The sequence below is a fragment of the Giesbergeria sp. genome (assembly GCF_028686475.1).
Classification (GTDB): Bacteria; Pseudomonadota; Gammaproteobacteria; order Burkholderiales; family Burkholderiaceae_C; genus Simplicispira.
In genome coordinates this window covers 1-57,671 of sequence record NZ_JAQUCA010000016.1, presented here as the reverse complement: position 1 = coordinate 57,671, position 57,671 = coordinate 1, and the positions used below count along the sequence as shown (strand labels likewise).

General features: G+C 56.5%; 44 protein-coding genes and 6 pseudogenes (1 of these 50 running past the window's edge). 18 read left to right on the top strand and 32 right to left on the bottom strand.

Annotation, left to right across the window (positions count from 1 at the left end; genetic code table 11):
- The 9 genes from PHX60_RS11210 to PHX60_RS11170 form a co-directional block, all read right to left on the bottom strand.
- A protein-coding gene (locus tag PHX60_RS11210; RefSeq protein WP_300077479.1) for a VOC family protein crosses the window boundary here: on the bottom strand, positions 1–26 show its start. 922 nt of this gene lie to the left of the window's left edge; the window shows 26 of its 948 coding nt (coding positions 1–26); it begins with the start codon at positions 24–26; its stop codon lies beyond the left edge, outside the window.
- 37 nt (positions 27–63) lie between these two features.
- Complete coding sequence (locus PHX60_RS11205) at positions 64–1,092, bottom strand: universal stress protein (RefSeq protein WP_300077476.1); 1,029 nt, start codon at positions 1,090–1,092, stop codon at positions 64–66.
- A gap of 18 nt (positions 1,093–1,110) precedes the next feature.
- A complete protein-coding gene (locus PHX60_RS11200; RefSeq protein WP_300077473.1) occupies positions 1,111–3,537 on the bottom strand; it encodes an MMPL family transporter in 2,427 nt (808 codons plus the stop codon).
- Positions 3,534–4,634, bottom strand: a complete 1,101-nt coding sequence (locus tag PHX60_RS11195; protein WP_300077469.1) for a YCF48-related protein — start codon at positions 4,632–4,634, stop codon at positions 3,534–3,536. Before PHX60_RS11195 ends, PHX60_RS11200 begins: the two co-directional genes overlap by 4 nt.
- A 13-nt stretch (positions 4,635–4,647) precedes the next feature.
- Positions 4,648–6,012 carry a DUF1329 domain-containing protein gene (locus tag PHX60_RS11190; RefSeq protein WP_366144383.1) on the bottom strand — a complete coding sequence of 455 codons (1,365 nt, stop codon included), beginning with the start codon at positions 6,010–6,012 and terminating at the stop codon, positions 4,648–4,650.
- Between the two features lie 49 nt (positions 6,013–6,061).
- Positions 6,062–7,741: a DUF1302 family protein gene (locus tag PHX60_RS11185; protein WP_300077466.1), complete on the bottom strand. Its 1,680-nt coding sequence runs from the start codon at positions 7,739–7,741 to the stop codon at positions 6,062–6,064.
- A 103-nt stretch (positions 7,742–7,844) separates the two neighbouring features.
- Positions 7,845–9,320: an NAD-dependent succinate-semialdehyde dehydrogenase gene (locus tag PHX60_RS11180; protein WP_300077463.1), complete on the bottom strand. Its 1,476-nt coding sequence runs from the start codon at positions 9,318–9,320 to the stop codon at positions 7,845–7,847.
- A 10-nt stretch (positions 9,321–9,330) separates the two neighbouring features.
- Positions 9,331–10,350: a dihydrodipicolinate synthase family protein gene (locus PHX60_RS11175; protein ID WP_300077460.1), complete on the bottom strand. Its 1,020-nt coding sequence runs from the start codon at positions 10,348–10,350 to the stop codon at positions 9,331–9,333.
- Positions 10,351–10,385: 35 nt separating this feature from the next.
- Positions 10,386–11,399, bottom strand: a complete 1,014-nt coding sequence (locus PHX60_RS11170) for an ornithine cyclodeaminase family protein (RefSeq protein WP_300077457.1) — start codon at positions 11,397–11,399, stop codon at positions 10,386–10,388.
- Positions 11,400–11,539: 140 nt separating this feature from the next.
- Between PHX60_RS11170 and PHX60_RS11165 the strand changes: the two genes are divergently transcribed.
- Positions 11,540–12,466, top strand: a complete 927-nt coding sequence (locus PHX60_RS11165) for a LysR family transcriptional regulator (protein WP_300077454.1) — start codon at positions 11,540–11,542, stop codon at positions 12,464–12,466.
- A gap of 2 nt (positions 12,467–12,468) precedes the next feature.
- On the opposite strand, the gene PHX60_RS11160 is transcribed toward PHX60_RS11165, so the two are convergent.
- Positions 12,469–13,257 carry an alpha/beta fold hydrolase gene (locus PHX60_RS11160; RefSeq protein WP_300077451.1) on the bottom strand — a complete coding sequence of 263 codons (789 nt, stop codon included), beginning with the start codon at positions 13,255–13,257 and terminating at the stop codon, positions 12,469–12,471.
- Between the two features lie 96 nt (positions 13,258–13,353).
- On the opposite strand from PHX60_RS11160, the gene PHX60_RS11155 reads away from it, so the two are divergent.
- The 8 genes from PHX60_RS11155 to PHX60_RS11120 all read left to right on the top strand — a co-directional run bounded on the left by PHX60_RS11155 (position 13,354) and on the right by PHX60_RS11120 (position 20,339).
- Entirely contained in the window at positions 13,354–14,028 is a 675-nt protein-coding gene (locus tag PHX60_RS11155) for a GntR family transcriptional regulator (protein ID WP_300077448.1), read from the top strand.
- Positions 14,029–14,068: 40 nt separating this feature from the next.
- The gene (locus PHX60_RS11150; RefSeq protein ID WP_300077445.1) at positions 14,069–15,049 is read left to right on the top strand and encodes a VOC family protein; all 981 of its coding nucleotides are present in this window, start codon (positions 14,069–14,071) and stop codon (positions 15,047–15,049) included.
- Positions 15,050–15,101: 52 nt separating this feature from the next.
- Entirely contained in the window at positions 15,102–16,010 is a 909-nt protein-coding gene (locus PHX60_RS11145; RefSeq protein WP_300077442.1) for an alpha/beta hydrolase, read from the top strand.
- A 2-nt stretch (positions 16,011–16,012) separates the two neighbouring features.
- Positions 16,013–16,456 (top strand): lipocalin-like domain-containing protein, encoded by a 444-nt coding sequence (locus PHX60_RS11140; RefSeq protein ID WP_300077439.1) that lies wholly within the window; start codon positions 16,013–16,015, stop codon positions 16,454–16,456.
- Positions 16,457–16,475: 19 nt separating this feature from the next.
- Entirely contained in the window at positions 16,476–17,312 is an 837-nt protein-coding gene (locus PHX60_RS11135; RefSeq protein WP_300077436.1) for an alpha/beta hydrolase, read from the top strand.
- A gap of 48 nt (positions 17,313–17,360) precedes the next feature.
- Positions 17,361–18,482 carry an FAD-dependent monooxygenase gene (locus PHX60_RS11130; protein WP_300077432.1) on the top strand — a complete coding sequence of 374 codons (1,122 nt, stop codon included), beginning with the start codon at positions 17,361–17,363 and terminating at the stop codon, positions 18,480–18,482.
- An 86-nt stretch (positions 18,483–18,568) separates the two neighbouring features.
- Complete coding sequence (locus tag PHX60_RS11125) at positions 18,569–19,513, top strand: PDR/VanB family oxidoreductase (RefSeq protein ID WP_300077429.1); 945 nt, start codon at positions 18,569–18,571, stop codon at positions 19,511–19,513.
- Between the two features lie 4 nt (positions 19,514–19,517).
- On the top strand, positions 19,518–20,339 hold the full coding sequence (locus tag PHX60_RS11120; protein ID WP_300077426.1) for an SDR family oxidoreductase: 822 nt from the start codon (positions 19,518–19,520) through the stop codon (positions 20,337–20,339).
- A 77-nt stretch (positions 20,340–20,416) separates the two neighbouring features.
- On the opposite strand, the pseudogene PHX60_RS11115 reads toward PHX60_RS11120, so the two are convergent.
- Positions 20,417–20,706 (bottom strand): annotated as a pseudogene (locus PHX60_RS11115) (transposase); the annotation flags it as partial.
- Between the two features lie 265 nt (positions 20,707–20,971).
- Here PHX60_RS11115 and PHX60_RS11110 point away from each other — a divergent pair.
- A pseudogene (locus PHX60_RS11110) lies at positions 20,972–21,520 on the top strand (IS110 family transposase); the annotation flags it as partial.
- Between the two features lie 230 nt (positions 21,521–21,750).
- Here the strand turns inward: PHX60_RS11110 and PHX60_RS11105 are convergent.
- The 4 genes from PHX60_RS11105 to PHX60_RS11090 form a co-directional block, all read right to left on the bottom strand.
- Complete coding sequence (locus tag PHX60_RS11105) at positions 21,751–21,969, bottom strand: type II toxin-antitoxin system RelE/ParE family toxin (RefSeq protein WP_300077423.1); 219 nt, start codon at positions 21,967–21,969, stop codon at positions 21,751–21,753.
- A 104-nt stretch (positions 21,970–22,073) separates the two neighbouring features.
- Positions 22,074–23,360: a Fic family protein gene (locus tag PHX60_RS11100; RefSeq protein WP_300077420.1), complete on the bottom strand. Its 1,287-nt coding sequence runs from the start codon at positions 23,358–23,360 to the stop codon at positions 22,074–22,076.
- A 302-nt stretch (positions 23,361–23,662) separates the two neighbouring features.
- The gene (locus tag PHX60_RS11095; protein ID WP_300077417.1) at positions 23,663–24,310 is read right to left on the bottom strand and encodes a hypothetical protein; all 648 of its coding nucleotides are present in this window, start codon (positions 24,308–24,310) and stop codon (positions 23,663–23,665) included.
- Complete coding sequence (locus tag PHX60_RS11090) at positions 24,307–24,774, bottom strand: hypothetical protein (protein WP_300077414.1); 468 nt, start codon at positions 24,772–24,774, stop codon at positions 24,307–24,309. The genes PHX60_RS11095 and PHX60_RS11090 overlap by 4 nt, the downstream gene beginning before the upstream one ends.
- 434 nt (positions 24,775–25,208) lie before the next feature.
- On the opposite strand from PHX60_RS11090, the gene PHX60_RS11085 reads away from it, so the two are divergent.
- Genes PHX60_RS11085 through PHX60_RS11070 form a run of 4 tightly spaced genes read left to right on the top strand, consistent with a single transcriptional unit; the run spans position 25,209 to position 29,578 of the window.
- Positions 25,209–26,318 (top strand): patatin-like phospholipase family protein, encoded by a 1,110-nt coding sequence (locus tag PHX60_RS11085; RefSeq protein ID WP_300077411.1) that lies wholly within the window; start codon positions 25,209–25,211, stop codon positions 26,316–26,318.
- Positions 26,311–27,354 carry a cyclic GMP-AMP synthase DncV-like nucleotidyltransferase gene (locus PHX60_RS11080; RefSeq protein ID WP_300077408.1) on the top strand — a complete coding sequence of 348 codons (1,044 nt, stop codon included), beginning with the start codon at positions 26,311–26,313 and terminating at the stop codon, positions 27,352–27,354. Before PHX60_RS11085 ends, PHX60_RS11080 begins: the two co-directional genes overlap by 8 nt.
- Before the next feature lie 23 nt (positions 27,355–27,377).
- A complete protein-coding gene (locus PHX60_RS11075; protein WP_300077405.1) occupies positions 27,378–29,060 on the top strand; it encodes a ThiF family adenylyltransferase in 1,683 nt (560 codons plus the stop codon).
- Positions 29,061–29,080: 20 nt separating this feature from the next.
- Positions 29,081–29,578 (top strand): Mov34/MPN/PAD-1 family protein, encoded by a 498-nt coding sequence (locus PHX60_RS11070; RefSeq protein WP_300077402.1) that lies wholly within the window; start codon positions 29,081–29,083, stop codon positions 29,576–29,578.
- A gap of 630 nt (positions 29,579–30,208) precedes the next feature.
- Here PHX60_RS11070 and PHX60_RS11065 read toward each other — a convergent pair.
- Positions 30,209–31,214: pseudogene (locus PHX60_RS11065) on the bottom strand (IS110 family transposase).
- Positions 31,215–31,654: 440 nt separating this feature from the next.
- Between PHX60_RS11065 and PHX60_RS11060 the strand changes: the two are divergent.
- Both PHX60_RS11060 and PHX60_RS11055 read left to right on the top strand, forming a co-directional pair.
- Positions 31,655–32,725 (top strand): annotated as a pseudogene (locus PHX60_RS11060) (IS110 family transposase).
- Between the two features lie 444 nt (positions 32,726–33,169).
- On the top strand, positions 33,170–34,153 hold the full coding sequence (locus PHX60_RS11055) for a hypothetical protein (RefSeq protein ID WP_300077399.1): 984 nt from the start codon (positions 33,170–33,172) through the stop codon (positions 34,151–34,153).
- Here PHX60_RS11055 and PHX60_RS11050 read toward each other — a convergent pair.
- From PHX60_RS11050 to PHX60_RS11015, 8 genes are all read right to left on the bottom strand, one after another.
- Positions 34,124–35,035 carry a nucleotidyl transferase AbiEii/AbiGii toxin family protein gene (locus PHX60_RS11050; protein ID WP_300077396.1) on the bottom strand — a complete coding sequence of 304 codons (912 nt, stop codon included), beginning with the start codon at positions 35,033–35,035 and terminating at the stop codon, positions 34,124–34,126. The genes PHX60_RS11055 and PHX60_RS11050 overlap by 30 nt on opposite strands.
- Positions 35,036–35,098: 63 nt before the next feature.
- On the bottom strand, positions 35,099–37,954 hold the full coding sequence (locus PHX60_RS11045; protein ID WP_300077393.1) for a DUF499 domain-containing protein: 2,856 nt from the start codon (positions 37,952–37,954) through the stop codon (positions 35,099–35,101).
- A gap of 41 nt (positions 37,955–37,995) precedes the next feature.
- A complete protein-coding gene (locus PHX60_RS11040) occupies positions 37,996–38,556 on the bottom strand; it encodes a hypothetical protein (RefSeq protein ID WP_300077390.1) in 561 nt (186 codons plus the stop codon).
- Between the two features lie 53 nt (positions 38,557–38,609).
- Positions 38,610–40,709, bottom strand: coding sequence for a DUF1156 domain-containing protein (locus PHX60_RS11035; RefSeq protein WP_300077387.1), 2,100 nt, complete (start codon positions 40,707–40,709; stop codon positions 38,610–38,612).
- Positions 40,710–40,718: 9 nt separating this feature from the next.
- Positions 40,719–41,558 (bottom strand): DUF1156 domain-containing protein, encoded by an 840-nt coding sequence (locus PHX60_RS11030; protein ID WP_300077384.1) that lies wholly within the window; start codon positions 41,556–41,558, stop codon positions 40,719–40,721.
- A 27-nt stretch (positions 41,559–41,585) separates the two neighbouring features.
- A complete protein-coding gene (locus PHX60_RS11025; RefSeq protein WP_300077381.1) occupies positions 41,586–42,179 on the bottom strand; it encodes a retron system putative HNH endonuclease in 594 nt (197 codons plus the stop codon).
- Entirely contained in the window at positions 42,179–43,558 is a 1,380-nt protein-coding gene (locus tag PHX60_RS11020; protein WP_300077378.1) for an AAA family ATPase, read from the bottom strand. The genes PHX60_RS11025 and PHX60_RS11020 overlap by 1 nt, the downstream gene beginning before the upstream one ends.
- A gap of 26 nt (positions 43,559–43,584) precedes the next feature.
- A complete protein-coding gene (locus tag PHX60_RS11015; RefSeq protein WP_300077375.1) occupies positions 43,585–47,121 on the bottom strand; it encodes a helicase-related protein in 3,537 nt (1,178 codons plus the stop codon).
- A gap of 314 nt (positions 47,122–47,435) precedes the next feature.
- Here PHX60_RS11015 and PHX60_RS11010 point away from each other — a divergent pair, with 314 nt between their 5' ends.
- Complete coding sequence (locus PHX60_RS11010; RefSeq protein WP_300077372.1) at positions 47,436–47,912, top strand: hypothetical protein; 477 nt, start codon at positions 47,436–47,438, stop codon at positions 47,910–47,912.
- A 507-nt stretch (positions 47,913–48,419) separates the two neighbouring features.
- Here the strand turns inward: PHX60_RS11010 and PHX60_RS11005 are convergent.
- The 4 genes and pseudogenes from PHX60_RS11005 to PHX60_RS10990 all read right to left on the bottom strand — a co-directional run.
- A complete protein-coding gene (locus tag PHX60_RS11005) occupies positions 48,420–50,144 on the bottom strand; it encodes a recombinase family protein (RefSeq protein WP_300077369.1) in 1,725 nt (574 codons plus the stop codon).
- A 13-nt stretch (positions 50,145–50,157) separates the two neighbouring features.
- Complete coding sequence (locus tag PHX60_RS11000; RefSeq protein ID WP_300077365.1) at positions 50,158–50,370, bottom strand: hypothetical protein; 213 nt, start codon at positions 50,368–50,370, stop codon at positions 50,158–50,160.
- Positions 50,371–50,506: 136 nt separating this feature from the next.
- Positions 50,507–51,172, bottom strand: a complete 666-nt coding sequence (locus PHX60_RS10995) for a transposase (protein WP_300077362.1) — start codon at positions 51,170–51,172, stop codon at positions 50,507–50,509.
- Positions 51,173–51,516: 344 nt separating this feature from the next.
- Positions 51,517–51,717, bottom strand: a pseudogene (locus tag PHX60_RS10990) (transposase); the annotation flags it as partial.
- A 120-nt stretch (positions 51,718–51,837) separates the two neighbouring features.
- On the opposite strand from PHX60_RS10990, the gene PHX60_RS10985 reads away from it, so the two are divergent.
- Positions 51,838–52,620: a hypothetical protein gene (locus PHX60_RS10985; RefSeq protein WP_300077359.1), complete on the top strand. Its 783-nt coding sequence runs from the start codon at positions 51,838–51,840 to the stop codon at positions 52,618–52,620.
- A gap of 619 nt (positions 52,621–53,239) precedes the next feature.
- Here PHX60_RS10985 and PHX60_RS10980 read toward each other — a convergent pair.
- From PHX60_RS10980 to PHX60_RS10965, 4 genes and pseudogenes are all read right to left on the bottom strand, one after another.
- Positions 53,240–54,217: a ParB/RepB/Spo0J family partition protein gene (locus PHX60_RS10980; protein WP_300077356.1), complete on the bottom strand. Its 978-nt coding sequence runs from the start codon at positions 54,215–54,217 to the stop codon at positions 53,240–53,242.
- Positions 54,214–55,248: a ParA family protein gene (locus tag PHX60_RS10975; RefSeq protein ID WP_300077353.1), complete on the bottom strand. Its 1,035-nt coding sequence runs from the start codon at positions 55,246–55,248 to the stop codon at positions 54,214–54,216. Before PHX60_RS10975 ends, PHX60_RS10980 begins: the two co-directional genes overlap by 4 nt.
- A 409-nt stretch (positions 55,249–55,657) precedes the next feature.
- A pseudogene (locus PHX60_RS10970) lies at positions 55,658–55,974 on the bottom strand (transposase); the annotation flags it as partial.
- Between the two features lie 678 nt (positions 55,975–56,652).
- Positions 56,653–57,567 (bottom strand): hypothetical protein, encoded by a 915-nt coding sequence (locus PHX60_RS10965; RefSeq protein ID WP_300077350.1) that lies wholly within the window; start codon positions 57,565–57,567, stop codon positions 56,653–56,655.
- Between the last annotated feature and the right edge of the window lie 104 nt (positions 57,568–57,671).

Below are 57,671 nucleotides of genomic sequence, written 5' to 3'. Positions count from 1 at the left end.
AAGGCATCAGGGCCGATGATGTTCATTTGTCTCTTCTCCTTATCGTGGTGGGGGGGATGGGGGTCACTGGTTTTCCAGCGGCAGCAGGTTGAGCAGCCGGGTGAAAAGGTCGGCAAAGGCGGCTTCGGCTTGAGCACCAAAGCGTGGGTCGCCGTTATCTAAAAAGGCATGTGCAATCGCTTGCCAATCAGCGTTGGTCAGATAGCGATGCGCAGCAGGCAGAATGACTTTTTCTTCGGCCCCTAAATGCAGCCATTGCGAGGCAGCGAAGCGCTCGACGGCGCTGAAAAAGCGTTCGGCAGCACCATCGTGCTCAGCTTCAAAAGCGTCCAAAGCTTGGCCTAGGACAGCAAAGAGTTGTGCGCCTTCACGGTGCTGTTGTTCTAGCTCGGCCAATACAGCGTTGCATTCATCGGTACGCGCACGCAAGCGCTGAAACAGAAACGCCTCTTCTTTGGGGTGGTGCAGCCGTTCTGGAAACTTCTCGATGTAGTACAGCATGGCGCGCAACACGCCAAAGTCAGGTGACAAGGCACTGCTGCGAATCTGGCCGACCACGTGTTCTAGTCCGTGTAGCACAGCAGCCAAGCTGCGGTGCTCGTCCTTGATAGTCAGCAGTGCCCGCTGCTCGTCACTGTGCGGCAGATTGCTTTCTACCGACGCGATCAGTACTGGCAGGGTAGCGGCGTACAGCACTTTTTGCGTCACGGAGCCTTGCAATGCACCTTTCAGGCCCCGACGCCCATGCGAGGCCATAAAGATCAAGTCACAGCCTTGGGTTTTAGCGGCGGCCAAGATGGCTTCGTGGGGGTGGTCACTGACCACGGCGATGGAATGCGCCTCGACCTTGGCGGCCCGTGCCGAAGATTCGGCCTTAGCCAGCAGGGCGCGGGCATTGCCCGCCGCCATTTGCACAAAGGAGTCGGGTTGTGCTGCGTGCAGCAGGGCACCGTCGCCGGTAGCACCAAAATCGGGGCGGGCATGGAAAAACGTCACTCGCCCCCCAGTGCTTTTGGCCAAGGCTACCGCCTGTTCAGCCGTTTGGATAGACAGCGTCGAGCCGTCAATGGGAACCAGCAAATGTTGGTACATAGGGTTTGCTCCTTGAACTCAGTGCGCTGGTGCCAGCGGGGTGCCAAAGGCTTCTGCGGCCAAGTCTTGCCGTGGGGCAGGTTTGAGCAGAAAGTGCGCCAATGCAGGAATCAGCACCAAGGCCCCGAGCATGTTCCACAAGAACATGAACGCCAGCAATAAACCCATGTCAGCTTGGAACTTGATCGGGCTAAACACCCACGTAATCACACCCACGGCCAACGTGACCCCGGTCAGCATCACCACCTTGCCAGTGAATAGCAGCGAGCGGTAATAAGCATCCGACAAGCTCATGCCTTGACGTAGGCAGGCCATCGTGACAGACAGGATGTAAAGCGCATAGTCCACACCAATGCCCACACCCAGCGCAATCACCGGCAGGGTGGCTACCTTGACTCCCATACCCAAGCCCACCATCAGGGCTTCGGCCAAGAAAGAGGTCACTACCAGTGGCAGCACCGCCACCACCACCGCACGCCAAGAGCGGAAGGTGATAAAGGCCAGCAGCACCACCGCGCCATAGACCAGCCACAGCATCTGGTGCCACGCTTCTTTGACAACTATGTTGGTGGCGGCCTCAATGCCAGCAGAGCCAGCAGCAAGTAAAAACTTCACCTCTTGGGTATCGTTTTGCGCAGCAAAGCCTTGGATGTGCGCGATGACGCGGCTGAGGGTTTCAGCCTTGTGGTCGCGCAGATAAACATAGAGGGTGAGTAAGCTGCACGAATCGTTGTACAGACCCCGTGGTGCCCCTGCCGTGATCGTGTTGATCATGTCTTGGCTGGGCAACATTTCGTACCACTTGGGATTGCCTTCGTTCAAGCCCATGAGTACACGGCGATTGAGCAAAGCCAGAGTGTTGGTGGATTCAACACCGTCGATTTGGCGCAGTTGCCACTCCAGCTCATCGACCTTGAGCACGGTCTCGACTTGGCTGCAAGCGCCTTCAGGGGTTTGCACCATCACCGCCAGTACATCACTGGAAGCACCGTAGGCCGAGTTCAGGAAGGCCACATCTTGGTTGTAACGGCTATCGGCACGCAGTTCGGGGGCACCGGGGTCTAAGTCGCCAATCGAGAGTTTGGTGCTGGCGGCAAAGCCGCCAGCGAGCAACAGGGCACCAGCAATAAGGCCCATGGTGGCCCATTTGCGTTGTGTGAATCGATCCAAAAACGCCCACAGCGCCAATTTGGCCTCGCCACGGGCATCGGCCTCTTCGGTTTGCAGGCTGCGAGCTGCTGCCTCAGGGCTAACGCCGGTGTAAGACAGCAAAATGGGCAACAAAATCAGATTCGTAAAGATCAGTACACCCACACCCAACGAAGCTGCAATCGACAGCTCCCGAATCACTTGGATATCAATCACCAGCAGCACGGCAAAGCCCACGGCATCGGCTAGCAGCGCCGTCAGCCCCGCCAGAAACAGCCGCCGGAAGGTGTAACGCGCAGCAATTAGCCGGTGTGCGCCTCGGCCAATGTCCTGCATGATGCCGTTCATTTTTTGTGCGCCGTGGCTCATACCGATGGCAAAGACCAAAAATGGCACCAGCATCGAGTACGGATCGAGTGCATAACCGAGCGTAGGCAGTAGGCCAAGCTGCCAGACCACAGCCACCAGCGAGCTGACCACCACCAGCAAGGTAGAACGCCAGCAGCGGGTGTACCAGTAAACCATACCAGCAGCGATATGAACTGCCAGCGCAAAGAAGATCAGCACATAACGCACGCCATCAATCAAATCGCCCACCAGCTTGGCAAAGCCGGTGATGTGGATTTTCAGGCCCTGGGCTTCGTATTTGCTGCGCAAATCTTCCAGCTTTTGGGCAAAGTGGGCGTAATTGAGCGGCACGCCATTTTGGTCTTTGGCCAACAGGGGCACAAAGATCACCGTCGATTGAGCATCGCGGGCCACCAGTTGGCCGATTTCACCAGAACGGGCAATGTTAGCGCGCAACCGTTCCAAACTGTCGGCAGAGCCATCAAAGCCGTCGGGAATCACCGGGCCGCCTTCGAGGCCGTCTTCGGTCACGCCGGTCCAGCGCGTACTGGGTGTCCATAGGCTTTTCATGCCTTGGCGGGAGACACCAGGCAGCAGAAACAGCTCGTCGTTCAGTTCACGCAGAGCTTGCAAGTAGTGGGCATCGTAAATCGTGCCCTGGGGGTTGGCCACGGCAAGGCGCACGGCATTGCCTAGGCCTTGTAGTTCGTTTTGGTGAGCTAGGTAGTTGCTGATAAACGGGTGCGATGTCGGGATGGTCTTTTCGAAACTGGCCGATAGTTCCAGCTTGGTGGCTTGCCAGCCCAACAGCAGGGTTATCAACAGGCAAATAAAAACGACGATGCGGCGGTGGTTAAACAACGCACGTTCTACAGCGGAGCCGGAGTTGTGGTCAAACGTGGCCAGATCCGTGATGATCGGCTCATTGGGTTGGGTACTCACATTCATTTTGCGGTTCCGTTCTGGCCGGGCAGTGGCAAGGGCACCACGCCGCCAAGGCCCAGTGCTAACAGGCGCTGCTCTTTGAGCAACAGCACCCCGGTCAAGGGGGGCAGGGGCGGGGTAGACAACGCTTGTAAGGGTGCACCATCTTGGGTGGTGAACAACTGACCTGCTTGATTAGCCAGCAACACTTCACCGCTGGGCAAACGGGCCGCACTGACAAAGCTCGTCGGTGCAGCCCCAGCGATTTCCTGCCATTGGTTGCCAAAATCAGCCGAGTAAAACGCATTGCCGCGCAACCCAGCCGCTACCACTGCGCCCTCTGGACTGAGGGCCAAGGCGAACCAACTCCCCTTGTAGGGGCTGGTGACAGTTTCAAAGGTGTGGCCGCCATCGCGAGAGCGGTGCATCTGGCCTTGCTCACCCACCACAAACACCAGTGTGCCTTGGGCGCGCACCGCATACAGGTGCAAGCCCTTGGGGTTATCGATACGCTGGCTGATGCTGTTCCAAGTAGCACCGCCGTCGGTGGTTTCAAAAAACAGGTTGTAGGCACCGATGATCCAACCGTGTTGTGCATCCTGAAAATACACATCCAACAATGGCTTGTCTGGGCCATCGTTGACCAGCAATTGCGCGTCCGATAGGGCACGAACGGCAGTGGTGTGTTCTGGATTGCGGGCTTGGGCAGTCTGAGCCGCCTTCAGTGCCCAGTCGGCCAACATCTTGCCATCGGCCTGCTTACGCCAACTTTCGCCACCATCTTGGGTGTGTAATACCACCCCACCGTGGCCTACGGCCCAACCAGTCTTCTCATTAGCAAAAGACAGGGCGGTGAGCGTGGTGCTCACTGGCACCTGCCGTGCCTGACGCCAGCTTTTGCCACCATCGTCCGAGAGCACGATAATGCCGCGCTCACCCACGGCCACGATGCGACTACCGGCTTGGGCGGCGGCCTGCAACACTTGGAGCTCTGGGGCTTTGACTTGCAAGGCGGTGCGCTCCAGTGCGCTAAACCGGTTGGCCGCTTGCAAGAGGCCGGGCATGGCCACCACAGTGGCAGCGGCCAGCACATAGCCTCCGATTCGTACGGATTGCAACATGGCTGCTGATCTTTCAGCGCACGCTCTCACCGGCAATCGCTTCAGGGCTGAAGTGACTCTCGGCGCGGCGTTTTTGCACGGCGATTTGGCTGGACTTGCTGTTGTAGAGCTGACCGACAAAGGCAGCACCAGAGATCAAATCATTAAAGCCAGTGGAACCCGGAATCACGCCGGGCATGTCGGGTGCCACAAACACCTGCGTCCACAGAGTTTTCCAGAGTTGGCCGCTAGCATCCCAGCGGTCACCCAGCACGCAAGTCCAGGTATCTTCATCGCAGTAGTAACGGCTCTTGGGTGCTTGGTGGCGTTGGCCTTTTTTCAGATTGGCTTCTACGACCCAGACCCGGTGCAGCTCCCAGCGCATATGGTCGGGGTTGTAATGGTTCTTAGCCAACACTTCAGCATCGGTTTTGGGCTGCATGAAGTTGTTGGCGTTGTAGGGGATGTACATCTCCTGCTTGCCCACAATTTTCCAATCAAAACGATCAAGGCGGCCTGTCCAAGTGTAGATTTCGTCAAAGCTCATGACACCGGCAGCAGCAGGTGTGGGCGCATCGCAGCAGGCGTTGGGCAGCTTGCGCACTCGGCGCTGGCCGGTCAGGTAGACCCACGTTTGCAGTTTGTTGGGATCGACGTTCTCATGGGCCAGCAGTGCTTCGCCAGCGCGCAGGGCTGGGGCTGTGCTGCGAATGCGCACGTACCAGAAATTGCCTGCACCCTTCTCAAATTCTTCGGCTGAACTGTCTTGGTAGTAATAGGGGAATTGCTGATCACCCTCGTTGTCCGACACCAGTACCGGGCGGCCATCAGAGGTAAGTTGATACCAAGTGTTGGTAAAGCTCCAAGACGTGCCGCGCCAGTTCAGAATGTGGTTCCACATCACTTCTTCGCCTGTCTTTGGCAATGGGAAGGGAATGCCCCCATACACCCCCTTGGGCACGCCGTTTTCTAGCTTACCCTGTGTAGCGTTTTTGCTGGTGTTGTCGTACACCCATTGCGGAGCAGCCGCGGTACGATGCGTTTTATAGACATCGACACGGAAGCTGTCGGGATATTTTTTCAGCAGTGCTTTGGTGCCATCGGTCAGACGGTTGGCATATTGATCCATGTTTTTGGCAGTAATCGCAAACAGCGGTTTCTCATCCTTGAACGGATCGCCTCGGCGACCACCGGGCTTATCGCCGGGGGTAACCTTGGTGTACCCCCCCGTCCATGCCGGTATGGAGCCATCTTTGTTGGCCGCTTTTTCAGCCCCCAAGGGGGTCAACTCACTTTTGAGCTTGGCGGCCTCATCAGCCGATACACCAGCCACGGCGGGCAGCGCAGCGCTCAGGGCCGCAATAGTCAGCGCACGGCGAATCAAACAGGATTGCATCATTTTTTTGTCTCCTTTAAATTTTTGTTGGCTAGCGCGGGGGCATCGTCGTTCAGAAACTGCGCCGCACGCTGAAAGATAAGAAGTTGCGGTCTTTACGGCTTTGCTGGTAGCTAAAAGACTGACTGGCATCAAGCAGGGTGCCCGCACTGCCAAAAAAGTGCGTGTAGGCGACACTAAAGCGCCAGGCTTGCTGATACAGTCCACTCAAGCCCAGAGTAAAGTCGCCACCGCCCTCAGGGGGCACAGCAGAGGGGCCAAGCACCGAACGTGAGCCCTTGGGGGTGTAGCCCACGCCCATAGGCACACTTAAATCCAGCCCCGGCATGACTTGGCGATACATGGGCTCAAACACCGCCCGGAAAGACACCGCATCGCGTGTGGCGTTGGGGTCTAAGTTGTTACAGCTTTGGCGGCAAGACAGCAGACGGTTCCAAGCCATCTCGCCAACAAAGCTGGCTTCGCGCCACAGGGCCGAGGGCTGCAATGCCCAAATGGCCGAGGCGTTAATATGGGCTGTGTTGCCCACAGCATAGGCGGGGTTGCTTTGGTTATCGTTGGCTGGGCCACCAAACACGCCAGACACATCGGCAGCATGGCCCGCAGAGGCTAAGGATTGCTGATGGCGGATCGAACCTTCTAGCGCCACATTCACATCACCAAAGCTGTGGCTGGCACTGGCACCATAGGCAGTAGTGCCCTCGTGGTGGGCCAAGTAATAGCTGGCAGGATAAAGTTGGGGCGCAATACCACCCAAGCGCGATACCTGTTGTGGGTCTTTGTCATGAAAACGAATGGCATACAGCCCCAAATCGGTCTCACCCAAACGCCATTTGGCTTGCAAACCAAACTGACCGGAATTGCGCGCCTTTTGGTCTGCAGTACGCAAAGCTGGAGCTAAGGGCGAAGGCAGCAACAGCCGTTCAGCCCCCTCACCCACCACATCGCTGACTGAAAAATAGCTGCCCACCGCAGGCAAGCGGTTGGGCTTATGCCGGAACTGGTAGTAAGCACCCAACGTCAGCGTAGATGAGACCTGCAATTGTGCCGACAGTTGTGGCACAGGCAGAACAAATTCTTTGGCTTGCGCGGTGGGGTCGGCCAGCAGACGGCTAATATCAAAACTGCTTTGCCCCCCCGCAATGGCATTGCTGGCAAAGAACAAACTCTCGCCCCACACCAAGGCGTGCTGGCCCAAGCGTGCCGTCACAGGCATACCGCCAATATCGGTTTTGCCAAAGACGAAGGCATCACGCACCTCTACCTTACGCCCATGCAGCTTACGTGTTTGGCTGGTAAAAGCATCAGGGGCTACTGAAGTGGAGTTGGGGAAAGCCCCACCCGCGAAACCGGGGTTGTCGTTGCTACGGTTGTACACCGTGTCATACCAGCCGGTGGCGCTCAAGCGCGCGCCAAAGCCTCGGCTGCTAACCACATCCAGCTCGCTCGACAGCTCTAGGCGGTTGGAGATCAACCCTTTGCCAAAGTTACGGTCTCCATCATCAACGTTGGAAGCTGTGGCCGGATTACCCACCAAGGCAGCATCGTGCCCGGCTGTGCGTGCTGCACCACTGTATTTAACGGTGTTTGTCCAGTTGATTTTGAAATCGCTGGTACTGTCTAGCTCTTCTTGGGCTTGGGCTTGGCCGCCCATCATCATCAAGGCCGCCGCCAGTGCTACGGCACGCGGCACTGGCCATGCACCACTGTCACCTGTCTGTTGTGGGTTCATCACTTGTCTCCTCAATTTTTTCTAGGCCTATGGCCTGCGCTAGTCACCGGAGTGGTTGTTCTGGTGGTGACTCACAGCAGGCAGGCGGTGGTTGCGCGCTGAATCAGGCTGGTGCGCCCAATCCGTCCCAGCACAGGTACTTGACTTCTAGGTACTCGTCGATACCGTATTGCGAGCCTTCGCGGCCCAAGCCGCTTTGCTTGACACCACCAAAGGGTGCGACTTCTGTAGAGATCAGGCCAGTGTTGATGCCCACCATGCCGTACTCCAGCGCTTCAGAAGTGCGCCAAACACGGGCAGCGTTCTGGCTGTAGAGGTAAGATGCCAAGCCGAACTCGGTATCGTTGGCCATCTCGATAGCCTCGGCATCGGTGTGAAAGCGCAGCAATGGCATCACCGGGCCAAAGGTTTCGTCTTTAGCAATGGTCATGTCACGCGTGACATCGACCACCACAGTCGGCTCAAAGAAGGCACTGCCCAGCGCGTGGCGCTTTCCTCCGGCCAACACCTTGGCCCCGGCAGCGACGGCATTAGCGATGTGCTCTTCCACCTTGGTGACGGCAGCCTCGTCGATCATCGGGCCAATTTGCACTCCATCGTCTAAGCCATTGCCTACCTTGAGTTCTTGCGTGCGCTCGGCCAGCCGCTGCACAAGCTGGTCGTAAATGCCGTCCTGCACTAGCACCCGGTTGGCGGCAATGCACGATTGGCCGGTATTGCGGTACTTGGCAGCCATGATGCCTTCTACAGCCAGGTCAACATCGGCATCATCAAACACGATCACTGGAGCATTACCACCCAACTCCATCGAACACTTTTTCACCGTTTCTGCCGATTGGCGCAGTAACACACGGCCCACCTCGGTGGAGCCGGTAAAGGTCACTTTACGCACGAGCTGGTGCGAAGTTAGCAGGCCACCAATGATGCGGGTGTCGTTGCCGCTAATCACGTTGAACACTCCAGCTGGGATGCCTGCACGCATCGCCAGTTCACCCAGCGCAAAGGCGGTCATCGGGGTTTGGCTGGCGGGTTTGACCACAATAGAGCAGCCAGCGGCCAACGCTGGGGCCACCTTGCGCGTAATCATTGCGGCTGGAAAATTCCACGGCGTGATAGCAGCGCAAACGCCCACCGGCTGCTTGAGGGCTACTATATGTTGTGTGGATTTGGGTGCGGGGATGACATCACCGCGCACACGCATCGCTTCTTCGCCAAACCAGCGCACAAAAGAAGATGCATAGTCCATCTCGCCACGCGCCTCGGCCAGCGGTTTGCCTTCTTCCAACGTGATGATCTTAGCCAAGTCTTCCTTGTGCTCGACCATCAGCTCGTACCAGCGGCGGATGATCTCGGCGCGGTGTTTGGCCGTGGTGTGACGCCATTGGCGGAAAGCAGTGTCCGCAGATTCGATAGCGTGGGTGGTTTCGACTTCTTGGCAGCGCGGCAGCCTAGCCAGCAGCGCGCCAGTGGCAGGGTTGTACAACGGGTAGCTGCCGTGGGGAGTTTCTGTCACCCAGTGGCCGTTGATGAGCGCGGCTTCGCGCCACAGCCCTTGGTCTTGCAGGATATTTTGGCCCATGGTGCGTACCTCAGCAAGGGAAACGGCCAATGAGGAACTGACTGTCTGGGTCTTCTGTGCAAGGCATCTTCGAGGCTTGCAGGCCTTGGCGCAGCACTTTCATCAGACGGTCAGGAATGCGGGCATTGGGTGCACGCAGTGGGCCGCCGTTAAAGCCAGCTAACCAGTCCATGTATTTCCAATGGGTACGGTTGATGTAGTTAGAGCCTGGCATATAGGCCCCAGTAGCAGCACCAACGGCCCCGCGTGCAGGCTGTGCTTGCCAATACAAATCCATCGCCTCTTGCCACTGGCCAGCGCGGGCCATATTGAAAACTTTCGGGAAGTATTCCCCCATCCACTGCGTATAGCTGGTGCCTGAGAACTGCAAATCCATGAACTTCATCAGTGGGATAACATCGCTTTCGATAGGGCAACTGATGATGGTTTCTTGACCAAATCGGTGGTAGCTCTCCACCAAACCCGCAATGTGCGGAAAGCCCTGTTCGGCCTTGATGGCTACCACATTCGGACAGTCATCCAGCAGACGGCGAATCAGCGCAGGCGACATACCCTGCGGATGCACGCGCTCAAAGCCCCACAAAGGAATAGGGAACAGCATCACCGCTAACTCGGTGGCATCGCAAAAGGCTTTGGTGTAGTCATAAATTTCTTGCTCACTGGTAGGCCAGAAATTACTGGGATAAGACAGCAGGACAATGTCGGCCCCGGCTTGTTCGGCTAGCTTCACCGCTTCGATGTTTTCGGCCAAGGTGCCAAAGCCCGCATGGAAGAACAGTCCCAGCTTGTCGCCCACCGTGTCTTTGGCCCAAGCAGTAAATTGCGCGTTTTCTTCCGGGGTGATGGCCACTTCGGTACACAGCAGGGTGTAGGTAAAGCCCAAATCCACAAGTTTTTTGATGTCGTGACGAATGCCCTGCTCATTAAGGCGTTTGAGGTCTGCGCTATAGCTGGGGATGGTGACACCAGAGCAGCCTACGAGGTGTTCTTTGGCCCAAGCGCGGGCATCTTTTTTGAGGTAATTGGCCATGTCGTTTTCTTTCCTTAGATCAGTAAATCGGCAATTCAGCGGGTGATGGTCACAATGCTGGCGGGCATGGGCAGGTAGTGGCCGGTGTCCAGGGCCCGGCGCAGCAGCATCTCGGCAGTGGCAATGTCTTGCAGGGCCGAACCAACCGACTTGTAGATCACGATGTCTTCGGGGCTTCGGCGCGCCGCCACCCGGCCTGAAACCACATCAGCCAGACCGACGGTTTTGGCGGCAACCTCTACGCCTGCCGCCACGGCAGCGATGGCATCTCCGGTGTCGTGGATGATTTCTTGCACCATGTCGGCTACGATCAGCGTGGCGCGCTCCATGGCGGCCACATCGACTTCGCGCTGCTCTGGCAGGGTAGAACCCACCGAAACCACCACCATGCCAGGCTCCAACCATTCGCCCAAAAACACTGGTGATTCGTCTTTGCTGCGGGCGGCACACAGCACCACATCGGCCCCTTGAACGGCTTGTGCTGGAGAATCCACGGCCACGATGTCCAAACCATGAGAGGCTTTGAAATCGTCAGCATACTTTTGGCGATTCGCAGGCGAGGGGCTAAAGACGCGCACAGTGGCAATGTCACGCACAGCGGCCAAGGCTTCTAGCGTGTTGCGCGCCAATGTGCTGGAGCCAATCACGCCCACGCGCAGTGGCCCAGCTTTGGCCGCTGCATTGATCCCGACCACCGAAGTGGCAGCAGTACGGATGTCGGTAATGCGGTTCCCGTCAATCAACGCAGCCAACTCCATCGTGCGCTGGTCAAACAGCGAAATCAGATAACTGGCGCGCTTGATCTTGGGCGAAGCGGCAATGAGCTTACAACCCATGTATTGCGCTGAAGGGGAAATGGCACACAAGCCACGTAGCCAAAAACCTTGGCCTCGGGCCATCACCCGTGGAGGCACCATGTCATCGGTAGCAGGCTGGGCATAGGCGTTGCGCAGGGCTTCGATGGCGGCAGGCCATTGTGCCAAAACAGCAACATCTGCATCGGTCACGAAGGGTGTAGGCGTGGCTGCACCCGATGAGCTGTGGCTCATGTGGAGTCTCCTTGTCAATATCGTTCTAGGTCTGGATGAGACTTTAGAAGAGCAACACAGCACGAGCTAGAGATAGACTAGGAAAGCAGATATCTACTTTTTGCATAACAGACCCACTTTTTGAAATTCATAGGCATCCAATGCAATCTCTTCTTGACTCCAAATGGATGATCTTTATCAAAGTAGCCGAGTTAGGCAGCCTGACCCGCACTGCGGCGGCGTTGGATGTTCCGCAATCGCTGATTAGCCGACAAATCAACCAGTTAGAACTTCAATGTGGTGCCCGACTCTTTCGCCGCACGGGGCGCGGGGTGGTGTTGACCGATTTTGGCGAGCAGCTTTTCCCACGGCTGCAAGCACTGATTGCCGAGGCCGACAGCATTACTGATGCCATCCGTACCAGCGGCGGTATGCCAATGGGTGAAGTGCGGGTCGGTATGCTGCCCTCCACTGTGCCAATGTTGGCGCGTACCTTGTTTGCCACGGTGCGCGAGCGTTTTCCACGCGTGAAACTGCATTTGAGTGAAGGCTCTAGCGCGCAATTGGAGGAGCAGTTGCGCGAAGGTCGCATGGATATGGCCTTGCTGCTACACGAAGGCCCCGGTGCTGATCTGGGCGAATCGGTGTTGGCCCAAATCACCTTACAGTTGGTAGGTCGCCACGATGCCCCAGCGCTGCACAGCGGCACCATTGCTTTTGATGCCTTACAAGGTTTGCCGCTGGTGGTTCCCAGCAGCCCACACCCCTTGCGCTCACGGCTAAACGTACTGGCTGAGGCACGTGGCCTAAAACTTGATTTTGCGGTGGAGGCCGATTCAATCCGTCTGCAGCATGAAATTGCGGCTGCCGGTGGCGGTTTTGCCATCACCTCGGGCCTGTTTGAATTGCGCGATGACCCCCGCTTTGCCAGCGCCCGCATTGTGGAGCCAGAGCTGTGGCGCAGCGTTGTGCTCTCCACCACCATGCGCCGCCCGCACACCTTGGCCACCCGCGAAGTGCAGCGCCTGATAGAGCAGGTGCTACCAACGCTCATGAATACGGGCGCAGTCAGTATCGCCCGTATCTAAAACTATACAGCGGCGGTAAAGAAGCTCCGTAACACAGCTGTCACCACGTCTGGTTGTTCGTGGTTGACGATATGGCCGCTGTTTTTTACTACTTCCAGCACGGCACCGGGGATGCGTGCAGCCATCGCCTGCATATCTGGCACCGGGCCACCGCCGTGGTCATGCTCGGCGGCAATCAAGAGAGTCGGTACTTGCAGCTGCTCTAGCCGGGCCTCGAAGTCCATCTCAATAAAGGCCGCCACATAGGAGCGATAGCCTTCAACGCTGGTGCGCTGCATCATGGCGCGCAATCGGGTATCTACCTCAGGATGTGCGCTGCGAAATTCAGCGCTCAACCAACGGTCTACCGTGGCAGTGACTAATTCCTCCATGCCCTGCGTGCGCGCCAACTCGCGGCGTATGCGCCAAAAGTCGCGTCGCTCATCGGGCTGGCGTGGGCGGCAACAACAGGCCACCACCTTGTCTATACGCTGGGGCTGCGCTAGGGCCAATGCCATCCCCACAGAGCCACCAAAACCCAAACCAACCACGCTAGAGCGGGCAATACCCAAGTTGTCCCAGAGGGCAAAGATGCCATCCAGTACTTCCTGGAAACCACAGTCTTGTGGCGGCTGTGGGCTGTGGGCATGGCCCCAAGGGTCGAAAGTCAGGGTACGAAACTCATCCGTTAGCGCCTGGGCCTGTGCTTGCCAGAACGTAGCATCGTTACCGATCCCCGGAATGAAAGTAATCCACGGCGCATCGGCAGGACCTGCGGTCTGGTGGTGCAGGGGGGGCAGCATTTTTTTCATCGCCTTGTCTCCTCTTTAGTAAAAACCCTAATGTAAGCAATTCAAAATTTTCTTACGATCTCCATAATTATAGATAACTATAGAAAGAAATAAAAAATGACAAGACGTTCTGTGGAAATTGCTAAAGCCTTGGAAAAAGACATCCTCGGCGGCGTGTTGCCTGTGGGGGAATTGGTCAATGAGGTGGCGCTGGCCGAGCAGTTTGGTGTCTCGCGCACGCCGGTTAGAGAGGCGCTACTCAGTCTGGCCTCTACGGGTTTGGTCAAGCTACAGCCGGGGCGTGGGGCTATCGTGGTGGGTATCTCTTTGCAGCAGGTGTTTGACTGCTACGAAGTACTGGCCGGGCTTCTGGGCCTGGCCGCCGAGTTGTGCGCCCAGCGCATGAGTTCGCTGGAGAAGGCGCAGATTCTTTCAATCCACGAAGAAATGGGCCGTTACCTACATGACCCGGCACTGCGCGATGCCTATATGCGCTTAGATGTGCAGTTTCACGATTTGATCGTCAAGGGTTCAGGCAATGCCGTACTGGCCCACCAAGTAGCCATGTGTACCAAAACCATTGCCGCCGTACGCCACGCCAGCATGGAGTCACATGTATCGCTGGATTCGGCCTACGCCGAGCACACCCAGGTGGTGGCAGCCATTACGGCCAAAGATAGCGAAGCCGCAAGAAAAGCGATGGCGGGCCACCTGCAATTGCGTGGCGATACAGCCAGCCGATTGGTCGCTGCTTGGCGACACCACACCCAAAACACAGACGCCACTGTTTGATTTTTTGGTTTTTTACCACCCACAGAGGAGAGAGACATTCATGAGCCAAGCCAACCGTTTTTCTATCCACGGCATCGATCGCGTCAAGTTTGCCGTCGATGATTTTGCGCAAGCACTCCAGTTTGCCAACGACTGGGGTCTGACCCAAATCAGTGTCCAAACTGGAGACAGAGCAGTGTTCCAAGCCCAAGATGGCTCAGAAATTGAGATCGTCCTCACCGATATGAACAACCCAGAGCGCCGCCCCATAGGCGGCACAAGTGGCCTGTGTGAAATGGTCTGGGGCGTGAGCAGCCCTGAAGGCCTAAAAGCACTGGCGCTGGAACTAGGGCGCGACCGTGAAGTGCGCTGGGATGAACAGGGCAGCTTGCATAGCGTCGATGACTTAGGCATTGGTCAGTGCTTTCGCATGAGTCAACGGCACAAAGTGCCAGCAGAACCTACCCGCTACAACAGTCCCAGCCAGCCCGACCGCATCAACCGCCGTGCAGCCCGCTACGAAGCTGCCTGCCCGTTTGAAATCAGCCATGCCGCCATTGGCGTGGACGATGCGGGCGAAGCCTCCAAGTTCTATATCGAGCGTCTGGGTTTCATCATTTCCGACCGCTACGCCAACCGGGGCATCTTTTTGCGCTGTGCCCCAGCGGGCAACCACCACCACCTGTTCCTAATGAACAGCCGTGTGCCTGGCACCCGTCTTAACCATCTGGCTTTCAAGGTGCGCGATATCCACGAAGTGATAGGTGGCGGGCAGGCGCTGGATGCCAAGGGCTGGCGTACCTTTGCTGGGCCGGGGCGTCACACAGTGTCCTCGGCCTGCTTTTGGTACTTCGTGACACCACTGGGCTGCTCTTGGGAATATGCCGCCGATGAAGACATCGTCACCGAAGACTGGGAAACCACCGACTTTGCTGCCACCGCAGAGATCTTCTCGGAATGGACTTTTGGGCTGGAAAAATCGGATGGCCGTCTGCGTGGCCCGATCTCCCTGAGCAAAGAAGCGCCACTGGGCAACCACTGAGCCACCTTTGCCGCATAGCACACTTTTTCTATCTGTATCCACTGGAGACACCATGGCCCTGACGGAGCACCAAGCTACAACATCGACCTACTGGGTAGATTTGTTGCAAGCAGAAGTCCGCACGCTGCGCGGGCGCTACCGCACCCGTATTTTGGAGGCTGGCCAAGGGCCAGCTCTCATCTTGCTGCACGGCACGGGCGGGCATCTGGAAAACTACGCCCGTAACATCATGCCGCTGGCACAGCACTTTCGGGTAGTGGCACTGGATTTTCTCTGGCATGGCCGCTCCCAGACCGAGGGCTACAGCCCCGAGGTGATCCCTCATTTGGTCGACCAGGTGATAGATGTGCTCGATACGCTGGGCATAGCCAGCGCAGCGATCGAAGGCCAGTCAATGGGTGGCTGGGTGGCGATGCAGCTGGCGTTGCAACACCCACATCGGGTACGCCAGCTCGTGCTCACTACCACGATGGGCTATGCGCCAGACCCTGGTGCGATTGCCGGTTACGTAGAACCAGATTGGGCGCAAAACCTACCCAGTTCGCTCGAAGTATTGCGCCAACCGACGTTCGAGAACGTGCATACCAGAATGGCACGCATTCTCGCCAACCCGGATAGTCTGACCGACGAAGCTGTGCTGGTGCGCCAAGCCCTGTACAGCGATCCAGCCTTGGCAGTAGTGCAGCAATCCTTCATCACCGAATACCTGAGCGGCCAGAGCATTCGCCAGCATTTAGTCACAGATGCCCTTGCACGCCAGATTGCTCAACCCACGCTGGTCTATTGGGGCGACAAAAACCGAACACCACCTGCGCTGGGCCAACACATTGCTCGTCAGGTGCAAAACGGCCATTTCTATTGCGCCCAAAACTGTGGCCACTGGGCACAGTTTGAAAGCGCTCCCGAACACAACCGAGTAGTAACGCAGTTTTTGCAATCCACCACCGCGAAGGAATCCTAAAAATGTCCCATGAAATCAATCTGGTCGGGCGCTGGGACATCGTGTCCTGGGAACAGCGCTATGACGATGGCCGCTGCGAATTACCGATGGGTACGCAGCTCGAAGGCTTTATCCGTTATCTGCCCGATGGCGATATGGTCTGCATGATCTGCCGTGTGCCGCGCCAACCGTTTCAAAAGGGTGGCCAGTGGAACGCCCCAGACGAAGAAAAAGCCGGCGCTTACAACACCATGCTCAGCTATGCAGGCCGCTACACGGTGGATGGCGATGTGCTCACACACAACGTCGAGATGAGCCTGTTTCCCAACTGGATTGGTGGCACACAAAAGCGCCGCCTCGAAGTACGCCCTGACGGCACACTGGCTCTGTCAGCACGGTTGGAAGACAACACCCCCCAAGCGCGCACAGCCCTGCTGGTATGGCGTCGCCACGGTTCCCAGAACTGAGAATCCGGAGACCCCTCTTATGAGTAACCCCGAAATTGGCAAAACCATTGCCACCGGTGACTTCCTGACCAATTACCATGATCTGGGCCAAGGTGACCCAGTACTGATGCTCCACGGCTCTGGCCCCGGTGTCAGTGCTTGGGCCAACTGGCGACTTGCCTTGCAAAGTTTGCACACCAACTTTCGCTTGTTGGCACCCGATCTGGCCGGATTTGGCTATACCCCGGCACCACCAGGCACGGTACATTCGCGCCAGCATTGGCTCGATCAGATCGTACGCTTCATGGATGCTGTTGGCGTAGACAAGACCCATGTGATTGGCAATTCGTTTGGTGGCTCAATGGCGCTAGCACTGGCCATTTCTCATCCGGATCGGGTCAACAAACTGGTGCTGATGGGTAGTGTGGGCGTGCCATTTGAAATTACCGCCGGTCTGGATGCTGTCTGGGGCTACGAGCCTTCGCTAGAAAACATGAAGGCCATCATGCGCACCTTCGCCTACGACCAATCGCTGGTAGGCGATGGGCTAGCCCAGATGCGCTACGAGGCCAGCATCCGCCCCGGAATACAGCAAGCCTATGCCAGCATGTTCCCGCCACCGCGCCAGCGCTGGGTCGATGCCATGTCCCACCCCGAAGCCGAGGTACGCGCCATCACTCACCCCACGCTCCTAGTGCATGGCCGCGACGATCAAGTAATTCCGTTGTCGACCTCCATGACGCTGCTGGACTGGATCGACAACAGCCAATTGCATATTTTTGGCCGTTGCGGCCATTGGACACAGATCGAACATGCAGCAGCCTTTAGCCGGCTGGTGCGCGACTTTTTACAAGATGGTTCCACCACCGCAGGCTAAAGCACCCTTTAGCGCAAAGATTTACTACGTAAAACAGGAGACAACACTATGAAAAAATCTAAAACCCTGATCGTTGGTGGCGGTGTCGGTGGGCTTTCTACTGCCATCATGCTCCAGCGCGTCGGCGTGGCCGTAGACTTTATTGACATCGATCCCCATTGGGGCGCACTGGGTGCTGGTATCACTCTGACTGGCCCATCGCTACGCGCTTTGCGTGAGCTGGGTGTGCTCGATGAAGTGATGGCCCAAGCGTACACCGGCGAAGGGATCCGTGTGTGCGATACCCAGGGCAACACCCTCAAGCTGCTGGACACCCCCATGCCCGCCGATGCGGGTGTGCCTGGCAGTGGTGGCATGGTACGCCCAGCCCTGCACGCCGTACTGCACCAAAAAATGGTGAACGCAGGCATCCAGATGCGCTTAGGCCTGACGGTAGATGCTTTCAAAGAACTGGCCGATGCCATTGAAGTCACGTTCAGCGATGGCAGCACCGGCATTTACGATTTGGTGGTCGGCTCAGACGGTGTCAACTCCAAGGTACGCAAACTCATCATTCCGGATGCACCCGCTCCAGAATATACCGGCCAGTACGCTTGGCGCGTGACAGTACCACGCCCAAAAGAAATTGACCGCCGTACCTATTTTCTCGGTGGCCCGCACAAAGTTGGCATTACGCCAACTTCCGACAACGAGATGTACCTGTTCTTGCTAGAAAAATCACCCAAAATCTGGCGCGAGGCCAACGCACTGGCAGCGCCGCTACGCGCATTGCTCAAGGACTACGGCGGCATTGTGGGCCAAATCCGCGACAACATCAAAGACGATGATTACATCAACTTCCGCCCCCTTGAGGGTTTTATTCTGCCCGCACCTTGGTACCGTGGTCGGGTGTTGTTAGTAGGCGATGCAGCCCACCCTACAACACCGCAATTGGCTTCCGGTGCAGGCATGGCAATGGAGGATGGCATTGTGCTAGCTGATGAGCTAGTCAAAGCCCAGTTTGATGTAGCCACCCTGCTGCCCGCCTATATGGCCCGGCGTGAACCCCGTTGCCGCTTGATCGTTGGCAGCTCAATGGAGTTGGGGCGCTTAGAGCAAGCCCATGCCTCTATTGAAACCATGACTGCAGTGGTCGAGCGCACTTTGGCGCTGCTAATGGAACCTATCTAATCATTACAACCCGACGACCCCCTGCTTTGCAAGCATCCCAGCAGCGAAAAACCAACCCGCAAGCGGGGAACGAGGAGATAAAAAACATGGAACTGACCCTGCGCTCTATCACCACAGAAGCACAAGACATCGTGTCACTAGAACTGGTATCACCCCGCAACGAGGCTTTGCCACCATTCAGCGCCGGTGCTCATATTGACCTCAAACTCGGCAATGGGCTGACGCGCAGTTACTCATTAGTCAATGATCCAGCAGAAACGCACCGCTATGTAGTTGCGGTCAACAAAGACCCAGCCAGCCGTGGCGGTTCCCAATACATTCATGAGCAACTGCGCTCAGGCCAGAGCCTAGAGGTTTCTGTACCCAAAAATCATTTCGCCTTGGTAGAAGATGCACCGCTGGTGATGCTCGTCGGCGGTGGCATTGGTATCACACCGCTGTATTGCATGATCCAGCGCCTAGAAGCTCTGGACAAACCGTGGAAGCTGTTTTACAGCGCCCGTAACCGCCAAAAATGTGCCTACCTTTCACAAATTATGGCTTTAGAGGCTAAGCATCCTGGTCGGGTACAACTCCATTTTATGGACGAAGCCGGGGGGGTACCCGATCTAAAAACCATCCTGGCCGCTGTGCCTGCCGCAGCCCATGTTTACTGCTGTGGCCCTAGTGCCATGCTGCAAGCATTTGAGCAGGCTACCGCTACACGCAAGCCCGACACAGTACACGTTGAGTATTTTTCCGCCCAGCAAGAAGCCGCCGTGGCCGGCGGCTATGAGGTCATGCTGGCCCGTTCCCAGCGCAGTTTTCAGATTCAACCTGGTAAAACCATATTGGATGTGCTGCTGGCCCATGGCGTTGCCATGTCGCACGCCTGCCAAGAAGGGGTTTGTGGTGCATGCCAAACCACGGTATTGGAAGGCACGCCAGACCACCGAGATTCTTTCTTGACACCACGTGAAAAGAGCTGTGGAAAAACCATGCTGGTGTGTTGTTCTGGCAGTTTGTCAGATCGACTAGTGTTAGACCTTTGAATGATTGAATAGAAAAATGCAACTCTTAAAAGATGACGTGGTGCTGATAACGGGGGGCGGCTCTGGCTTAGGGCTTGGCATTGCCCGCTACTGCCAAGCCGAAGGCGCCCAAGTAGTCATTGCTGATATTTCGGCCAGCAAGGTAGCACAGTTGCAACAGGAATTTGGCCCAGAAACATTGGTATTGCAGTGCGATGTCACACGTTTGACAGACCTGAAAGCATGCAGGGAAGCGATTTTGCAGCGGCATGGCCGTCTCAATGCCCTGATTGGTGCCCAAGGCATTTTTGATGGCAATGTACCATTGATGCAAATGCCTCCAGAGCGGCTGGACTCACTCTTTGACGAGGTCTTCCACGTTAATGTCAAAGGGTATATGTTATCAGCCCGTATTTTTGGCGATTTGCTCCAAGCTAGCTACGGGGCCATCGTGCTCACGCTATCCACAGCAGCCTATGCCGCAGATGGGGGGGGAGCCGCATACACCGCCAGTAAGGGCGCCATACGTAGCTTGGTAAATCAACTAGCGTTTGAGTTTTCACCCCATGTTCGGGTGAACGGTGTAGCCCCTGCAGGGATTGCCAATAGCCAACTTCAGGGGCCAAAATCGTTGGGATTGGATGGCCAGAAGCAATCTGACATCCCTAAGGATGCCTTTTTGTCCATGTTTCGCTCATTGAGTCTATTGCAAGAACTACCGACCCCCGAAGACCACGGCCCGATTTATGGATTTTTGGCTTCTAAGCAAAACAAGATCATGACTGGCCAGACAATCGTGGCCGATCAGGGTCTGCTGAACCGCGCTGTCCTCCAATCACTCCACTGATGGCTTGTCCTTACCCACATTGCATCCTCCAGCCTAAGTGGGGGCGTGTCCGAATTTCTGTGTAAACGGGTCGGACTTCAGTTAACGCAGATGCACTCTCCGAACTGAATGGTCAATCGGGTCAGCGCAGCTTTCCAGTCCCGAATCGGCATAGTCCACTTCTGGCTGATGTTCCGCAGGGCCAGATAGAACATCTTGGACAGTGCCTCATCACTGGGGAACGAACCACGGTTCTTGTCAGCTTGCGCAGGCTCATGTTCACTGACTCGATGGCATTGGTCGTGTAAATGACCTTGCGAATTTCGGGCGTGTAGTCAGAGAAAGGTGTTATTGGGCTCCAGTGCCTGCGCCAAGCTTGCCCGATAGGGGTAGAACCAACAGTCGTGTCACCAGCCGCCATCTGCCTTGATGGGTAGTAGCAGCACCAATGAACGGGCTTATGTTTTCAGGTAGGGTGTCGCCAAACAGGTGTTTGGCGACCAGCTTCGCATAGGGCCTCAAACACTCACAACACAGGGCAAAAACATGCACGACAAACCGTGTCGGATTGCTTCGATAGACGGAAATTCAGTGCAAGACCTTTTCCGACACCCAAGTGGCGGCTGGTGACGCGACTGCTTGTTCTACCCCACGTTCCCAGCCTCATTGAGGATGCTAGCAATCAGTTGCCTGGCATGTTCCGTCTGCTGGTGCAGCGCCTGCTCGAGCATCTCAAGGTGCTGGACAAACAGGTCGATGAACTGGAAGGGCAAATTGTTGCTTGGCACCGCCAGAATCCCCAAAGCAAAAAGCTGGAAAAAATCCCCGGCATCAGCCCTCTGACAGCCAGCGCCTTGATTGCCTCTCTGGGGGATGCAAGAAACTTCGATAGTGGTCGGCAGGTGGCCGCTTGGCTGGGTCTGGTACCCCGGCAGCATTCCAGCGGCGGCAAGCAAAATCTGCTGGGCATCAGCAAGCGCGGCGACACCTACTTGCGAACGCTCCGGATTCACGGCGCACGCATCGTCATTCATCACGCGGGCCAGCGCGCTGACGACTGCAGTTGGGTCAACAAAGTGGTGGCACGGCGCAACAAAAACATCGCAGCGGTGGCGCTAGCCAACAAAAATGCAAGGACGGTCTGGGCGCTGCTAATGCACGACCGCGAGTACAGGACGGACTATCAAAGTATCGCTGGATAAGCCGACGGCTATTTACATCAACAGCAAAGACAAGTCGAACAGTAAAGAGTGAACCACCGATTGCTCAGGCGATCATGAAGTGATGGCAAGACAGGTCAGACCGTGGTTGGCAAAGCCCGCAGAATTCGATGCACCTCGAGTGCTTTATTCCGATTGAGGTGCCAACCAGTAAATCCCATCAGGGACAGTGGCATCGCCACACCAAAAGTTCGAATGTACGGATGCAATCTTTACCAACTTGCTGTCATGAATTGACACCTTGGCAAACAGGGGGTGTTCATGTAAGAATTCTGAGACGACCCCTTCACCACACCTCCGCCTAGGTCAGCGTGAATCACCCCTTGCTCCATCTCTCTGACTGTGGCATCACAAAGGATGGTATCCGTCAAGCCTGCATTCGAGGCGAACTTGGGAAAGTGCCTAGTTTTGAAAGCGCGCTTTCTTGTCATATTTAACTATATCACTAAGTGGTATAGAATCATCCTTCATGCGCGTTTACCACGTCTACACAGCTTTGTTGCACGTACGGTAAGCCGGTTGCCACTTGTCCTTACTAGGATCGCTTACGATGTCGTACGGCCATCGTCCCTACCTCACCGTCCAAAAGTGCCTGATCCTGCTCGGCCTCGGGCCACAGCACCGGAAAGTAAAAGCGCAGTGCATGACGAGGGATGGCAAAACGCAAACTGCCGTAGGGCGAGTCTGCGGTCACGAATCCGCGTTGCAGCAGGGCAGATACCAGGGATGTGGCTAGGCGGTCGCCCAGACCGGTCATGGCTTTGAAGTCGGCACGTCCCAGCTCGCCTTGGGTGGCAAACAGATAGTGCAACGGCATCAGTGCCTCGGTGCGCACGCCCGACTTCACCACAGCGGCCTCAAAAGTCAGTGCAGCCTGGATGCGGTCGCGCATCCCTTGAACGTTGAGCAGTTTGCCCATGAAATCCACTTGGTCGATGCACACCTCCAAGGTGTAACGAATCCACTCCACCAAACCGGCTTGCGTCAGGTTGCCTCGCCCGTCTAGGTCACCGCGCCGGTGTTCGTCGGCCGCTTGCAGCAGGGACTTATAGCGCGACTCCGTTCTGGCAAAGCCCCGCAAGGGCGACCACAGACCATCGGTCAGCCCCCAGCTGTGCAGCAACAAATGGGTGTGGAGCCGCGCCACGCGCCCGTTACCATCGAGGAACGGGTGCATCCATGCCAGACGGTGGTGCGAGGCCATCAGGGCCACCAAGGCCGCTTCTCCGCGCCGCGTGCTGGCGTACACCGTTTGCCAACGCTGCATAAAGTCGGGCAAGGCCTCCCAGGCCGGGGCCTCGTGCCGACCCACGGCCACGCCACGCCGACGCAACGCACCGGGCACCATGGCACTGCCGTCGGAAAGCTGAAGGTCATCGGCTGGCAAACCGCTAAACAGTTCCCGGTGCAACCAAGACAGCGCATCAGCAGAGTACAGCCAGCGTGCGACCTCGTCGCCCAAGACCACCCGTTTGGCATCCAGCTCAGCCTCGCAATGTGCCTCGGTCTGGATATGGGCCACCGCCAGCCGCTGTTTGCGTGCCAAATCGGCGTTGGCAGAAAAGTCCTGCTGCAACGCGCGTTCGATATCGCTGGGGCGTGTATGTTCGCCCTCGATGCGGTTGGTGTAGTAGGAGTTCATGCTGCGCAGCAGCTTACGTAACTCGTGCTGGGCCGCATTGCCAGAAGCCATGCTCAAGGCCGTAGCCTTACGTGTCAAATCGCTGGCTTGTTCCAGTAATGGCTCCATCAGTGCCTCGGATGGCAGCAGCGGTTCAAACTGGTGTGGGGAGTCGTATCGCGTGATAATTTGCGTTTTCATCTGCGACATTCTATGCGGCTACATTTGTAAATGAAAATAGACTAAATTTCCCGATTTTTTGCGACATAAATATCGGTAATAGGGGGTGTTCATGTACGAGTGCTTTATTCCGATTGAGGTGCCAACCAGCAAATTCCATCAGGGACAATGGCATCGCCACGCCAAAAGTCCGAATGTACGGGCGCAATCTTTACCAACTTGCTGTCATGGATTGAGACCTTGGCAAACAGGGGGTGTTCATGTACGTTTTCTACAGCGACCCCCTTCTTAGACGTTGGTGCCTCCTCAATTCCCGGGGCTGTTCATGCCGGGAACTTCCGCAATGCATCTTCGAAGCAAGATATGCCTTCGACATCAGGGCTAACGCGCTTCAATCGAAGAGTTCCGTGAGTTGGCGAATCGGTCCAATACACGCCGCGAAGGATAGTGTCGCTGGCTTCTAACCGCAGTTCCCCCGCACCAGAGCCATACTTTCCTCCGGGCACCCATGGCTGGTCCAATTTGAATACATACGATAAGTGCGTATCTTGCGTTTTTTCGTCGCGAGAAAGCGCTTCGAGGCTCGATGTGCCACGCTGACTCCGGGTCAGAGACCGAACCGACAGCGTGAGGTAGGTTTGCCGAATGACGAAGACAATAGGCAAGTCGACGCTGCCGCCCCCTTCTTTCTTGAAATCCGACTGTAAGCGTCCAGCCCATACTCCATGCACTACAGAGCGCCGCATTAGACGGGCGACCCACGACCATTTCCAAGCCCAAGTAATGAAAAAAAACAATGCGGCCGACGCAGCGGCAATTCCATACGACATGTAGCGCAGACTAAGCCAATAGTCCTTTTGAAGTGTTTCCAATTGAATGAACGCTATTAGCGCAAATATTCCGAATGAAATCCACGTGAACACAGACAGGAGACGAGTCAGTTCCGCTTTGGTCAGCGTCAGGTTGCTCATCTGAACAGTTCCTCCAAAGCGCAGAACCCGGCTTCATAAACGCTTGCGCGTCCATCGGTAGCCAGAACTGCCGTACAAGTGATGCCTGCCACTTGTGATGCCAGTAGAGCGGTCATGTGTCGTGCGCCGCCAAATTGCAATTGCACTCTATTGGTGCTTAGCGGTGCAGCAACGAACTGCGCTATGTGTGTCAGTGAAAACGCGCGACTGTCGACAAGATGGAAACCGTCGTGCCACGGACTGCTCTTTCCTGAGATTGAGGCTAGAAAGCTGGCCATACCATCACTGGCGATTGGGAGACGAACGACGGGCTTGTCGGCGGACCTCAAAGAAATCGTGGGCAGCGTTAGAGGAGGTACGTACAGAACAATGCCGATGCCGGAAAAGTCAGGAGGGGCCACCGCCCACACTTCGCGCAAAAGCGCCATTACCTTGCCGACTGAATGAGTGGGGCTAATATTCATGACGACACTTTACCGGTTCCATAGCGGGGCCAGCGTCAGTGTCGGTACTTTGGCGTGCAAGGGATTCTGCGCGGAATGCAGTGCGTCTACAGTGGTGCCATGATTCATCCTGTCCCCGCGTCACTCACCCTCGACGATACTCGCTAGCGCGGCAGGCAATCGCGCCACATGGGCCTGCCGTGCCGATGCGCCAACCGGTTTGTGGCGATGAATCGATTAAGCGGCTCTCCGTTAATTTCGTACAGCATCTAGTTCCGACGAAGGAACCGGCCGAAGGCGCAAGCCGCTGCGAATTACTAACGAGGGATTAGCTTTGGTAAACGCCTGAAGCTGCCAAGATCTTGAAAAATTGCTTGTTCCGTGTGAAGTGCCTCTTGAAACTGATTGCAACGCTCCCCACATAGCGCAGACCACCACAAATTGCAAGGAGCACCGTGAAGGAGACGAAGCCCTTTAGGGTTTTATGCCTGGATGGCGGCGGCATGCGCGGCGCTTACCAAACCGCCTACCTGGCTACCTTTGCAGAGCGCATCAGTGAGAAGCTGAAGCTGCAAGGCCCTCTCGACGTTGGATTGGCCTTCGATCTCGTCGTCGGCACGAGCACGGGCGGAATCGTGGCCTGCGGGCTTGCGGCTGGCGTGCCACTGACGCAGATGCAAGAGCTCTATGCCAAGGCGGGGAAGAAGATCTTCCCGCTGCAGTGGGTTCGCCCGCTGCCCATCCTCGGCAAGCTCGTTCGCGTGTTTGGCATCGGCACCATCTGCGGAGACCGGGCGCTGCGCAAGACACTGACCGACACGCTGGGCGACCGCACCATCGGGTCGGTCTACGACGATCGCAGGATTGCCTTAGCGGTGCCGACGCTCGATCTGGCCCGCCATGCGGCGGTCGTGTTCAAATCTCACCACCTGAAGCGTCTGAATGGGCGGGATAATAAGCGCACCCTCGTTGATGTGTGCATGGCCACCAGCGCGGCGCCTATCCTGCGCTCAATGGCTCGTCTGCAGGAGCCAGGTGGTTCCGGTGCGTCTGCAACTTATGTCGACGGCGGCCTCTGGGCGAACAACCCTGGTCTGATCGGCATGATGGAGGCGACCGAAATCCTGAAGGATCGTGGCGAGAACCGCCCAATCCACCTCTTCATGCTTGGCACGTTGCCTTCCCAGGGTGGCGAGGAGATCCACTGGTGGCGGCATCGTGCCGCCTGGGGCTGGGGCTTCGGGCTCAAGGCCATCTCGGCAAGCCTGAATGCGCAAGCCGTCGGATACGACTATCTCACCAGCAAGATGGCCGAGATGCGTGACGATGGCAGCTTTGCCTATCGACTTCCGGCGCAGTGCCCATCCAACGAGCTGCGTGATTACCTCACCAACATGGACGATGCCCGGAAGAAGGTGCTCAACGCGCTGGCTCGCCAGGCGATCTCGGACGTCGATTTCGCGTTCGCCTCGACGGCCATCGAGATGCAGGAATTTCGCTCCACCCTGGCCACCGCCAGACCTCATCCATCGGCCATCAACCAAGGGCAGAACATCAATGACTGACATCGACTGCGACAGCGAGATGACGAACTTCCATCGGGACAACGTCACGCTCTCGAACAAACAACAAGGTGAGATGCGCACGCACCGAGACGCGGGTCGCACGCGCCTGGAGAACGGCCTCAACGAGGCCAAGAAGCCACAACCCAAGGAGGTCCGGTCGCAGGGGTCGTACCAGATGCGTACCATGGTGCAAGACGACGATAACGACTACGACATCGATGACGGGGCCTACTTCGCGTCCAACGATCTCAAGGATGAAGCGGGCGTTGCGCTGACACCGAAGGCTGCGCGCCAGCGTGTGTGTGATGCGCTGGTGTGGGATGGCCGCCTCAAGCAGGAGGCCACCGTCAAGCGCAACTGCGTCCGGCAGGTCTACGCTGCGGGCTATCACATCGACATCCCGGTGTACCGCATCGTCACCACCAAAGACGAGAACGACGATCCGGTGGAGCACTACGAGCTGGCAAGCGGTGATGAGTGGGCATGCTCTGATGCTCGGGCGGTGACCTGCTGGTTCAACGGCCTAGTGGGCAAATTGAACACCGGCGAGTCGGACGGCAGCCAGATGCGGCGTGTCACTAAGTTGAGCAAGAAGTTTGCACGCCGAGTGGGTTGGAAGAACAAGACCACCAGCGGGATTAGCATCACCAAGCTGGTCGTCGACCATTTCCAGTCCAGCGCCGATCGCGATGATAAAGCGTTGCGCGAAACGTGGAAGGCCATCGACAAGAAGCTGCAGAAATCTGTCGAGATCGACCATCCCGTGCTGGCCAAAAAGCTGGCGCAAGCGGGTGACGAAGCGGTCACCTTTTTCCGCGACTGCCTGAGCGGCGCGCTTAAAAAGCTGGAGGTGCTGGACAAGTCCGATTGTTCCCGCAAGCAGGCGCGGGAAGCATGGGACGACGTGTTCGACACTGACTTCTTCACGAAGCAACCGGACAACAACGGCGACGGTAGTGGCGGCCAAGGCTCAGCCATGGCAATCACGTCGGTCGCGACCGCCCGGCGCAACGATGGTGGCGGGAGGTTCGGCTGAGGACCGATGCAGAACGCGCACTGATGGCGGGTGAGATCGAAGCTGGCCTTGAGCAGCAACGCCCGGGCCAGTGGCAGCGTTTGACTGCGGCCCAACTGGCTAAGCTCCAAAAGGGATTTACTGCTGGCTGGCGGGTGAAAATCCCCGCTGGCTCGCTGGAACTGAAAACGGTTGACCACTTGGTGCTGGCCGTTGATGCCGCCTTTCCCAACTCCCAGCCCCGAATCTTTGCGCCAGCGGCGGGCAGCGACTACAGCTGGCCGCACGTCGAACAGGCCGGGCTGCTCTGCTTGCGATCCAGCAGGAACTCCGCACCGATTGCGGACCGGGTGGAGATGCATCTGCGTGATGCGCAGGAGCTGCTCAACTTTTCGGAGCCCAAGCGGCGCGAGGAGTTCGAGCGGGAGTTCACGGCCTACTGGTCACATCGCGCCACGAACAGTGCTGACCGAGCACGGGTGTGGAGCCTCGTCACCCCGGGTCAGGAGACGCGCGAAGTAGCGCACTTCTTCGATGCCAGGTCGAGTCGCCATGTGATCGCCGACGACAAGGACGCACTTAAGCGTTGGTTGCGCAACACCGGCGCTAATCCACGTGACAAGCAGATCTACCCGACTTGGTTGTTCCGTCTTCCGCAGCCCTGGACACCGCGCGAGTTTCCGGAAACCGGCGACCAAATCACCAAGTTGCTCCCGAAGGACATGGTGCGCAAGTGCCTGGAACCTGGGCTGCTGTCGCCGTTTCTGTTCGAGGTTGTCACCCAAACTGGCACCGCGTTTGCGGCGGTGGTACTGCGAGGTGCTGAGCGTCGCGATGTGATCCGCGGGTTCCGGCACATGTCGAAGGTACCGCCGACGCGAATTATCGCCTCCTATGCGAAGCGGCCTGTCGAGCGCTGCAAAGTCGCGCGCATTGACGGCGCATGGGTTCACGGTCGAGATCACCCTTCGAGTTATGCGCTGGTCAAGAACCGCAAAGTGGCCATAATCGGCTGCGGTGCCATCGGTGCAGCGGTGGCGCGACTTCTTGCGCAGGCCGGTGTGGGCGAGCAGATTTTCATCGACGGGGACAGTTTGACGACGGCTAACATCTCTCGGCATCCGCTGGGCACGTTCCACGTCGGTTTCAACAAGGCTTCCGCGCTGCAGGAGCACTTGCGACGCGAATTTCCGCACCTGACGTTCGAGCAGGCCTTTCGATGCCGTTTCGAATCGCTCACCACGAAGGATCTCGAGAAGCTGGCCGGTGCCGACCTGATCATCTCGGCGGGCATCGACTTCGATGGCGAGTCTGCGCTGGATCATTGGCGGCGAAGCCTGGCATATCCCCCAGCCCATCTCAGCACCTGGGTGGAGCCTTACGCTGCTGCGGGGCATGGTGTCTTGCTATACGGCCAGGCGTCGATCTTGGCAGGCTTTGACGACGAGGAACGGCCGAACTTCCGTCTGACGGATTGGCCTGATGAATCCGGTGCACTCATCGTCGAGGCGGGGTGCGGCAACAGCTTCCAACCCCATGGCGTGATTGATTTGCACCCGACGGTCGGGCTGGCGGCCGGGCTGGCACTCGATACGCTGCTGGACAAGGTGCTTGCCTCGTGTCGCCGCATGTGGATGGGCGATCCTGCAGTGGTCGGGGCCAACGGCGGCATACTGAGAGAAAACTTCACCGACCGGTTAACGGTGCGTGAGTTTGTCTGGCCATGATCTGTTTTTTTGCAAAGCCGATGCCCAAGCACTCGATCGTCGGGCATCTCGCCGACACCTCTCAAGTTCTTTCGATTGCCCGATTGGCCTTGCAACACGTCAGCCGATACCGTCAGTCTACCCTTTGGGCGACCGAGGCTGGCGGCCAACTGTTCGGCACGCTCAATGCCGCACAGGTCTGCGTGACCGAGGCCTCCGGCCCGTATGCCGGTGACGAGCGCTCCAGGTATCGCTACCGCTCCAACCCCGCTGCCGCCCAGCGCGCGATCGAAGACCGACACAAGCGGGGGCTGCTGTACTTGGGCGAGTGGCACACGCACGCCGAAGACTACCCCAGTGCTTCGGGGTTCGATGACGATGCCATGCGCCGTCTGATCGCCAGTTCGCAGCTGAACAGCAACGCGCTGCTGCTGATGATCGTGGGTCGGGCACAAAGCGCGGCAGGTCTCGCGGTGTGGAGCGTCTCCAGTGAGGCCGCTCGCCCATGGATTCTCAGCGCGAACCCGGAGGACACCTGACATGAGCATCAGCATCGTGCTTGTCATCGCCATGCTTCGCCAACTCCTGGCGGATGCGCTGCTCAGACTCGGTTGCCCTGGCATAGTCGCACGGCTATTTGTAGGGACTTGCATTTAGCATCAGGCGCTGCATTCAGCGCATTTCTGGGCCAACATTAACTGCGTCTATCAGCGCCCTCAGGCCAGCATTAAGTGCAACTGAACTTGCGTTTGACGGCATAGGGGTCAACTCGCGAAACAAAAAAAATCGTACTAGGGGTCTTCGCAGAATCCAGAAGAAATCGTACTACAAGGGCTTCCCCAGAAGTCAAGCAAAACTTGATGCAGGCGGCCTGCACAGCAAGTCACCATGGAATGTTCTTGGAGGTTGCACACGCTACCGGCAGCTCTGGCAGAGACTTTGAATACAAGGTGCGGACTGGCTGTACTACAAACGGTTATTGATGCAGCGTAACTGCTGCGGACCCTGATGAAAGACGCACGCGGGGGCCTCGTTCGCTAATCAAGGATGGTGCTAACCACCTTCGTACTTTTTTCAGGAACACCCCGCGCAGGTCCAACCTTGCTTCATCACTGCAAGCCGTCAAGCGGCGGTAGAAATCAATTCATTTGTTCAGTTGCTGTATGGATTCAAGCGGGCATAGCAAAGCGCTCCCCAAGCGTCAGCGATGCCCAGGCCATGCGGGCGTTCTTCGCAGCAATGGCCACAATCGCACGCCAATAACCACGTCGCTCGGCCAGAGCAATGGCCCAGCGGCTGGTGCTATCACTTTTGTTTTTGGCCCTGTTTAGAACCGCACGCGCGCCCAGTACCAGCAAAGAGCGCATGTAGGCGTCCCCCGCTTTGGTGATATGCCCTAGCCGTGCCTTGCCACCGGAACTGTACTGCCCAGGCACCAAGCCCAGCCAAGCGGCGAACTGGCGACCACACTTGAACTCATGGCCGTTGCCAATCATGGCCAGTATGGCGGTGGCCGTGGCTGGGCCAACACCTGGCAGGCGCATCAGTTGCTGGCTTCTGCTGTCCTCTTTGGCAATTTGCGCAATGTGCTGGTCGTATTGCTCCACACGCTTGTCCAGATGACTGACCTGGCTGAGCAAATCGCCAACGACCGTATTGGCCCAACCCGGCAAATCTTCCAAGTGAGCCATGGCCTCACGTCGGATGGTGGAGGCTTTGAGTGGCAGCACGATGCCCAATTCTGCGAGCAAGCCACGGATGCGGTTAATGGTGGCGGTGCGTTGTTCGATAAATCCTTGGCGTACCCGGTGAACACAAAGTTGACCTTGCTGCTCGACGGTCTTGATGGGCACGAATCGCATGTGGGGTCGCTGCACAGCCTCACAAATGGCTGCTGCGTCCGCTGCATCGTTTTTACCTTGCTTGCCCGACAGCCGGTAAGGTGCCACAAACTTTGGAGCCATCAGGCGAACAGTATGGCCATAGGCCATGAACAGACGTGCCCAGTGGTGGGCACCGGAGCATGCTTCCATACCAATGGTGCAACGCCATCAACTCAAGCAACTTACCACGGGCCACCGAAGGTTTAACCAGTGCAGGCTTACCAGCCTCATTGACCCCGTGTACCGCAAACACGTTTTTTGCAATATCAATCCCTATGGTGACGATGGCCATGACTTCACCTCTCAGGTCAGTTGATGAACAGTAGAGCCTCTCCGTCATGGTATTTTTGGCTGCAAACTGTAGGCCGCAAGGGGGGGAGTACCAAGGACGGGGAAGTCCCTTTCATTCGCTAAGCCAGCTTCGGCAGGTGTCACGCAGTTGCTATTGGTGACGAAGCGCATGGAGCAGCGTTCGATAGTCAACGCATGACCTAGTTCTCGAAACTCGCCGCTCTCCTACGGTTGATCCAAGAATGGTTTTCGAGAACTTTCAGTGCCACAGTCTCCGAGTTGGGCCAGTGTTCTTACATAGCGTTCTCGTAGACCACTGTTTGTGAGAGAGGCTAGAGGCTTAACGTACGAATACGAAGGGACTTCCCACTTCCAGAGACGGCATCGTAGTGCCAAGATTGGCCCGTTGGAAGTCAATCTGCAGCCGCAAGGAGAAGTCCCATGAACAACATTACCCGAGTTGGCGTTGATTTGGCCAAGAACCTCATCCAAGTCCATGCAGTCGATGCCGTTGGCAAAGTGGTGACTAACCGCGCGCTCAAGCGCGAGAGGTTCCTAGCCTGGTGTGCTGAGCTGCCCGCAGGTTGCCTCGTGGCGATGGAAGCTTGCAGCGGTGCCCACCACTGGTGTCGCCAACTGCTTCAACGGGGTTTGGATGCGCGCATGCTTCCGGCCCAGTTCGTTGCGCCCTAGCGCATCCAAGGTAAAAGCGGAAAGAACGATGCCAACGATGCGGCTGCCGTCTGTGAGGCCGCTTCTAGGCCACACATGAACTTCGTGCCATCCAAGACGCTGGCTCAGCAGGGCATGCTGTGTGTACATCGTTTGCGTGAAGCCCTCAAGGAGGAACGCACGGCCTGCATCAACCGCATCCGCGGCCTATTGGCTGAGTTCGGTGTAGTTCTTCCCCAGAAACCCGCCATCCTACGCCAGCACCTCAACGACGTACTGGAAGTTGCCACCAACGACATCGCCGCGATGGCCGGCTTGGTATTGCAAAGAGCCCAAGCGCACTGGCGAGAACTTGAGGTGCATATCCAATGGTGCGACGAACGTATTGCTGCCCACCAGAAAGAGGATGAACAGGTTCAACGCGCCGCTGAGCTCAAAGGGGTCGGCCCCATCACTGCATCAGCGGTTATAGCCACGGTCGGTGACTTCAAACAATTCAAGAATGGTGCCCAATTCGGTGCCTGGCTTGGGCTGACACCCAAACAAAATTCCAGTGGTGGCAAGACTAGTTTGGGTAGCATCACCAAGCGCGGCAGTAATTACCTGAGAAACCTGCTGATACAGGGTGCAAAGTCTGTCGTGTTGGTCGGTAAGCACAATGATGACCCCATCTCGCAGTGGGCGCAACGATTGCGTCAACGCGGTGGCTGGCACAAAGCCGTCGTAGCGCTGGCTAACAAGAAGGCGCGGATTCTGTGGGCTGTCATGAGCGGAACCAAACGCTACGACGCGCACCATGTCAGCATCCCACCAGCTGGAATCATATCGATGCCAACCTAAGCAGCTAGGACGGCAACGTTCACTAACCACGAATTCTCTTTCCTTGTCAGACGTGAAATCGAAGATGCATTGAACAGGTCAGACCGGCAGTGGGTAAGCTCGAGGAAAAAATTGTGGGTCTATGGATGCCACGATGTACGAATAGAGACCTGCTGAGCGGTTGGTATCTGGGGCCGCACTAAGTGCGCAATAAGCCCGACTGTAGATAAGCAGTCTGTTCCTCGTTTCAAGCAGCTTGGTCCACGTCAGGCACTAGGAAGTTGCCTTCAAAAAGAGCAATGCCTACCGCACTTGACACTTGACTACTTGGGAAGTCCCTGTAGATTTTTTTCCGAATTCTGCGACGACCCCTATAGTGACCCCAGCAAAGGATTGTTTTTGCACTGTGCTGCATATATGCAGCACAGTGTATCATAAATTCGTCAATTTACACGCTTGCGATACATGCCTAATACCTTGATTTACAAGGGGTTCTTCGCAGAAAATTGTGCTATGCTGTCGTGCATATATGCACGACAGCAAAAAATAATGGTTACGCGCATCCAGATCGCCAAGCCGGATATCGTTGCCGAATTCGCACAGGGACATCCGGTACTTAGGCCTCGAGCAGTCTCAAAAATCTTTGCTATGCACAGGGATTTTTGGCGGCTGACCAAGTCCATGACTATCAACTCGTTTCTGAAGTTCATGCTGGACAAAACTCAGCTACAGGAGGTGCGGTTTGAGTTCCCAAATCGCGTCGTGACGGGTTTCACGTGGGGCGATGTGCCAACGCTTGAGGTACTCAACGCATTGATTGATCGCAGCTACTTCAGCCATTACACCGCTTTACGTATCCATGGCCTGACTGAGCAGGTGCCGAAGACGGTGTACATCTCTAGGGAGAAGCCCCGCAGCTCTGACGTACGTATTTCCGGCGAGGTGTTCGACCAAGCAGATATCGATATGGCATTCAAGCAGCTGCCACGTGTTTCGAAAAATGCGGTAACGTTGCCAGCCGACCTTGGCAGAGTCGTGCTGCTGGAAAGCGCTTACCAGGAGTGGAATGGCATCACGTTAGGTACAGTAAATTGGGGTGGAGAAAGGCCTTTGAGGCTGAGCTATACAACGCTGGAACGAACCCTAATTGATGTGACGGTGCGTCCGTTTTACGCCGGCGGTGTCCCTGAGGTCGCGAAAGCATTTGAGAAAGCCCGGGGCGAAGTTTCTGGCAACGCTATGCTTGCTATGCTTAAGCGTATGGATTTCGGCTACCCCTACCATCAGGCCATCGGTTACTACCTAGAGCGTGCGGGATACAAGCAGTCAGTGGTTGATCTGTTCGGGAGGGTACCAATGGAGCGTGACTTCTATCTGACGCATGGCATGACGGCCATGAGGTATGTGAGCCGGTGGCGCTTATACGTCCCAGAGGGATTTGAGCTTTGATGCCAGGCTGTTGACAAATTCGAAATAGAAGTCGAAGGGTTCAACATACACGCCAGGCCGCATCGTTGCGATGACAGAGTCAAAGCCGATGGCATGGAAGTCTCGCGTGGACTGAGTGCCGATATCTTTGAGGAAGGCTAAGGGCACGCGCTTGGATTCGAAGATTTGGCGGATCATCGAGAGTGCTTTTTCGGATGCCATGTCCAAGCTGAAATGGCGCACCAGAGCTTCGATATCCACAAAATCACGTGCACGCTGGGTACCTGGCTTCGAGCGATGGATGACCTGCCCGTACGCCGGCATTTGCTGACAAATTGCGCGTAATTTCTCGCCGACGATCATGAGCGGAGAGTAGACGTAGATCGTGTAGCCGTCTAGGTCGTGTGACTCTTTATCTCCGACGTACTCATGGCGGGAAATATCGATTGTGAATTTTGGGCCTTCCCCCAAGTTGATTGCTTCGCGCCGCATTTGCTCAAGGTTCTCGCCAATTTCTTTCGCCCGATTCTGGCTAATCAGCTTGAACTCGACCAAATATCCCCCCCAGAACTTTGAGAGCTCATCGGGCATCTGGCCTGGCCGTACGTTCAGCTTGATGTCGAAGGCTCGATAACCGTGCGCTGCGAAGGTGCTGGTGAGTGCTTTCTCGAGACGCGGTAGTGTCGCCTCGTAATCGAGATCTGCCTGCATCGAAAAATCCAGGTCGACTGATGCCCGCGAGCTCACCCGGTGGATCAAGTCCATGGCATTTCCGCCTTTAAGCACCAAGGTGTCCATGAGCTCGTCGTCGGCGAACATCGCGACGACCGCCGCGCGCTTGATCTGATCCAGCACATTCCCATTGAGAACCTCGGCTGAAGCACCCTTGTTCTTCTTTGTCATGCGTTACGTTACACTCAGAAATTATTGTGGGCCATTATGTCTTGGTCACCCATTCTTCTACCCCTAGTCCTGCTCAAAGTCAGCAGAACGGAATTTCAACACCCCACAGTTCTCCTTAATGGTGCGCTGTAAGCCATCATCGAAGCCATCGCGTGTGCGCGCCTCTATCTCGACGGTGACCGTGACATCCACGCCATTCAGTGCGGCAAAGTGCTGAATCACCTCATTCACGATGGTCGAAAAGTTTATCGTCGCGGTCGTCGCGTCCACCTCTACCATTCCAAAAAAACGGTTGGGTAGGGATACAGCAACTGGCAGTTTCGCCGGGGGAGGCAAAATAGTGGGAGGCATTCCAGAAGGATGGGTACTGGGGGGTGATGTGTCCGTGCGTCCACCTTTCTCTTCCGGCTGGCGTTCTGCCTCCCGTTCACGCTGTTTTGTGGCTGTTTCTTCATCCAGCTTCTGCTGGTGGGCTTGCGCTTCCGTATGCGAAATCAGGCGTTCGTCTTGGTTGAGAGAAAACACCGCTGGTCGGCCATAGACAAAACCCAACCATCTATCCCCTTCACGCGCGCTGGCGACAGCGAAGCCATCCTGGGTTGCGCAGCCAGCCGTCATGGCCTGCATAAACACATCCGAGTTCAGCAGCCGCGGTAGGTACAGATACTGGCAAGTGTCTTGCCACACCTTCAAGGCCGACACGTCGGTAACACCCTCTTTGTTGAAATACCACTGATTCAGCATCCGGTTTAGGTGAACGGGCGACCAGGTACTCACCAGCCATTCTTCTTCTTTCAGCTTGCTTTCGATGGCATCCACCAAGTTCGATGCAGATGCCGACAAAGCTACAGCTTCCCAGCGCAGTGTCAGCTTGCCACGCACCATTTCTTCGGTGGGTACCATCAGCCAGCGATAGGTCTCGCGCACCATTTGTTTGACGCTGTCCTCAGCGCTTTCCATGGCGCGCTTGGCTTGGTCAGCTTGGTAGGTGCCCAGATCGATGCGCCGGTTGTGTACGTCCTCTACGATGGATTTCCAGGCCAGATACGTGCGTGCCGCATCGCGCAGGCGCTGCACGGCATCGCCATCGGGTGCCAAGAAAATCAGGCGGTTGCGTTTGAGCCGTGGCGCGTCGCCGCGCTTTTCCAGCACCTCGGTGGCAGCCCGCAAGGCCAACGACTCATCCTGCTTGCGGTAGCCTGCATTGGGTGGCAATACCACCAAGCGCGGCCCATTACCGAACTCATCCGGGATGTCTGCCGATGGCACAAACACATGGATGGCAGCGAAATGGTTGCCCTTAGAAAACACTCGATTCACACGCTCTTTCAAGAGCGGCACTACATCCTCGTCTTCCTTTAAATTGGCTTTGCGCGCCTCCATCTCACGGCGCAGGTTGGGGCGGGTGTCAAACCAGTAGCTGTCTTTTTCGCCGTAGAGGTAATGCAGGCGATCGCGCAAGCGCTTGATGACATCCTCATAGGTACCCACCGGCTGCCCAGGCTGGGCAGTGCCCAACAAAATGCCTTGCACGCGAATACCCCGCACCGCCTGGGCAGCATTCGAGGGCGCACTGCCCAAAAACACCGTGCGCGCCACGCGCCGGGCAGCCTGCACGCTGCCAAAGCGGGTGTCATGGCCATCCACATCGGCGGCGGTAGAGCGTGGGCCGTCTATCTCACTCTCAATCACCGGCTCCCAACCGGTGGGCAGGTAGTGAATGCTCTTGTTGCGCACCACCGCATCGTCCAGCGGCAGCGAGCCAGGCATGATGAGCGCATCCTTATCGTTGCTGTTCCACAGGCGGTGGATGATGATGGCCAGGTACTGCAGCACACCGCGCGTGCGCTGGAATTTGTCCAGCGTTGACCAGTCATCGTACAGCCGGTCAAATACCTCCGGGTGGATGGGATACGCATTGGCGATGCGCTCCTCGTAGTGCGCCTTTTGTACCTCTGCAGGAAATTTGCTCGGGTTCTGGCGGTACAGCTCGCCAAACGTCCGCGCGGTGGCCTGTATCTGCACTGGGTCGCCCGCAGAGTCGAACAGGCGGCGGCGCACAATTTCAAACGCCTCCTCGGTACCCACCGGTTTCCACACCGACTCCACCCGGCCAAAGTACTTTTCCAGCACCGTCAGGGCACGCTGGCCATGGGTGCCTGCAGCCTCGGTTTCCGATTCGGGCAGCGAAGCCAGCAAGATGGCATTAGGTACCCCCTTCATGGCCTCGGTCAGGGCCTGAATGAAGGTGATGTTGCTGTCGAACGTGCCGCCGGGGTAGCTCTTGCCTGGCTCCAACTGGCGCACATAGGCCACCAACTCATCGAGCAGCACCACGCACGGCGCGGCGCGCTCCAGCAGCGTGGTCAAAACATCCTTGCCCGGCGAGGTGCCTGCTTGGTCGGCATCGGCCAGCAGCGCATAGCCTTCAGCACCCAGCAGTTGCACGGCCAAATCGCCCCACAAGGTGTTCACCGTGATGCCTGCGTGTGAGCGCGCCAGACTGGGCGAGAACTTAATGCCATCAACCACCGCCACGCGCGCTTGAGGCAGCGAGGCAATGCCTGCTGCATCCAGAATGGGCGGAATGCCTGCCAACTTTTCTGTCGGGCACTGGCGGCTGGCCAAGTGGTACACCGTCAGCAGGGTGTGCGTTTTGCCACCACCAAAGGCCGTTTGCAGCTGGATGACCGGATCACCCCCCCGACCCGAGAGCCGCTCAGCCACGCTTTGCAGCAGCAGGCGCATGCCCTCGGTGATAAAAGTGCGGGCAAAAAACTTCTCGGCATCTTGGTATTCCTCGGGCGCGGTGCCGGTGTGGACTTGCGAAATATCCGCCGCAAATTCGCTTTGCTTGAAGGTGCCTTGCAGCACGTCTTTATGGGGGTGGGCGACTTCGCGCCAAGGTTTGATGGTCATAGTCCAGCTGGTTTCGTTCTTGTTGAGATCACGTTCGAGTATCAGAGCTTCATAAGACGTCGCATACCCTCGACAACAGCAGCAGCAACCAACGCTGTTGTAAGACATTGGCTAGCCGCAAACACCACGGCATCTATCGCTACATTGAGCACCAAAGCCTCAGCTATGTACACGCGCCGGAACGCAATCAACTGGTACAGGAGGGATTTGCGCAGTCTGAATCGCACGCGCGTAACGTCCAAATGCGCTCCACTATCTTCTGCGTAGACACCTGGCGTAGGCTGGATCAGCTGGTATTGACAGTAGAACTTGTAGTACAGGAGTTCAACAAGGTGTCTGCGAAACAGGTTCGAGAAAATGCCTGCGGGAATATGCAATCCCAGTTGTAGCGGCCAGCCAAACTCTCCTTTTGGGTCCTCTGCGTCAGGTGAGCCACTGAGCGAAGCCGTTGTGACCAAGCTCTCCAGTAGTTCCTCGCCAAAAAACACTTCGAGGCAGCCATACCACACCCACTTGCGCAAAGGCACGTGGGCCGTTTGCTGCCTATCACGGAAAAAGACAACCTTGAAGTAGTTGGGCGCAATCAGCGGCGACCTGTCCATCACAGGGAGAAACCGAGGTGCAGACGGTGGTTCGGTAGAGTTCTTTTCAGATGTCACGCCTCAAACCCCAACTGCTCGCCACGCGGCCCCTCTTCGCGGCTGGCTTGCAGCACGGCGTGCCAGGCGGTGATGAGTTCGTTGTAGGCGCGGGCGTCTTCGGCCCATTTTTTGCGCTCGCACAGGGTGTAGAGGTGGTAGGCCAGTTGGCGCACCGGCTCCGCTTTGTCGGGCATGGCGGCCAGCAGGGCACCGGCGGCGCTTTCGCCTTGGGTGTTGAGGGCGCGAATCAGGTGGTGGGCGGCCTCCCACACCGGGGCGCGGTTGTCGGTGGCGGGGTTCCAGTCGGCGGCGTAGTCGGCCCAGCGCAGCAGGCGCACTTTGCCCGCGCCGCTGTGTACCACGCCCGCTTCGGCCACGCCGGCCACGCTGGTGCCTTTGCCACGCGCCAGCACGTCGGCCTCGCCAAACGGGCCTTCTGCCCAGCCGTATTGCTCAAACCAACTGTTGGCAAACAGGGTATCGGCATCGAAGCTGCCCGCATCAGGGGTTAAAAAGTCGGTGATTTGGCGGTTGATAAGGATGAGGGCCTCATGCACGCTCATGGGCGTGCCGTCTTGGTTGAGCACGGCGGCGTATTGGCTGTAAATGCCCATGCCGGGGCCAATGGCGGCTTGGGCCAAATCGACGGGAGCGATGGGGCTTTGGCCGCTGCTGCCGCCAATCATGGTTTCTAGCGCTTCGGGGAGCTGTTCGCGCAATTGGCGCTGAAACTCGCGGCGGCTGATGGTGTCGGCATCGGCAGGGCGGGGGCGGCAAACCAGCACGATGCTGGAGGCTAGGGCGTTGGTGCCGGAGCCAATCATGCGGTTGCCCAGTTCGGTACGCATGGGCCAAGTGCCGGTGAGGGTGAAACCGGCGCGCAGCACGGCTTCTAAAAAGGTTTCCCAGCCGGTGCTGTGGGTGCTGCTGCCGTCGTCTTTGGTGTCACTTTGCTTGAAGGCGTAGTAGATGGTGACGGGAAAGGCGGGGTGCGCCTGCGCGGCCAAGTTGTGCATGGCGGCGGTCATGCCGTCCAAAAAGAAAACCTCGGCTTTTTCTTTGCTGCCGTGACGGTAGGGCGTGGCAATCAGTTCTTCGGCTTTGGGCACGGCCAGTGTGGCGTACAGGTTCGGGAAGATAGGTCGCAGGCTACGGCGCAACCAAACGTAAAAAAAATCTGACAGGTCGGCGTAGCCAATGTTGTCGTAGTACGGCGGGTCGGTGGAAATGACTTTGTTCGCGCTGATGGTTTGGGATTGGGCATCGGATTGAACGGCTGTCCCATCAGCTTTGGCGGGCATCAATTGGAGAGCCTTGTAGGCCCATTCAATTCCACTGCTGACGTTGCCTGCCGAATCCGAAAAAGGATTGGTTTCGGCATAGTCCCAAGTCATCGGGATGGCTTGCCTTCCAAACGTATTCCGGATGAGGTCTTTACTGGAGTGCCAAGTGCAGATGGACGACCAGTAGTCCGACGCTTTGTCTATCGAAAAAGCCAAATACACCCCCACCGCCTCCGCATACGCCGTAGCGCCGTTGCCGCCAGCGTCCAGCCCCCGGCCATCGTCGGCCATGCCTGCGGCCAGGGCGTCGGCGCGGATGCGGGCGATGGCTTCGGGCACCAGATCGGAAAACGTGGTCAGCGCCACCAGTTGGCGGGGGGTGAACAGGTCGCCGTAGGTTTTCAAACCATAGAGCGGTGGCGAGAACCAGCGCGGGTTTTCCGGCATGGCCGTTTCCGGCTTCCATTGCGGCTGGGCCTGTTGGGCAATGGCTTCGTGTTCAGGCAGCGGTGCCAGGTAAATACGCCCGCGCGCTCCTTCGGCCACGATGGCCATTAACTTGGCACCCATGCGCCCGGCGTTGGCTTCGGCGTAGATGTGTTTGGGCTCAATCGGCGCATCCGACATCAGGCAACAAAAGTTAGCACCACGCCCCAACTTGGTGCCGTTCTTGGCACTCTCCGGCGGCTTGCCCGTGCGCACCTCAAAACGGTAGCTGTCGCCCTGCACCACCGGCTGCACCCAGGCTTCTTTGCCCGCCTTGCTGCTCAAGATAAAGCTGCTGGCGAGAGGAACGTCCACATGGCTAAAGGCCGGGTTGGGGCTTTTCACGGTGCGCGCCTACAGCCAGGCAATCACGGTCAGTTCTTGGCCTGCTTGCAGCCCAGCCAAGCCTTGGTTTTGGTAGCAGGTTTCGCCTTTTTCATTTTTGCCCAAGTCGTTGGCCGCCAGCATCTCCTTGGTCACCACAATGCGGGGGTAGAGATGGCCTATGCGCTGTTGGGCCTGTTCGCGCATCCACGCGCCATAGCGGCGCACGTCTTCGGCCAAGCCACGGGCACCGCTCCAATCTTCAAAGGCGTTTTTGGTGCCTTTTTTTGTGCCGCGTTCGGCCTCTATCTCCGGCCCCACTGGGGCGCGGCCCGCAAACTTGGGCGGAATCTCAATCATGGCCTTGTTGATGGTCACGGCCACCGGGTTGAGGTCAGAGGCGTGGCTTTCTAGCCCCAAGCGTTGGGCTTCTAGCGGTAGCGCACCGCCACCGGCAAAGGGGTCGTGGAAGGCGGGCAGTTGTTCGGGGTCAAAGCCGGGTTTGCCTTGGTTGAGCGCGCAGGTTTCGCGCCAGCTGTCGGCAATGGCAGCGCGGGCGCGGGCCAGCACTTCCTCGTTGTTGGTGTTTTCCCACAGCACCAAGTCGCGCAGAATTTGGAACAGTTTTTCGCGCTCGGCATCGGCTTGGGCGCGGGTTTTACCGGCGTAGTAGCCGCGCTCGCCACCGGGGTCGTTCACCATCTGGGCAAAAATAACGGCCCGTGCGGCGGCCAGTGGGCGGCGTGCCCACCACAGGTGCAAGGTGCTGGGGTGGCCGTGGCGGATAGATTTTTCGCGCGCGCTGGCCACGTTGATGTCGTCCAGCGGCAGGGCTACTTCGATGAGTTTTTTGGGGGTGCGGATGGTCATGGGGTGCGAAAACTGGTGATGGCAGGCTTACAGCACAGTTGCCAGCATGTGGCGATAGGGTGCTGTTTGCAGAAATTCTTGAATGTCGTTGGGCGCTTGCTGCAATACAACGATGGTTTGCACCAACCAGCGTTTGCGTTCATCGACCAGATTGGAGTCCGCGTTCAAGCCCAGCATGTCGCGGGTCTGGCGCACGGGGTGTAGCTGCTTTCTGGTTAAACCGGCAATGGGTTCGACGGTGCCGTCGGTGGACAACGCGAACAGGGCGTTGCAGCCGGGGCCGGGTTCGATGGGCAACAAACGATCGCGTTTACTCTGGCCGCAGGTCTTGGGATTGATACAGCTGTGGGCGTAGTTGGTATAGGCAAAGCACAGGTGCGGGTGGGCGTTGGGGCCTGCCTTGGGCTTGATGTGCTCCACTTGCCCAGCGTTAGGTGCCAAATTGCTTTCGCAATAGACGCACAAACTACCCTGGTCTTCGTTCAAATCAGCCTTCACAGCCGCCTTGACTGGCTGGAAGGCCCGGCTGTTGAAGTCGGCAACCGTTGCTACTGGATTGGCGGCGTTGAAAGCGGTCAGCGCGGGCGTGGGTACGGCGCGGTGTTGCAGCTCCACCATCATCAGTCCACCTTGCTTACGTTGCGGTCAGCATGGCGAGCAGCGAGGAAGCGCCAAGTGGTCAGGTCACTTTCGTGAAATTGGTAGCCTGCCTCGTCTAAAGCAGCCCGCAGGGTGTGGGCCTCTTCGGTTTGCTCTTGGCCGACACGCACCAATTGCTCGTAGCGCCGAATGTCGTCTTGCAATGCCAGCGGTGGCTCCCGGTGGGTGCCCATGATTTTGGCCAAGGCATCGCCCGACTCATGGGCCAGCGGACTGAAATTTGGTGTGCGCACGCGCATAAGCCTGTTTTCGTCTTGGTCAAGAATCCGGATGTTTTCGCGCGGTACGCTGGTCAGCACCTGCGGGCTGTGGGTGGTGACGATGAATTGCAAGCGGGGGAAAGTTTCGCGCAGTAGTTGCAGTATTTGTTGCTGCCAACTGGGGTGTAGGTGCATGTCCACTTCGTCGATCAGGACAAGGCCCTCGGCCAGCCGGGCAGCTTGTGCGCCTAGGTGAGGGTTCAATTGCACCGCACGAAAGGCGATATCCGCTACCAATGCCAAAGTATTGCGTATGCCATCGCTTAATTGGCTGATAGCAAGGGTGCCAAATTCCGGGTGGCTGGCTGTGACATCTTGGTGGGTCTCCGAATACCAGATGTTGCCCCATCCGGTGGGATACAAAACCCGATTCACGGCATCAGATACGGCCTCCATCAAGGGAGAAAAATCACTCTGCAAACCAAGAATTTGCTGGGGCGTTGCAGCTGGATTGGCTTCCATGAAACGTATCTTAGCTTGGGTCACTGCGCGATAAGCGTCGCCGAACCAATGGACAAATAGCTTGTAGCTAGACGCTGGCTCCAGACAGTCGATATAACCAGCAGCACGCTCAAAAAAGCCACTGCTGAATGCTTTACCGCTGGTCAGTTTTTTTTGATCCCACAAGCGCCCTGTGCCGTAGTAGGCCAAGAGCGGCCAATCGGTTTGATCTTGGGGGTCTTGCGCCAGTGTTTGTAGCCGTTTGCCATACAGTGCCAGCGACTTGGCATTTTTGATGGTGGTGCCCGACTTGGGGCTGTTGATAGTGCGCGACCAGGAGAGTGCCTCATGCCCCTCTACCAAAAAACCACGCCCATGCAGTTCACAGGGGAAAGCTGCGGTCATGAAATGTGGAGGCTGTGCAGCTCTTGCCAGCCGCACATCAGAAACACGGATGCCCTTGCCCACCCCGGTAGGAAATGCGCCAAGATAAGTATCAAACAGCACCCGGATGGCATCGAGGATGCTGGTCTTTCCGGCACCGTTGACTGCCACTAGCACCGTCAATCGTGGGTGCAAATCAACCGTGAGTTGCTCAAAACATCGGTAGTTTTTCAGGGTGATTTGGTCTAGGCGCATGAGGCGTATTGTCGCCCGCGTTACCGTCAAGCCTGATAAAAGCCGTACGGTGCTTGGGCACGTTGCAGCAGTAGCCCTAAATCCAAGTTTTTGCTGGCTTCGGCCCAATCGGGTTCCTGGGTGAAAGGCATAGAAACGTAGTGCACCGATTCAGCGCTGTCGCCGTCCACAATCACCACGGCCAGCACGAACTTGTCTTTCTGGTTGAGCCCATGGCGGATCTCGTTGGCGGTGACGGTGATGGTGTCTTGGCCCTTGGCGCGGCCTTTGACCTCGATGTGGCGCTCCAGTGCCAAGCCTTCGGGCTGGTCGATGTAGGCGGTGATGTCCCAGCCGCACTTCTCGGCGGACACGTCTTTGGTACGGTGGCCCAGGACGTGCTCGGCATCGAATACGGCTTGCATGGCGATGCGCTCGATGCGAGCACGGGCGGCGGCATCTGCGCTGAACTGTGTCTGGCCGCTGCGCTGGGCCAATAACCCAGCCGGGATGATGAGGGCCCCGCCAATCACATGGGGCGTGCCAGAGGCGACGTTGCGCATGGCTTGGAGTTCGGCGGTGCGCTGTTTGAGGCGGGCGCTCAGCTCTTCGGCACGGCGGCGGGCGTTTTCTGGCTGTAAGCGCGGTTGCTTGCCAGCGCGCACGTCCATGTCCAGCCGGATGGCACGGTCTGACCAGTATTGGATTTCTTTGACCAAGCGGTCGCGCACAGCGGCCAGTTGTTTGTCGGCTTGGCGCTGGCGGCGGCTGGCGACTTCTTGCGTGTGCTCAGGCACCAAGTTCTCTACGGCGTAAGCCAGGGCACGGGCTTCGATGTGATGCGTAACCCAGTCGGCCTGCAACACGTCGGCCACCTGGGCAGCTTCCGTGGGGGTGATAGGCACCAAATCGAGGTGGCGGGCAAAGGGGGCGGGGGTGGCGGTGCCGTCCGCCGTCATTTCCACAAACTGCAAGCGGCGCGACACGTCGCGCGGGGTGCCGCCATTGGGTGCGGTGGTTTCGCGCACGCTGTGATCCAGCATGAACAGCACGCGCGGCGCGGTGCTGTCGTCATGGGGGTCCACCAGGATGGCGCCGCGTTTGAGCAGATTGCGGTGGCTGGTTAAAACCAGATCGGTCACGGCAGCCATGAGGGGATGGCCCGGGTGTACCAGGTCGGCGGTGGGCTTGCCGTAAATGGTGCGGCGCTCGCGGTCAAAGCAAATGCGCTCGTACTTTTTCAGCACGGGGGTGCGGGTGTGGCCGATGACGCGGTCGCGCTCCATGACATCAGCAGGAACGTGGCGTACCTCGTAGCGGCCCGCCTCGCGGCTGCGCAGCTCACCGCCCACGACCTGGAAGGCCTCGCGGAAAAAGGCGCTGATGAAGTGCGGCTGCAGCTTGCGCGCCTCGGCCTTGTCCATTTCCTCGCGGATGGCGTAGAGGTCGTCCAGGCTCATATGGTTTTCGACCAGGGCGTTGCGGGCCATCAAGTCTTGCAAGTGCTTTGTATCCAGCGCCTGGCCGATGACCTGCTCCATGCGAGCGCGGGTTTCGGGCTTTTCGCCGTAGCGGATGGCATCGATGAGCAGGTCTTTCAGCGAGATGTTGTCAAAGGCCTCGCCCAGCACGTTGAACACGCGCCCGCCCAGAGCCTCGCGCTCGACGGCCAGCTTTTCCAGCAGGCAATTGAATACCTCGCCTTCGCGGGTCTGGGCCGCCACCAGATTCCACAGGTGGCACACCTCACGCTGGCCAATGCGGTGGATGCGGCCAAAGCGCTGCTCCATGCGGTTGGGGTTCCAAGGCAGGTCGTAATTGACCATGAGGTTGGCGTTTTGCAGGTTCACGCCTTCGCCAGCGGCATCGGTGGCCAGCAACACCAGCACGTCGGGGTCGTTGCGGAAGGCTTCTTGCACCTTGCGCCGGTCGTCGCGGTTGACGCCGCCGTGGATGGTGACCACGGCCTGTTCGCTGCCCAGGGTGTCGCGGATGCGCAGCAGTAGGTAGTTAAGGGTGTCGCGGTGCTCGGTGAAGACGATGATTTTGCGGCGGCGACCATCGGCAGTGAGCATTTCGGGCTCATCTTGCAGCAGGCGAGAGAACTCTTCCCACTTGCGGTCGCTGCGCGATTGCACGACGGACGCGGCGGCGCTTTCCAGCTCGCGCAAGATCAGAATTTCAGCCTGCAGCTCGGGGATGGTCTCGGCAGCGGTGGCCTGGTCCACCACCTGGTCGGCCACAGCTTCGTATTCTTCGGCGCTGAGTTCGTCGGCAGCATCGTCCAGGTTGTCGGGCAAATCGAGTTGGCGCTTGACGACGTATTCCCCCAGGTTCTCGCGCAGCACATCGGCGCGGGCCTTGAGTTGCAGCTCATCCAAACGGGCTTCGAGCTTTTTGCGGCGGCGCGATAGGGAGGTGTAGATGGCCTGCGGGCTGGAGGCCAGGCGGCGCTGCAACTGGGTCAGGGCAAAGCCCACGGTGCCCTTGCGCTTGCCGTCCAATCGGTCCGCGCGGTCCATCTCATTGCGCACATAGTCGGTAACCTGGTCGTAGAGCAGCACTTCGGCATCGGACAGGGTGTAGTTGACGGTGTAGGCGCAGCGCTCGGGGAACAGGGGCTTGCCATCAAAGCGCAGCAGCTCTTCCTTGACCATGCGGCGCATCATGTCGGTGATGTCCACCTTGTGCGCGCCCTCGCGGAACTTGCCGTAGAAGCGGTCACCATCGAGCAGCGACATGAAAAGCTGGAAGTCTTCCTCCTTGCCGTTGTGGGGCGTGGCCGTCATCAGCAGGTAGTGACGCGTGAGACCGCCCAGGAACTTTCCCAGTTTGAATCGCCCCGTTTCGTTGCCCTTGTTGCCGAAGTAGTTGGCCGACATCTTATGGGCCTCGTCCACCACAATCAAATCCCACTCGGTCTGGGCCAGCAGTTGCTGGTATTCCTCGTTGCGCGAGAGTTGGTCCAGGCGGGCAATCAGGCGGTCTTGTTCGGCAAAGTAGTTGCGGCTGTGGCACTGCTCTTGTTTTTCGCGGCTGAACAGCTCGAAGTCCAGGCCGAATTTTTCGCGCAGCTCGTCCTGCCATTGCTCCGTCAGGGAGCCGGGCGAGACGATGAGCACACGACGGGCATCGGCACGCAGGGTCATTTCACGAATCAACAGCCCCGCCATCACCGTTTTGCCAGCGCCGGGATCGTCGGCCAGCACAAAGCGCAGCGGCTGGCGCGGCAGCATGGATTCGTACACAGCGGAAATCTGGTGCGGCAGGGGTTCGACGTTGGAGGTGTGTACCGCCATCAAAGGGTCGAACAGGTGCGCCAAGCTGATGCGGTAGGCCTCTAGGGCCAGCTTGAAACCAGCGGGGTCGGCATCAAAAGCCCAGGCCAGGCCCGCTACAGCCAACGCCAAGCGGTGCTCGTCTTGCCGAAAAATCGTTTGCTCATCGAGCTTGCCTTGTGCGTTGCGGTAGGCCACCAAGCGGGCGTTGGGGCCGATCTCTTCAACGTTGACCACCTTGACGACTTCATCGGGAAGCAGCCCGGTAATTTGCGCGTCCTTGGTGATTTCTTCGAGTTTGAGCATACGGGCCTGGGTGCGTTAAGCGAGGGATACATCAGGCATCTACTCCTGAGCTGAGGCCAAGAAGGTGCTTGAGGTGCAGTCGAACCGTAAACCGGCTCTTATTTGCTTAAATTTTGTGCAAATTTGGGGCTTAGTTTACTGGCAGCTAAGCACTAAATTTTCATTCAGCTTCAAAAAGATTTACTGCATAACCTGTTGTTTTTAAAAGAAAAAATAGCAGAATGCAATGAAAAATCTCAGCCCAAGACCCCTCATCTAGCGATCTCGCCAAAAAATGGAGCTATACAAGAACTCACAAACTTCTGAGCTCTTTTATGAACAAGAAACTTATCAAATCAATGTCCGTTGCTGACGCAATTACGTTTGCCATCATTCTTTACGGCTGCTTTCTGAAGGACTGGCCGCGCGCCTTTCGCTGGGAAGATGTCACAGCACGCTCACTGGTTGACGCACTCAATGCTAACGGTGATATCCACTCACTAGTAATCGAAGCCATATTTCGCGATAAACGATACACACGAGAAGAAGCGATGCAGCAGATACAGATTGCGATTGACAAGCAGGCCAAGGCAAACATTGTGGCAAGAGATTTTCTTGAAAATTTTGAGCCAGATGACCAGACTGTCGACCCAGAAGAGGAAGGCCACATCGAGTGGGCACTTTTTCATGACGAAGGATGCACAGATGAACTGATTCTGTATCTTCGTGAAAACGACCATGACTTCCTAGGTCGAATCTATATCGAAGCTACCCGTGAGTACGAGTACGCTCTGTATTTGAAGATGGCGTAGTCCTACCTGCAACCAGCTGCAGCGGAACAGAGCCTTGCTGGCCCTGTGCTAAACCCTTGAAGGGTGCTGCCAGTGGCCGTGCTTCTTCTTACTGTCGGTCATTTTTGGGGTTCGGCACCCGTTGCAACGGAGTTGACGTGCCAACGCCAGCCAGCAGCGCAAGTAAAAAAACAGGGAGCGCGATTCGATCGCCTCCCTGCCGTTTTCTCAGTAGGCTTACCGCCCCATGCTCACATCACCGCATTCGCGTGCAAACAGTGCAAACGTTTGCTTGAGGAGCTCATTTGTCATGCTGAAGCTGCCGCAGCTGTCCTTGCAGTAGCGCAATACGGTGTCCAGAATTATTAGACCATGACAAGATGCTGTCGCGCGTTAGCACCTGAGTCAGGCTGTTCTAAATTTGTACTGTTTTGGGAACCTATCAGTACAAATTAGGAACAGGTTTACCCTGCCTCCACCAGCAAAAAACCGGCGTTTATGCCGGTTTTGCTTGGGTTCAGGACCTGTTTAGGCTGGTTCCAAGCACTCCTCTTGCTGCTCATCAATTGGCTCGGCACCAGATAGCGGCAGCTCCAGTGCTTCAACATACCAGTATCCGGGCTTTTCTTTTTTGTTTGACGGGAAGTACTGCAACTTGAAACGTGCCTCAAGTTCCTTCTCTGTTAAACACTCTGTGTTGCTGGCGATACCCAAAGCAACCCCTGGCGCAAAGCGAATCCGGAATTTGGAGAGGTAGCGCCCTTCCTTGCCCTCAAAAATCACCATAGGAAACAGCCTAGCCAGAATCGTACGTAGCTCGTGCGGCGGTACGTTGGCATCAAACAGCTTGGACAATAGCGGGCGCGGGTCGATTTGCAACTGCGCTTCGACCGCTGCCGTATCCAGTACTTGGGCACCCGCTTGCAGCTTGGCCAGCTGCTGCTTTGCCTCGATGACCTGCTGGCGTGTTTCTTTGTAGCGTTTTTCCAAGGTCTCATCGTCTCCCTCGGCATCTGCCAGCATGCAGGAGAGGCGCTCTTGGACATTTTTGAGTTTTTTCAGTCGCGCTGCGCACTCTTCAATTTCTGAGCGGTTCTCGCTTGTCAGGCGTTGGCGCAGCGATTGCCGAAATGCTTGCAAAAAAGGTTCAGAGATAAAGCGCTCCAGGACTCGGGTGAGCATGAACTGCACGCCTGCCACCGCAATTGTTGAGGTTAGTCGGTCTGTGGCCCCAAGAGAACTTCTCGCATCGCAGCACACAGGGCAGTACAGCGAGCGGCAACGTTGCATGGCAGATATAGCGAGCGTTGCACTGCAGCAGCCACAGGTCAGTACACCGGTCAGTGCATGCTGCCCACCTCCATAGCCTGATCGGCTGACAGAGCGGTTGTTGCATCTAGTCCAAATCTCGTCGCTCACCAGGCGCAACTCTGGCCGCGGGTACTGCGTGCTGTTGACCGCATCACCCAGGGCTTTCATCTTGGCGGCGTAGGTCGTGGAACCACGCCAGACAAAAATCCCCTTATATATCGGGTTTTCCAGCATGACTTTGACCCGTGCTGGCCGCCAATGTGCCTCCTTTCCGTCACGCCCTTTGCGGCTGCATGCCACACCTTGTTGATTGAGCCAGGCAGCAATTTTGTGCATCGATTCGCCTTTTGCACGCCTTTCAAACACCTGCTTGACGATGCTCGCATTTTCCTCATCAATGACCCAACGGCTACCGATATGGTTTTGATTGCCATCCAATACGCGTTGCAAGCGATAGCCGAACGCCGGGGCAGCAATCATGTACCCGCGCTCAAGCTGTCCAATCATCCCTCTATCGACCCGATAGCTCAGTTTGCGGCTTTCTTGCTGTGCAATCAAACCTTGAAAGCCCAGCCGCAGTTGCCAATCTGGGTCTTTGGTGTCTACGCCGTCGGCGGTTATCAAGCGCACGCGCCGGTTTTTTTCCAGGAACTTTTGCAAGATGGCTTGCTCGACGCCGTCCCGGCTTAGGCGGCTGAATTCATCGACGGCAACGACGTCGAATTTGCCTGCATCCCAGTCTTGCCGAAGCCGTCGATAGCCTTCTCGCAGCGCATCGCCTTTGTCTGTACCGGAAACAGCAGCGTCCGTGTAAATCAAATCTTGATTGACCGATAGACCATGGCGCTGCGCCAGTTCAATGCAGCGCCGTATCTGGTCTTCGAGCGAAGTTTCGTTTTGTTTGTCGCACGAGTAACGTGCATAGAGTGCCACTTGGGTCATCCTTTTCTCCTTCTTACTGCCCTTGCTCTTTATGGGCAGATCTCATACCTAAAAATTCATCGGCAGCTATCTGCGCAAGCAGCTCTGCTAAGTCACGCACCTGTGGTGGCAAGGCTTTTGTCTGTCCGCATGAGGAGCGCTTATGAGGTATAGGCACGCCGTTGAGCCTGTTGCCTACTTTTTGGGGTAATGCGTCAAAAAAATAGGGATGCACAGATGAGCTCATCAAAAACTCCGAAAAATTGGGATGCAAGCGCACACACCAGCCCTGGCTAGGGCTGGTGGCAAAAAATGGATTCGTCTAGGAGTCGCTGTAGAAAGCACCGCAGGGCAAATGCCTGCGTGCTACTGCAGGGGGCGCGTTATTGCCCTTGCACCGAAATTTCTCGGGCAAACAAAGCCGATGCTTTTTTGAGCAAGTCGTTGTCTGCCTGCAGCTGCTGCAAACGCTCTTCGAGCTGGCGAATGCGCTGCCCTGTGTCTGAAAGCATAGGAGCAGCAGGGCTAGAAGGGCCATCTGTGGCCAACGCTTGCCGAACATCGAACTCTAGGAGCCAGCGGTACAAAATGCTTTTCGCTAAATTGAGCTCTTGGCTGACTTCATTGACAGAGCGGTTTTCCTGTCGGATGAGTTGAGCGACTTGGAGCTTGTAACTAGGAGAAAAGTAGCGTCGCTGGCGACGCTTTTTGGTGAGCACGGTGGCCTGTAAAGCAGGTGTTTCATCCAATTTCTGTGGAGACTGCGCTGCAGCAACGCCACCTCGTGCAAGATGGGAGCCCTCCATAACCCGCTCAAGCGTGGTCAGACGTTTCAGTGCTGTCACACCACGCATGCCCTTTTTAATAGCATGCTGCAACTCGATGACGGAGTTGGGGTTACTGCAAAGCACATGCAGTGCTTCAAAAAAATCATTGACACCCTGCTCGTACAAATGGGCGCGGTCGCACCCAAGGTAACCTGCCAAGGAATCGGGGTGAGGGAGGGGTGAATGCGCAGGTGAAGGCGCAGAGGCGTGCAAATGTGCCATAGGAACAAGCTCCGTTACGAGACTGAAAACCCACACACGGCGTTTTGAAGCACAGTGGTGGCGGGATGTTCAAAACACGGGTAACGCCGTGCGGTCGGCTTTGCAGCGAGACCCATCCCGCCCAAAAAATCTGGACGTGATAAAACCCCGCTTTACGGTGGGGATTGCAACCGCGCTACCAAAAGGTGTTTTGAAGCACCGGGTCTTTCGACCTAGCGCAAATTTACCATGAATGCTGCTGCGCTGCTACGAGATATTTGATATTTTCTGTGAAGCTCCTCTCTACTCAAGGGGCTCGATGACACACCATCGAGGTATCCAGAATTAATTATTAGACCATGACACAGGCTGGCAGAGACATCGGTGCCGTACATCTCCTGCAGGTGAGCTTGAATCTCGCACGCCGTCATGCCACGGGCGTACAGCGAGATGATTTTGTCATCGAACCCAGCCCAGCGGGTCTGGTGCTTGGGGATGATTTGGGGCTCGAAACTGCCGTGGCGGTCTCGGGGTACCTCGATAGGCAAGGCACCGAGGTCACCTTTTCATCAAACCTTCAAAAAATCTTTAAACCCCAGATTTTTTTGACTATACGAGAAAGCCAGGGCATGTCGCACCGGGCAGGGTTCAGAAAAATCCTCAATCTTTAATTTATTTTTTACATTATGAAAAACTTTAATCAAGAAAATACCTGCATTGCGCCCAAGCACTGGACACGGCAGGCAGCAGAAGAAGCCACAAATCATCAACTCAGCCATATACAAGCAGAAGTTGAAGTTCTACGGCAGGAAGATAACGTCAAGTCACTGGTCGTCGGTGCCGTTGTGCCGACCACGGACCTACAAGATTTGTTACCTCAGGATGTCAATTTGTCAAAAAATATCGTCGTCATCTTTTTGCCCGAAGAACTGGAGCCTCATGTCCTGGAGATGGCGATGCAATCCTACGGCTTGGCTCCCGCCTGGGATATCAAAAAGATGTGGTGCACGAACTATCACACCTGGAATATTCCCGATTTTCAGCTCACAGACCCCCGATTCGACCCGGAAGTGAAGTCTCAACTCTGGATTCCGGATTTCTGTCTGCACATAGCGTACGGAAGCTTCTCTGAAGACCGTTCACCAGAATTATTGTCGCTTGTCTTTGTGACATCCAAGGATGTTTACATTGCGTTCCAATTAGTCGACGATGAGCATGTGATGAACTTGCATATGATAGACGCGTCTATGCAGGGTGCCAGGCCCATAAACTGGTTTACGCAGCGCCAGTTGCGACTTGCAGAAGAAGAGGCGGAAAAAGTGGGGCAATGGCCCTGGATGGACGGTGTCTGGCCGCTGTATGGCGAATATCCCGAAAAAAGTGTCAACGTAGTTGGGGGATTATTATTTAACCTTGCAGACGAACGTCAAACTGCGAGAAAACGGCTTCAAGCCCGAAGTGCAACCTGAAGACTTTGCAACACTGACCGCACGATACTCACAGTTGTAACCGGCTTTGTTGCACAAATAGCTGAAAAAATTCATTACAAATCAACAGCTTGTAATCATCAACCAGTGAAAACGTGCAGAAATCCCAGAATTTCCCCATCAAGTACGATGTAAACTATTGATTTAAAAAGAATTATTTGTGCAACAAAGCCGTTGTAACCCGAAGACCGCATCACCATTGCCTTCTTCCTCTAACAAAGCCTGAGCTAACGTCCTATCGCCCGCCTGCTCGGGTACAGCCCCAGCGCCGCGAAGTCGCTCGCAACAGCAGCTCTTGCTGCTACGCCCCCGAGCCCCCCAGGCGGCCTGTGGCTGTCGCCGCTTGGCTTCTGCACAAACTTTGCAAGATGCCTAATGTGACGGCCCAATCGGTATTGGCGGCCTTGACGACCAAGCGCCGGTGTTGCACTTATGCTTTGAAACAGCCCTGTATATTCTTAAAAAATACGGTTACGACTGTTCTCTTCAAAGAAGATTGTTAAGCACAGATATAGAGCTTAGCGCTATTTAAACGTTTAAATTGGTCTGCTATCGCTTGGTTTGGTTGGCCTTGCTCTTGGTATGTGCGCTGCAGGGCTGTTTAAACGTTTAAATTCATTGCATGATCGGTTTGGCTTGCAGCATCTTCCTGTTCGGCTTTTGCATCATCTTGAGTTGGTGTGGCCACTGAGTTGAGTAGCGCCACCAGTGCCTCCTCAAAAGCTTTTAGTTTTTCTGGTGCTACATGGATTGCAAGCTCAACGCGGCCATCAGGCCGTGTTTTTAGATGCCCGTTTTTGTACTTGATGGTTTTGCTCTTTGTTGGCTTGGAGCGTGGCGATGAGGTTGTCATCAAGTTCTTGGCTTGTGCGACAACCCAATGAGCTCCGTGGCCCTCTCTTACGTATTTGTCCATTAGGCACAGGACTGATTCGATGCCAGATGCGTCGCATAGACGAAGAAGGTGGTAGGCCACGAGCGATCCAAACTTTTTTGGATGCTTGCGCATTTCGGAGAGAACTTCTGCGGGGAGTTTACTGTAAGCCTGAAAGAAGGTCATCGCCGACCGTGCGATCTTCGCCCTGTCAGCGATTTCGGATGGGGACTTTCCGTTCTCTATCATCTTGGCGAAAAAAAGTCCACGGTCAATGTCCGTATGCTCGGAACGCCCTTCGTTGTTTTCCCATCCAAGCCAGGCCGAAGATTCCAGGGATAGGTCGCTGTGGATCTCGGCCAGCAACTGGTCAAGTGCTTGGTGCTCTAAGCATGCCTGTACGCGAGTCCAGCCGTCCGCGATGATGAAGCGCCCAGGTTTGTTCGGATTCGGGATAACATGAATCGGGTCGCGTTGGCCTTGAGTTTTCAATTCTTCTGCACGGGTTTGTATCATCTCCTCCGTGTAGATTTCTCGCGGTGCAAGAGGGTTTGGATCTATCAGCTTTGGATCTATGAGACGCAATTCTCTTCCAATGACTGCAGTGATGGAATCTTTATCTGGGCTAGGGGGGGTCGGTGTATTGCTGAATTTCAGCATCGGAACTCCAGGGCCAAACCCTTTACCAATTACTCGTTGTTTCATTTCTTATTCCCGCTGCCTGCAATGATTCGGCTCTGGATGAACTCGGCAAAAATTTTATATTCTTTGGAGCCCTGCGATGTGGGCGCTTGAAGTGTCAGTGGCATGTACTGGTCCAAGCTTTTCGGAAACTGCTCACTGGCTGAAATAACGCATGGAGCCATCAACTCGCGATAGGCAGTTAGTGTTTGCTGCATCCGGCTGATACGCGAAAACTGAGGTGCGTAATGCGTTGGCAGTATGATAAGTTCCGGTTTGAGCCTGTACTCGGATTCAAGCGTATTAATTTCGCCCATCAAACGCGAGAGCCCTTTAATCGAAAAAAGGTCCATTCGGATTGGCGCGACAACAATGTCTGCTGCGGCAATCGCTGCGCTCGAAAGAAAGCTGACAGAGGGCGGGCAATCAAAGATGATTACGTCATAATCACTGGCATTGAAGCCATAGTTGCTTTCCAGGATGCGGCGGAGATATAGCTCGCGCTGGCCAGAAGCCTTTGCCAAAGCCGCCTCAACATCGCCCAGATAGGGATCCGACGGAATCAGGTGCGGACCAGCTTCGCCGAATGGCTTCTTGATAATCTGTTCTGCAGGTGGCGTTGTTGTGCCTTGGCGAGCGCCTGATTTCGAGAGGATGTAGGGAAGCAAAATCGATGCGAATGTATTCTCAACGATGGCTTCAGGCAAAAGGTCATACGACTCTGCCTCTTCCATTGTTAAGTCTGGCTCATAGCCTAGCATTTGCGTAGCATTCGCTTGAATATCCAGGTCCACTAGAAGTGTGCGTATGCCGTTGAGCTGGAGATGCACGGCCAGTTCAACGCTGGTTGTCGTTTTTCCAGTACCTCCCTTGATAACGTCCACGGTGATTACTGTCGGACTGTGCGCAGTGAACTTTGTGTAACCCTGTGCTCGCCGCCAAGCAGCGATCTGGAAAATTTGGCTTGGATCGAACACTCGTACTTGGGGTGCTCCAGGTTTGAAGTCCGCTGCGCGTTTGATATGCACGCCAGCGTTATCAGCATAGGCACGCATCGTGTTGCTTGAAACGCCAAGCAGCGCACTTGCTCCGGCAAGTCGCCATGGAATGTTCTTGGAGGTTGCACACGCTACCGGCAGCTCTGGCAGAGACTTTGAATACAAGGTGCGGACTGGCTGTACTACAAACGGTTATTGATGCAGCGTAACTGCTGCGGACCCTGATGAAAGACGCACGCGGGGGCCTCGTTCGCTAATCAAGGATGGTGCTAACCACCTTCGTACTTTTTTCAGGAACACCCCGCGCAGGTCCAACCTTGCTTCATCACTGCAAGCCGTCAAGCGGCGGTAGAAATCAATTCATTTGTTCAATTGCTGTATGGATTCAAGCGGGCATTGCAAAGCGCTCCCCAAGCGTCGGCGATGCCCAGGCCATGCGGGCGTTCTTCGCATGCACTGCGTTGTTCACCAGGGTTTGCATCATGTCATTTCCCGGGCGAAGAAGGCCGACGCTTTTTTTAGCAGTTCGTTGTCGGACTTGAGTTGGCGGTTTTCCGCTTCGAGTTGTCGAATTCGCTGGTGCTCGGCGGTCAGGGGCTTGCCAATACCGCTGCGCCCGGCTATTTCTTCATCAAACTGCGTCAGCCAGCGGCGCACGGCGCTATCGACCAATTTCAAGTCTTTGCAGACCTGACCAATGTTCAGGCCTTGCTCTCGAACCATCTTGACTACTTGCAGCTTGAAAGCTGCGTCAAAGACGCGGCGGGGTTTCTTTTCTGTCATGGGTGTATGTACTCAGGGGGGCCAATGGGCCCCTATCGAGGTGTCCAGAATTATTAGACCATGACATCTTTCCGCATCCCCCTACGATAGACCATCGAGTGTCACTCCACCCGCACCTACCGCACTGGCCGCCACACCAGCAGATTCCTCCTTTCTTTGGCTGTTGTTGTCCCCATGCGTCCATAGCATCTGTTGCTCAAAAAACGAGCAAATTACGTCCCGAAATTTTTAACCTTTTCGTTCTGTATGACGCTCTGTAGATAAACAAGCTGGCTAAGTTGTTGATTCAAATGGTCTTATGCCCTGTTTTTTTCATACTCTGTAGTTAAATGTCGTGAATCCCAATTGGCTGAAAAATCCCATATGGTGGGATGGCACGAAAAAACAGGGCGTGGCCCTGTGGTCAGATGTTGAAAGCGTTGGGGTGTAGAAAGCCATGCACCCAGCCAAGGAGTGCAAGCTCACCAGCTGGGGTGAGGTCTTTTTCTTTGCGGGCACAGCGAAAAGCTACGCCCAAGGTCTGCTCGGCCAAGAAGGCCAGATTTAATTTCCGCAATAGCGGTATTGAGTGCCACCATGGTAGCGTGCCAGCGCCGATGATGGAAGCCTCTTTCTTTGCGGCCCATGCGGCAGCGCCGCCTTGGCAAAAAAGGCGGCTTTTTGTTAGGCAGAAGGGCTTTATGCCAGCGTTGGCGAGTCGCGAGAGCGTGCTTGGCTATGAGCCAGCACTTTCTGCACCCAACCAATCTGCTGCACAGTGCGTTGGGCCTGTGGGCGATAAGGTACTAAGTGCTTGATACGCACCTCTTGTACCTTGGGTTTTTTGACAACTTTGGGCAGAGCTACGGCCCAGAGCAAAGCACCCATCACTTCCAATGCGATGGACTGCATGACCGAAGTGATAGTGGCCACGGTATCAGCGTCAACACCCAGCAAGCGTGCAATAGAGGCATCCACGGTATTGACACCGGCTTGGGCCACTTTAGCGCTATGGGCTGCTACCGCTGTGGACAGACTGGAACGCAAGTCTTCAGCACGCAAGGCTTGGGCGCGTTCGTCTTGCAATGCACCGACCTTAGCTTGGGCAATATCCAGCGCAGCTGCAGCAGAGGTGCAACGTACGCCTTCCTTGGCTTGGCAACGCTCCAATGCTGCTGCTGCCTTTGCAACTGTTACCTGTGCGGTTGCCAGGTCAGCAGAAACCAATGGCAGACCACGGGCAGCAATCAAGCTTAGCTCTTGCTCATAGCGCAGCACTTCGGGCGAAGGCGGTACTTCAGCCTGCCGCTGCTGGCCCATGTGTCGTTTTTCGCTATCAAAGAAGTAAGCATGGTTGTAAAGCGTCACCAGTACACAGACGGCAAATACACCTTGGCCAATGCGACTACCACGTGCCAATGCAGGTAGTAAATGGCTACCAACCACCATGACCAATGCCAGCGCTACGAACATGACAGCCCCGGCAAGGCTGGTAGAACGCTCCATTGCCGACATAGCAGCCATACCAGCACACACTAAGGTCACCACACTGGCCAAGCCCCCGGCAATCCAGCGGGTAGTGGTAGGAATGTGGTATTCAGAGGTTAAACGCATGGCACGGCTCCCAAGGTTCCATCGGTACCATCATGTTCTTGCCAAGTCCAAATTTTGAGCGCACCCATAGCCTTATCCAAAGCATAGGGCTTGACGTGTTTACC

Excerpts from the sequence above, each read along its gene's own strand:
- PHX60_RS11205 (WP_300077476.1), bottom strand. The coding sequence starts at position 1,092 with ATGTACCAACATTTGCTGGTTCCCATTGACGGCTCGACGCTGTCTATC.
- PHX60_RS11200 (WP_300077473.1), bottom strand. The coding sequence starts at position 3,537 with ATGAATGTGAGTACCCAACCCAATGAGCCGATCATCACGGATCTGGCC.
- PHX60_RS11195 (WP_300077469.1), bottom strand. The coding sequence starts at position 4,634 with ATGTTGCAATCCGTACGAATCGGAGGCTATGTGCTGGCCGCTGCCACT.
- PHX60_RS11190 (WP_366144383.1), bottom strand. The coding sequence starts at position 6,012 with ATGATGCAATCCTGTTTGATTCGCCGTGCGCTGACTATTGCGGCCCTG.
- PHX60_RS11185 (WP_300077466.1), bottom strand. The coding sequence starts at position 7,741 with ATGAACCCACAACAGACAGGTGACAGTGGTGCATGGCCAGTGCCGCGT.
- PHX60_RS11180 (WP_300077463.1), bottom strand. The coding sequence starts at position 9,320 with ATGGGCCAAAATATCCTGCAAGACCAAGGGCTGTGGCGCGAAGCCGCG.
- PHX60_RS11175 (WP_300077460.1), bottom strand. The coding sequence starts at position 10,350 with ATGGCCAATTACCTCAAAAAAGATGCCCGCGCTTGGGCCAAAGAACAC.
- PHX60_RS11170 (WP_300077457.1), bottom strand. The coding sequence starts at position 11,399 with ATGAGCCACAGCTCATCGGGTGCAGCCACGCCTACACCCTTCGTGACC.
- PHX60_RS11165 (WP_300077454.1), top strand. The coding sequence starts at position 11,540 with ATGCAATCTCTTCTTGACTCCAAATGGATGATCTTTATCAAAGTAGCC.
- PHX60_RS11160 (WP_300077451.1), bottom strand. The coding sequence starts at position 13,257 with ATGAAAAAAATGCTGCCCCCCCTGCACCACCAGACCGCAGGTCCTGCC.
- PHX60_RS11155 (WP_300077448.1), top strand. The coding sequence starts at position 13,354 with ATGACAAGACGTTCTGTGGAAATTGCTAAAGCCTTGGAAAAAGACATC.
- PHX60_RS11150 (WP_300077445.1), top strand. The coding sequence starts at position 14,069 with ATGAGCCAAGCCAACCGTTTTTCTATCCACGGCATCGATCGCGTCAAG.
- PHX60_RS11145 (WP_300077442.1), top strand. The coding sequence starts at position 15,102 with ATGGCCCTGACGGAGCACCAAGCTACAACATCGACCTACTGGGTAGAT.
- PHX60_RS11140 (WP_300077439.1), top strand. The coding sequence starts at position 16,013 with ATGTCCCATGAAATCAATCTGGTCGGGCGCTGGGACATCGTGTCCTGG.
- PHX60_RS11135 (WP_300077436.1), top strand. The coding sequence starts at position 16,476 with ATGAGTAACCCCGAAATTGGCAAAACCATTGCCACCGGTGACTTCCTG.
- PHX60_RS11130 (WP_300077432.1), top strand. The coding sequence starts at position 17,361 with ATGAAAAAATCTAAAACCCTGATCGTTGGTGGCGGTGTCGGTGGGCTT.
- PHX60_RS11125 (WP_300077429.1), top strand. The coding sequence starts at position 18,569 with ATGGAACTGACCCTGCGCTCTATCACCACAGAAGCACAAGACATCGTG.
- PHX60_RS11105 (WP_300077423.1), bottom strand. The coding sequence starts at position 21,969 with ATGACAAGAAAGCGCGCTTTCAAAACTAGGCACTTTCCCAAGTTCGCC.
- PHX60_RS11100 (WP_300077420.1), bottom strand. The coding sequence starts at position 23,360 with ATGAAAACGCAAATTATCACGCGATACGACTCCCCACACCAGTTTGAA.
- PHX60_RS11095 (WP_300077417.1), bottom strand. The coding sequence starts at position 24,310 with ATGAGCAACCTGACGCTGACCAAAGCGGAACTGACTCGTCTCCTGTCT.
- PHX60_RS11090 (WP_300077414.1), bottom strand. The coding sequence starts at position 24,774 with ATGAATATTAGCCCCACTCATTCAGTCGGCAAGGTAATGGCGCTTTTG.
- PHX60_RS11080 (WP_300077408.1), top strand. The coding sequence starts at position 26,311 with ATGACTGACATCGACTGCGACAGCGAGATGACGAACTTCCATCGGGAC.
- PHX60_RS11075 (WP_300077405.1), top strand. The coding sequence starts at position 27,378 with ATGGCGGGTGAGATCGAAGCTGGCCTTGAGCAGCAACGCCCGGGCCAG.
- PHX60_RS11070 (WP_300077402.1), top strand. The coding sequence starts at position 29,081 with ATGCCCAAGCACTCGATCGTCGGGCATCTCGCCGACACCTCTCAAGTT.
- PHX60_RS11055 (WP_300077399.1), top strand. The coding sequence starts at position 33,170 with ATGCCTAATACCTTGATTTACAAGGGGTTCTTCGCAGAAAATTGTGCT.
- PHX60_RS11050 (WP_300077396.1), bottom strand. The coding sequence starts at position 35,035 with ATGACAAAGAAGAACAAGGGTGCTTCAGCCGAGGTTCTCAATGGGAAT.
- PHX60_RS11045 (WP_300077393.1), bottom strand. The coding sequence starts at position 37,954 with ATGACCATCAAACCTTGGCGCGAAGTCGCCCACCCCCATAAAGACGTG.
- PHX60_RS11040 (WP_300077390.1), bottom strand. The coding sequence starts at position 38,556 with ATGGACAGGTCGCCGCTGATTGCGCCCAACTACTTCAAGGTTGTCTTT.
- PHX60_RS11030 (WP_300077384.1), bottom strand. The coding sequence starts at position 41,558 with ATGACCATCCGCACCCCCAAAAAACTCATCGAAGTAGCCCTGCCGCTG.
- PHX60_RS11025 (WP_300077381.1), bottom strand. The coding sequence starts at position 42,179 with ATGATGGTGGAGCTGCAACACCGCGCCGTACCCACGCCCGCGCTGACC.
- PHX60_RS11020 (WP_300077378.1), bottom strand. The coding sequence starts at position 43,558 with ATGCGCCTAGACCAAATCACCCTGAAAAACTACCGATGTTTTGAGCAA.
- PHX60_RS11015 (WP_300077375.1), bottom strand. The coding sequence starts at position 47,121 with ATGCTCAAACTCGAAGAAATCACCAAGGACGCGCAAATTACCGGGCTG.
- PHX60_RS11010 (WP_300077372.1), top strand. The coding sequence starts at position 47,436 with ATGAACAAGAAACTTATCAAATCAATGTCCGTTGCTGACGCAATTACG.
- PHX60_RS11005 (WP_300077369.1), bottom strand. The coding sequence starts at position 50,144 with ATGACCCAAGTGGCACTCTATGCACGTTACTCGTGCGACAAACAAAAC.
- PHX60_RS11000 (WP_300077365.1), bottom strand. The coding sequence starts at position 50,370 with ATGAGCTCATCTGTGCATCCCTATTTTTTTGACGCATTACCCCAAAAA.
- PHX60_RS10995 (WP_300077362.1), bottom strand. The coding sequence starts at position 51,172 with ATGGCACATTTGCACGCCTCTGCGCCTTCACCTGCGCATTCACCCCTC.
- PHX60_RS10985 (WP_300077359.1), top strand. The coding sequence starts at position 51,838 with ATGAAAAACTTTAATCAAGAAAATACCTGCATTGCGCCCAAGCACTGG.
- PHX60_RS10980 (WP_300077356.1), bottom strand. The coding sequence starts at position 54,217 with ATGAAACAACGAGTAATTGGTAAAGGGTTTGGCCCTGGAGTTCCGATG.
- PHX60_RS10975 (WP_300077353.1), bottom strand. The coding sequence starts at position 55,248 with ATGCGTGCCTATGCTGATAACGCTGGCGTGCATATCAAACGCGCAGCG.
- PHX60_RS10965 (WP_300077350.1), bottom strand. The coding sequence starts at position 57,567 with ATGCGTTTAACCTCTGAATACCACATTCCTACCACTACCCGCTGGATT.